Here is a 56,130-nt window from a genome sequence, read left to right on the forward strand (position 1 = left end):
GAAAAGGGCAAAACACTGGCATTGCTCGGCCCTTCGGGCTGCGGCAAAACCACGCTTCTGCGGCTGGTTGCCGGCCTGCTTGCGCCGAGCAGGGGTTCTGTTTCGATCGCCGGCACTGTCGTTGCCGATGGTGCGACCGGTGCCTTCGTTCCACCGGAGCGGCGCGGCCTCGGCATGGTCTTCCAGGACTATGCGCTCTGGCCGCATCTCACGGTCGGCGGCAACGTCTCCTTTCCGCTTGAAATGCGCGGTGTCGGCAGGGCCGAGCGCCAGACCCGGACGACACGCGCGCTCGAGCGCGTCGGCCTTGCGGCCTATGCCGACCGGCGGCCGAGCGATCTCTCGGGTGGCCAGCAGCAGCGCGTCGCAATTGCGCGCGCCATCGTCGCCGAGCCGCAGCTCATCCTTTTCGACGAGCCACTTTCCAATCTTGATCGCGAGTTGCGCGAAAACATGGTGGGTGAGCTCGCCGAACTCATTTCAACGCTCGGCCTGACGGCAATTTATGTGACGCATGACCATAGCGAGGCGCTGACGCTTGCCGACGAGGTCGCGGTCATGCGGTCCGGTCTGATCGAGCAGCTTGCCTCGCCCGACGACCTGATCGAGCGGCCTGCGACACCAGGGGTCGCCGACTTCCTGCGGCTTGGCTGCCTTGCCGATATCGAGCGGCGCGGGTCACTCTGGCATTTCAAGGGCAGCGACATTGTGCTCACCGAAGCCGAACGTATTGCCGGCGACAGCGCCCGCGTGCTGATCCCGGTCGCTTCCATCTCGGTCGGCGACGCCACTGCCGATCGGCTTACAGCGACTGTGCTGCGCTCGCAGTTCCGCGGCGACGGGCATCTGGCGAGCGTTTCGCTCGCCGGCCTGCCGGGCCTGGAATTGCAGGTTTTGAGCCGCGCCAAGCCTCGTGCGGGCGAGACGGTCGGCCTTGCGATCGACACCGCACAGATCCGTTGGTTTCAGCAGAAAATACCCCAATCCATAGAGGAGAAATTGGAACATGTTTAAGTCATTAAAGAGCATCACTTTTGGCTTTGTCGCCGCTGCGCTGATGGCTGGCGTCGCCCATGCCGAAGTTACCGTTTACACCGCTGGCCCGCAGAGCCTGATCGACAAGTTGTCGGCCGGCTTTACCAAGCAGACCGGTGTCAAGGTCAATGTTTTCCAGGCAACGACTGGCAAGGTCATGGCCCGTATCGAAGCCGAAGCCGCTAATCCCGTCGTCGACGTCGTTATCTCGGCTTCCTGGGATACGGCCAACGACTTTGCCAAGCGTGGCTGGCTCGTTAACTATTCGAGCCCGAATGCAGCCAAGGTTCCGGACTTCCTGAAGTCCGAAGGCGCCGTTGCACAGGGCATCTCGGCCCTCGGCATCGTCTGGAACACCAAGAGCGGAACGCCGAAGCCGGCCGAATGGGCTGACCTGACGAAGCCGGAATACAAGGACCTCGTCAACATTCCGGATCCGGCCCAGTCCGGCTCCTCCTTCGAACTGACCGCTGCTCTGTCCGGCCAGGACGACTGGAAGCTCTTCAAGGGTCTGCAGGCTAATGGCGCGGTCATCGCCGGTGCCAATGCCGACGCCCTGAACCCGGTTCTGCAGGGTGCAAAGGCCGTCGTCTTCGGCGCTGTCGACTATATCGCCCTCGCTGCCCAGAAGAAGGGCGAGAGCATCGAAGTCGTGTTCCCGAAGTCCGGTACGGTCATCGCGCCGCGTCCGGCCATGATCATGAAGGCGTCCAAGAACCAGGACGACGCCAAGAAGTTCATCGATTACATGCTCTCAGACGAAGGTCAGGCGCTGGTTGCCGGTGAAATGCTGATGCCGTCGCGCACCGACGTTGCCGCCAGCCGTCCGCTGATCAGCGACCTGACGCTCCTGAAGTACGACACGGCTGCCGTCTACGGCAAGCGCAAGGAAACGCTGAAGACTTTCGCCGATCTCTACGGCGCCAAGTAAGGTCCAGATTGATGAGAGGAAACGGCATCGGCGGTACGGCTCCGGCCGCCTGGCTGGCAACGGCCGGTCTTGTTATCGTCGTTGCCGTTCCCTTCATTGCGGTGGTGTTGCAAGGCATCTTTCCCGAACTCGGACAGGGCTCGTTTGCGAGCCCTTTCTCCTCGCTTTATGCGACGCTTGCAGACAGCTCGCTCATCCGCATGGGTGGCAATACCGTCCTGCTCGGTGCTTGCGTGGTGGTTGCTTCGGCGCTCGTCGCTGTGCCGCTCGGCGTTTTCCGTGCCCTCTACAGAGTTCCCTTTGCGCCCCTCTGGGACGTGCTTTTGCTCGTGCCCTTCATGATCCCGCCCTATATCGCCACGCTCGGCTGGATCATGACACTGCAGCCGCGCGGTTATCTGCAGCAGCTCGCCGGCTTCAATCTGGCGCCCTTCCTGTTTTCGATTTTCGGCATGACGCTGGTCATGGCCTTCAACACCTTCCCGGTTGTCTATTTCGCCGTGTCGCGCACGGTCGAAGCCGTCGGCGCGCGTTATGCCGATGTCGGCCGCGTCTTCGGCGCCTCGCCGGCGCGCGCCTTCTGGCGGATCACGTTGCCGCTCTCGGCCCCCGGCCTGACGGCGAGCCTGATGCTGGTCTTTGCTGCAGCGATCGAGGAATATGGCACGCCGGCGGCACTCGGCCGCCGCGCCGGTTTTCAGGTGCTGGTGACCGGCATCGATCTGCGCGTCACCGACTGGCCGATCGATCTGCCGGGTGCGGCGATCCTGTCGCTGCTGCTTGTCGCCATGTCGCTCGTCACCTTCCTGCTGCAGCGCTGGATTCTGGCGCGCCGCTCCTACCAGACGGTCGGCGGCAAACCGACCGCAAAGGACAAGCGGCCGCTCGGCGCGCTGAAGGTGCCTGTCATGATCGCCTTTACCGTCGTCGCTTTCCTGGCAACCGGCGTGCCGTTGCTCGCGATCCTTGCGACCGCGCTGGCTCGCACGATCTCCGGCGGTCTTGCCCTCGACAATGTCAGCCTCGACAATTTCATGGCGGTCTTTTCCAACAGCGCCGGCGCCGTGACGGCGCTGATCAACAGTTTCTCACTCGGCATCGGCACGGCGCTGATCACCGGCCTGATTGGCGTGACGGCCGCCTATACTGTCGTGAAGACCAAGATTTCCGGCCGCATGGCGATTGACGTGATGACCATCCTGCCGAATGCGCTGCCGGGCATCGTGGTTGCCGTTGGCCTCATCCTTGCCTGGAACATGCCGGGCCTTCCGTTCACCCCGTACAACACCGGTCTCATCCTGCTGCTTGCCTATTGCTGCATTCTGTTGCCGCAGCCGGTACGCTACACAACCGCTGCCTTCCAACAGATCGGCGACAATCTCGAAGCGGCGGCTCGCGTGTGTGGTGCCAGCGGGGTTACGGCCTTCCGGCGCATCCTGCTGCCGCTCGTCTTCCCGAGCCTTGCCTCTTCGATGCTGCTTGTCTTCGCGCTCGCCTCGCGTGAACTCGTTGCTTCTGTCGTGGTCGCACCGGTCGGCATGCAGACGATCGCGACCTTCATCTGGCGTCAGTTCGAACAGGGCTCGATCGGCCTCGGCATGGCCATGGCCTTCATCGCCATCTGCATCACGACGTTGCTGCCAGTGATCCTGATGGGGCTGATGCGGCGCGGCAATATGGTTGCGGATTGAGGCGCACTCCAAATTAGGCAGGTTCTTGTTTCTTGCCGAGATTGTTGAGATAACTCCGTTAGGCAGTCTTTTGGGGTGAACATGGCTCCAGTCACAGGGATTTTCATCGGCCTTGCGGTCGTTGTCTTCCTCATCATTTCCGCTGGTGCCGTATTCCTGTCCTGGAACCCTCTCAGGTGGGTGCACCTTCGTTTCTCAGGGCGTTCAGCTCATGGTCAAGCCGAAGGCGGTTTTGAAGCGAGTTTTGACGGCGGCGATGGCGGTGGTGACGGCGGAGGCGATTAACCTCAAAGTGACGCTGTGATCCCACCGTCGACCATCATCATGTGACCGTTGACGAAGGACGATGCGTCGGATGCCAGGAAGACGGCGGCACCCACCAGTTCTTTGACATCCCCCCAGCGGCCGGCCGGCGTACGGGCTTCAAGCCATGCGGAAAATTTCGGATCATCGACAAGCGCCTGGTTGAGCGGCGTCTTGAAATAACCGGGCGCGATGGCATTGACCTGCAAACCGTGTTTTGCCCAGTCAGTCGCCATGCCACGGGTAAGATTGCGCACGGCGCCCTTGGTCGCCGTATAGGGCGCGATATTTGGGCGGGCGAGTTCGGCCTGTACCGAGGCGATGTTGATGATCTTGCCGCGGCCGCGACCAATCATTGCTCGTGCGACGGGCTGGCTGACATAAAAGATACTGGAAACGTTGGTGCGGAAAAGCTCGTCCCACTTTTCGACAGGGAAGTCCTCCAGTGGCGTGCGAAACTGCATGCCGGCATTGTTGACGAGGATATCGATCGGGCCGATTTCCGCTTCGATATAGTCGATCGCCGAACGGCAGGCCTCGGCGTCGGTGACGTCAAAGGCCGCACTGACGGCATGGCCCTTATTTTCACGGATCGCCTTGGCGGCGGCCTCCGCTTTCTGGGCATTGCGGCCGTTGATGATGACGGAAGCCCCGTGTTCTGCAAGGCCAAGCGCTAGAGCGTGGCCGATGCCTTGGCTCGAGCCTGTCACGAGAGCACGGCGGCCGGAAAGATCGAAGAGCGGAAAGGTCAAGGGATCACTCCTGAAATCAATACCCCTGCATAGCCGGTTTTACCGCTGCTGCGCAAAGGTGATCAGTCTGTCCCCAGACGTTTGATATTGCCTGTCAGTTCCTTTGCCAACCGCAATGAAGCGGCGGTCGCCATGACCATCTGCGGCAGCACCAGCCATTCGAGCGTCCAGGCGGCCCCAGATCGCTCCTGTTCATGGATGAGCGACTGGTGGATGGCCGAAAGCTGTGTGGCATTGAAACGGGCAAGCGCCACCAGTGTTTCGGCAGCGATCGGGTTCTGTTTGTGGGCCATCGCCGATGATGTGCCGCCGCCCCCCAGCTCGATCTCGCCTCCCGCTTCGGCGAGCAGCGCGACGTCCTGTCCAAATTTGCCGAGGCTGCCCGAGATCAACGAATAGAGATTGGCGAGATCGGCAATACGTGTGCGCCGGCTCTGCCATTGCAGCTCGTCTGTCAGCCCCAGTTCCTGCGCCAGCGAGGTGCGCACAGCGGATGCCTCGGCCCCGAGTTTTTCGAGCGTGCCGGCAGCGCCGCCGAATTGGAGGGCGAAGGTCTGCTCCGTCAGCCGGTCGCGGTAGGCCTCCAGCGGCGCGCGCCAGGCGGCGATACGATCGGCAGCGGCTATGGGGATCGCCGCCTGCATGCGGGTGTGGCCCATCAGGCGATTGCCTGCGAACTGCCGCTCAAGGGCGGTCAGTCCGGTGATGATGTCATGCAGACGCCCGCCGAAAAGGAAGGTCACTGACTTCAGCCGCAGCATGAGGCTGGTGTCGATGACATCCTGGCTGGTTGCGCCGAAATGCAGGTGTTTTGCCGCCTCTTCGCCGATGGCCTGCCGAAGCTGTCGGACGAGATCGGGAATGACGACGCCGTCCCTTGCGGTCGCTGCCTTCAGGCTGTCCATATCAGGCGCAAAACCTGCACAGGTCTCGCCGATCTTCCGTGCCGCTTCCGCTGGAATGAGGCCATGGCTTGCCTCGGCCTGGGCGAGTGCTGCCTCAAAGGAAAGCATCGCCCGAATATCGGCTTCGGCTGAGAAGTAAGCGGTAACTTCAGTGTCGCCGAGCAAGCCGGAGAGGAAGGGATGGTCGAAGGGGGATGTTGTCATCTGGCATCTCGTTTCATGGCAATCCCCGTCCACACGTCGGCACCGTTCTTAACCAAGGATAGGGCGGAGCGACATCGACGCTACTTGCTCGGCGGATTGCGGGCAAGCCGTCTCTAAATATGGCTCAGATATCCAGGAATACCGTTTCCTTCGGCCCCTGCAGGTAAATATCGAAGCTCAGCTTCGCCCCGTCACGGGTGGCGATCAGCGTTGCCACACGTTCGCGATGCTCGATGCGCGACAGAATCGGATCCGCCGCATTGGCCTCCTGCTCTTCCGGGAAATACAGGCGCGTGTGCAGGCCGATGTTGATGCCGCGGGCGACGATCCAGAAGGTGATGTGCGGGGCCATCTTGCGGCCGTCCTTGAAGGGAACCTTGCCGGGCTTGATGGTCTCGAAGGAGTAGACGCCGTCTTCGGCGCGGGTAGGGCAGCGGCCCCAGCCGGTGAAGTTCGGATCGGCTGTGCCGCGCATTTCCGAGGGGCTGTTGTAGAGGCCGGCGCTATCGGCCTGCCAGATCTCGATGACGGCATCGCGCACCAGTGCGCCGGCGCCGTCGAAGATGCGGCCGCTGACGGTGATGCGCTCGCCGAGCGTCTTGTCATTGACCATCTGCGTGCCGAGATCGCTGTCATAGACGCCCGTAATGTCGCAGAAATTCGGCGTCAGGCCGATATGCACATAGGGGCCGGCGGTCTGGGATGGGGTTTCCTTGAGATAGCCGAGTTCCTGCATGTCAGTTCCCCTCCGGCTTGTTTTCAAACATGGTCGAGCGGCGGCCGCGCAGCACGATATCGAATTTGTAGGCGCGGCTGTCCATCGGGATCGTGTTACCCCAGTCGAGCGGCGCAATAAGCTGCTCGATCGCCGCCTTGTCCGGGATCGAGCCGACGATCGGACATTTCCAGATCATCGGGTCGCCTTCGAAATACATCTGGGTGATCAGGCGCTGCGAGAAGCCGTGGCCGAAGATCGAGAAGTGGATATGGGCCGGGCGCCAGTCGTTGACGCCGTTTGGCCAGGGATAGGCGCCGGGACGCACAGTACGGAAGAAATAGCGGCCCTCCTCATCCGTCACGAACCGACCGCAGCCGCCGAAATTCGGATCGATTGCGGCGAGATAGGTTTCCTTCTTGTGGCGGTAGCGTCCCCCGGCATTTGCCTGCCAGAATTCCACGAGAACGCCGGACTGCGGCCGGCCGCGCTCGTCGAGGACGCGGCCGTGTACGATGATGCGCTCGCCGATGGCGCTTTCGCCAGGACGCGCGAAATTATGGATCAGGTCGTTGTCCAATTCGCCGATCATCGACGGACCGAAGACCGGGCCGGTGATTTCCGAGATCGTTCCGTCGAGTGACAGCAGTGCGCGCTGTGGCGAACGCAGAACGGACGTCTTGTAGCCCGGTGTGTAGGCAGGCGAATGCCAGGCACGGTCGCGGGCGAAGAAGGCCCCTGTCTCTGGCTTGCGGTTCGGTAAATCGGACATTGTCTCCCCCTCAGGCCGCCTTGCCGGCGTCCATCTGCTCGAAAACCTGCTTTGCGATCTTGATCGCGTGATTGGCCGCCGGCACGCCGGCATAGATTGCCACATGCAGCAGCGCCTCGCGAATATCCTCCCGGGAGGCGCCGGTATTGGTCGTGGCGCGCACATGCATCGCCACCTCGTCGTCCTGGCCGAGGGCGGCGAGCAGGGCGATTGTGATCATCGAGCGCTCGCGTTTCGTCAGCGCCGGTCGCGACCAGACATGACCCCAGGCGGCCTCGGTGATCAGTTCCTGGAACGGCCTGTCGAATTCGGTCGAGGCGGCCTGCGCGCGGTCGACATGGGCATCGCCGAGAACGGCACGGCGGGTCGCCATGCCTTGGTGATAACGTTCGGACGCGGTATCGCTCATGGGCTCTTTTCTCCAATCGATGAGAGGAAGGCACGGATAATCGCGGTCAGCGCTTCCGGCTGCTCGACGGGCGGAATATGGGCGCAATCCTTGATCACTTCATAGCGCGCGCCCGGGATCAGCTTTGCCGTCGATAAGACCAGATCCGGCGGCGTCGAGCCGTCCTGATCGCCGACGACGCAGATGGTCGGCACCTTGATCTTGCCCGCAGCCTCGGTGAAATCCGCGTCGCGGATCGCGCCACAAGTGGCGGCATAACCTTCCACCGGCTGGCGGATCAGCATGTTGCAATAGCCGGCATAGGCGATGTTTTCCGGCCGGCGGAAGGCTGGGGTAAACCAGCGCTCCATCACCATGTCGACGATGCTCGCGATGCCGTTCGTTTCGACGGCGGCAATGCGGTTGTTCCAGCTCTCTGCCGTGCCGATCTTGTGTGCAGTGTCACAGAGGATGAGCGCCTTCACCAGATCCGGGCGGTGCTGATAGAGCGACTGGGCGATCAGGCCGCCGACCGAGAGACCGCAGATGATTGCATCCTTGACCGACAGCAGGTCGAGCAGCCCGGCAAGATCGGTCGCATGATCCTCGATGGCGTAGGGCAACTGGCCGATATCGGACAGGCCGTGCCCACGCATGTCATAGAGGATGATGGCAAAGTCGCCGGCAAGACGCACGATCACATCGCGCCAGATGCGGAAGTCCGTTCCGAGCGAATTGGCAAAGACGATAACCGGCCGGTCGATGGGGCCGCTAATAAGCTGGTAGTGGATCGTCACGTCGTTGATACTGGCAAACTGCACTTTAAATCTCCTCCACTCCCAATTTGATGAGTTGATCCGTTAAGTAAAATGATAGTTGTCGGCTTTTCGATAACTCATGGGTTATGAAAGCAATGATCGATAGCCGCATCAAGTTTCGCCATCTGCAGACTTTTGTCGAGGTGGCGCGGCAGAAAAGCGTGATCAAGGCGGCCGAACTCCTGCATGTCAGCCAGCCGGCCGTGACGAAGACAATCCGTGAGCTGGAACAGGCACTCGGTGTCGGCGTCTTCGAGCGCGATGGGCGCGGCATCCGGATCACGCGTTATGGCGAGGTCTTCCTGCGCCATGCGGGGGCTGCACTGACGGCATTGCGGCAGGGCGTTGATTCCGTCTCGCAGGAGCAGTTTGGTGAGGCACCGCCTGTCCGCATCGGCGCGCTGCCCACGGTTTCGACGCGTATCATGCCGCGGGCGATAGATCTGTTTCTTAAGGAAAACACCTGGAGTCGGGTAAAGATCATCACCGGCGACAACGCTGTACTCCTCGAGCAGCTTCGCATCGGCGATCTCGATCTCGTCGTCGGGCGTCTGGCGGGAGCAGAACGGATGACGGGTTTTTCCTTCGAGCACCTTTATTCCGAGCAGGTGGTCTTTGCCGTGCGCGCCGGCCATCCGCTGCTGGGCGCCGGCAAATCGCTCTTTCCCGAGTTCGGCCGCTATACGCTGCTGATGCCGACCCGCGGGTCGATCATCCGTCCGGTGGTGGAAAATTTCCTGATTGCCAATGGCGTCGCCAGCCTGCCGAGCCAGATCGAGACTGTTTCGGACGCCTTCGGCCGCGCTTTCGTGCGTGACAGCGACGCAATCTGGATCATTTCCAATGGCGTGGTCGCGCGGGATATCGCCGACGGTGTGCTTGCCGCCCTGCCGATCGATACCAGCGAGACGAAGGGACCGGTCGGACTGACAGTGCGCACCGACTCCATTCCCTCGCTGCCGCTGTCGATCCTCATGCAGACGATCCGTGAGGCGGCATTGGAAATTTCCGGCCAGCCTGCGTCTGAGCACTAACCTTCAAGACATCAGCCGCATTTGCCCGTAGATTTGTCGCCCCAAGCATTTAAGAGGCGGCAATCATGAAAACAGGCTTCATCGGTCTCGGTGTGATGGGCATGCCGATGGCGCTCAATCTCCTAAGCGCAGGCACGGATCTCATTGTCTGGAACCGTTCGCCGGAGAGCGCGGAGACGCTGCGAGCCGCCGGCGCTGAGGTGGCCGCCGGCATTGACGAGCTCTTCCGCAAGTCCCAAGTCGTGATCCTGATGCTTGCGACGGACGCGGTAATCGATGCGGTTCTCGAGCGTGACACGCCGGCCTTTGCAGAACGGGTTGTCGGGCATGTCGTCATCCACATGGGAACGACGACGCCGGCCTATTCGAAAGCGCTTGAAGCCGATATCCGTGCCGTCGGCGGTCGCTATGTCGAGGCGCCCGTTTCGGGTTCACGCCGGCCGGCGGAGGAGGGCCAGCTTGTGGCGATGCTTGCGGGAGACGCGGATGTCGTAAAAGAGGTCCGTCCGCTGCTGACGCCCATGTGCCGGGAGGCGGTCGTCTGCGGCGCAGTGCCAAATGCGTTGTTGATGAAGCTTGCCGTCAATATCTTCCTGATCACCTCGGTGACGGGGCTTGCCGAGGCCGCCCATTTTGCCGATCGGCAAGGGCTCGATATGGGTCTTTTCAAGACTGTGGTCGATGCCGGCCAGATGGCGAGCGGCATATCGCGGATCAAGAGCGCCAAGCTGGTGGAACGGGATTTCTCCGTGCAGGCGGCGATCTCAGACGTGTTGAAGAACAACGAGCTGGTGGCGGAAGCGGCGCGGCAGGCGGGAATCGCCTCGCCGCTGCTCGATGCCTGCCATGCGCTCTATGCGGAGACTGAAAATCTGGGCTTCGGGCGGGAGGATATGGCAGCCGTCATTCGCGCCTTTGAAGCGCGGACCGAGGCAATCAGCCTTCCTTTCGGGGACTGACGCTATACCGGTCTGGCATTTGGCGTCATGCTGACGCAATCTTGCCTGTGCAGAGAGCGGTTTTGAAGTTGGACGGTCGAATGCGCGTCTTGCTGGCGGAAGATGAACCGGAAATGGCCGCCGTACTAGTGACGGCGCTCCGCAACAACAATATCATCACGGACCACGTTTCAACCATCGAGGCGGCCGAAGAGGCCGTGCGACTGAACAGCTATGATGCCCTGCTGCTTGATCGCAGCCTGCCTGATGGCGACGGGCTGGAACTGATCGCCGACGCGCGCCGTATCCAGCCGGCTGTCCCGGTGATCATGTTGACGGCGCGCGGCGATCTGAAAGACCGGATCAAGGGGCTCGATTTCGGCGCCGACGACTATCTCGCCAAACCCTTCGCCGTCGAGGAGTTGATGGCGCGATTGAGAGCGATCCTGCGCCGTCCGGGCAATATCGAGATCGAGAGCCTGTGCCTCGGAAGGCTGTATTTCGACCTGCGCAACCGTGAGGCTCGTGTCGGCGACGTGGCGCTTGAACTGCCGCGCCGCGAATTGCTTGTGCTGGAAGCGCTGATGCGCCGGGCCGGCCGCACGGTGGAGCGCTCCAGTCTCGAAGAAGCGGTCTACGGCATGGATGACGAGATCCAATCCAACGCGCTCGATGCGCATGTCTCGCGCGTGCGCCGCAAGCTCGATGCGGCGTGCGCCGGGGTCGAAATCCATACGATCCGCGGCGTCGGCTACCTGATCCGGCAGGCCCGACCATGAAGAAGATGAAGTTCTACTCGCTGAAATGGCGGCTGATCCGCCGGCTGGTGGCGCTGCAGGCCGCGACCCTGGTGCTGATCGCAATCGCCTTTGCCTTCGTCTTCTGGATCTCCGGCATGAGCGGAATATTCGCTCCCGACGAGCATGCAATCGACGCTGCGACGGGGTCGATTGTTTGGGACCCTGACGGTTCGATGCGCATTACCAATACCAAGGATCTGGATTACCAGCGTGAGAAGGCGACCGATTTCTGGTTTCTGGTGCGCGACGAGCAGGGTCACGTGCTGACCGACGGCAATGTGCCGGCGCAATATCTCACCATCGCCGCTTCAGGCACCGACATCGCTGAGGCGCGCTTCAATGGGGATGAGGACAACCCTGCGACGATTGCCGCGCGCCTGCAGAAGGTCAAGAGCGATCACGGCGACCTGCTCGTCATCGTTGGCCGGCAGGGCAGCCTTCCGGCCGGCAAGCTGCTCGTCGTCTTCGTGGCGATTGCTTCCGGCGTCGTGTTGCCGGTTATCCTGCTGACCGGTCTGATCACGTTGGCGGTCACGCCTTTCGTGGCGCGCGGCATCCACCGCGGATTGAACGAAGTGGCGCAGGCAGCCCAGGGTATTGACGGCACCACCCGCGGCTATCGCCTGCCGCTGGAAAACGTGCCCGAGGAGGTGGCGCCGCTGGTGATCGCCATGAACGAGACGCTGCAGCGCCTCGACGACGATCATAACAAGCAGCGGCGCTTCATGCTGGCCGCGGCTCATGAGCTGCGCACGCCAATCGCTATTCTGCAGAACCGGCTGGAGACCATGCCGCCGACGGAAGCGACCAACCGGCTGCTGGAAGATGTGGCCCGTCTTTCGACGTTGGCCCAGCAGCTGCTCGACCTGCAGCGACTCAATCAGGAGCCCGTGCCGGATTGCTCCATCGACCTTGCGACCATCGCGCGGCGTCAGGCCGCCGAGCTTGCGCCGCTGATCATCGCCGCCGGCTATCAGGCGAATTTCGAACTGCGCTCGATGCCGGAACGCATTCTCGGCGACGAGATCGCGCTGGAACGGGCAATTGCCAATCTAGTGCAGAACGCCATTCAGCACGGCGGCAGGAGCGGCACGATCACCATAGCCGTAGAGCACCCCGCGCAGATTTCCGTTAGCGATGAAGGCCCTGGTATCGCGCCAGAGGACCGGGAGCGGATCTTCGAGCCCTTTCAGCGTGCGAACGGTCGCAGCCAGGGCATCGGGCTCGGCCTCCATCTCGTGCGCGAGATCGTCAAACTGCACCACGGAAGCGTGTGGGTCTCGGATGCAGAGGGCGGTGGGGCGAGCTTCAATATGAACTTCGAGCCGACGGCCCAGACTGCATGAATCTTTTCGATGGTGCGGGTGCACGTCATGCTCGCATCATTTGAAAGGGGAATACCGGAATCGGATGATCGATGCTGGAGACCCACATGCAACAGCCGCCGCTGGCCGCCTTCTTTAGTGCCCTTCTCGCCGAGCCCAGGAAAATCGGCGCGATCGTGCCCTCGGGAGGGCGGCTTGCGCGGTTGATCACCAGCGAGATCGGGCCTTCGGCCGGCAAAGTGCTGGAGCTCGGCCCCGGCACAGGGGTTTTCACCGCGGCGCTTCTCAAACGTGGCCTGCCGGCGCGAGACCTCACACTGGTGGAGCTTGAAACCCGCTTCATCGCCCCGCTGCGGCAGCGTTTTCCTGACGTAGTTATTCTCCAGCGCGATGCGCGCGAGCTCGCGGCCTGCAGGGCAGAACTTGGACTGCAGGCGGCAATCGTCAGCGGACTGCCCTTTCGCAATATGCCAAGGGAGATCATCCGGGCCATTGTCGGCGGCAGCTTCAGCCTGCTGGAACGTGGCGGCGCCTTCTACCAGTTCACCTACGGCCATGCCTGCTCGGTACCGTTGGACGTGCTCGATGAGTTCGGGCTGCAGGCGGAGAGGCTCGGCCGGGTGCGCCTGAATATCCCGCCCGCCAGCGTCTTTCGCATTGCAAACCGGCCGGAGTGACGGGTGTGGCTTTGCCTGACTTCGTGACCTTTATCCTTGCGACAGGCCTCTGTGGTGTGATGATTGTCGCGATGCTGAAAAAAACTTGTGCAGGTTGCCCCATCCGTCGGCATTGACCTGTTTTTTGGGCTGACTGCAGGCTCGGAATCGGCTGCGTCGTCTGGAACGGCGCGCTGATTTTAGCCGGCTGGATGGTTCGGCATTTCTAAAACGTGTCGCGATCCTTCAGATTGCTTGCCACGCTTTCAGCCCTTGTTGACGCATGTCGTTATCGCAAACCGCGTACACTTGTGCGACATGCGTTAGCGCAGCACGGTGCGCAGCGTGGCCTGGGTTTCCTTCAGCAGCGGCAGGTAGCGCGTGACCATCTCGACCGCCGGCACATGGGGTGCCGGCGCGCCGATATTGATGGCGGCGACCGTCTGGCCACGGTCATTCTCGACCGGCACGGCGATCGAACAGAGGCCGAGTTCAAGCTCTTGATCGACGAGGGCATAGCCCTGTGCGCGAACCTTCCGGAACTCGGCCATCAATTCCTCGAGGTCGGTCTTCGTATTCGGCGTATTCGCCTTCAGCTGGCTTCTGGAAAGAACAGCCCGGGCCTCGGCCTCCGGCAAAATGGCGAGCAGCACACGACCCATCGAGGCGCAATAGGCGGGAAGCCGGCTTCCGGGCGTCAGGTTGATCGACATGACGCGGCGCTGTGAGGCGCGGGCGATATAGACGATCTCGGTACCATCGAGCACCGACGCCGACGCGCTCTGGCCGGCCTTCTCGGAGAGGGCATCGAGATGCGGCTGGATGAGCACCGGCAGCGGTGTCGCCTCCAGATAGGCGTGGCCGAGCCGCAGGATCTTTGGTGTCAGCGTGAAGAATTTGCCGTCATAATCGGCGTAACCGAGCTCGGCGAGTGTGAGCAGCGAGCGGCGCACCGTGGCGCGGTCGAGGCCGGTGAGTTTCGCGGCATCGGTGATGGATAGCCGACGATGCATTTCGCCGAAGGCTTCGATCACCTTGAGGCCACGGGCGAAGCCGCTGACAAAATCACTTTCCCGCATCGGTTGTCTGGTTTTCTCGTGTTGGCTCGGAAGTTGGGATTACCGGATCCTTGGTCGTACCGATGACCGTGTGAGGTTTCGGTCGCTAACCGTTGCAGGCGGCGATTGGTCAGCGCGCGGGAAGCCATTTCTTCTCGATCCGGCAGGCGACCGTATATGCGGGGTCGAAGACGTTGCCTATGTCGTACCGGATCACCTGGCCGAGGAGATGGCTGGCCGCCACCGTCGTCAGGCCATAGTCTATGACAAGCAGGTTCAACATTTCGGTCGTCGCGTGCTGCAGAGCCTGATCGAGCGGCCTTGCATTGCCGATGGTGATGACGTCATCAACAGTTTCGGCCCTCGGCCAGGATATCGGCCTTCCCTTTTCAACCGTCAGCCGGACAGTGACTTCGAACGTCGTCTCTACACCAGTGCCGACGATTTCGCCGTCACCCTGGACCGCATGGCAGTCGCCAAGAAAGAACAATGCACCGGGCGCGAAGACGGGGAACCAGATCGTCGCGCCGGGACCGAGCACGCGGTAATCCATATTTCCGCCATACGCACCGCTCGTGGCCGTTGAGATCGCCTGGCCAAGGCTCGGCGCTACGCCGAAACATCCGATCATCGGCGACAATGGCAGAACCAGATTTTCGATGCCGGCAACCGGCTCCTTCAATTTCACAGTCATCGCTTGCCGGTCGATATCCCACAGCGTCTTTTCAGATCTTGGAAGGTCGCGAACGGCCTCGGGATCAATGACATTTGCCGCCAACACGCTGCGCGTGAACCCAGTGTCCCTTGTGGGTTTCATGTCCAGAATTTCGACCTTGAGGGCATCTCCGGATTCGGCACCCTCGACGAAGACTGGCCCGTTCATGGGATTTGGGCCGCTTGCCTGCCGGACGTCGTTCTCGTCGTAGCCCCATGCGTCAAGTGTGCGGGTTACGATTGTGTCGCCGCTCGCGACCGTCAAAGCCGGAGGCATGGTTCCAATAACGTTGTAAAAGGCAGTTGCGACGAAAGGGTGGGTCGTCATTCTGGGTGTTCCGCTCGGGTTGGAAATGGGCGTGCAGGGTGACGTGCTGGTTCGACGAACTTACGCATCTGTCGGGCGACCGTCGACGTGAAATATTCAGGCTTCCATAGGTGTGTGGTGAAATATGGTACCGCGACCCCAAGATGTGGGCCAGCAGGAGATTCTTAATTCTTTCGTTGCAGGCCATCGTGAGGCTGACGATCTGATGAGGAGTGCGTGAATTGAATTCTATGCCCGGCCCGCCGCGCAGTTCGTTCCAACGGGCGGTTTATATTTGCCTTGGTCTCTTGATGGTCGGTCTTGGAATTATCGGTGCCATCCTTCCGCTCATGCCGACGACGATCTTCCTGATCTTGGCTGCGTGGTTTTTCAGCCGGTCATCCCCACGCCTGGAGGCCTATCTGATGCGCAGTCGATTTGGCGGCTCGCTACGCGACTGGCGTGAAAACGGGGCGATTTCCCGGAAATCCAAGATTTTAGCCTTGACGGGGATGTTGGCCGGATACGCGATATTCTTCGTTACTTCGAAGCCATCTGTTCCCCTCGCGATCATCGTCGGTGCATTGATCCTGGCTTGCGCTGCCTACGTCGCTTCGCGGCCTGGTTCCGCCAGGCGCAGCGCGCCGGATGAAAGCGGCGGCTGATCTATGTTTGCGACAAGAGGCACTTTACAACGAACGTAAACTCAAATTATACGGCCCGCTCGCTATTGCTCCCACACCCCAACATTCCCACCCGAGCGCCATGCCAAAAACTCATAAGCACAAGTTCCTGCGGGAACAATATCGACGCATGCTTGCGTCCGACCACCACATTGATCCACGCTGGCGTGACAGTTTCGACGCGTTCCTGACGGATATTGATCATCTGGCGCCGAATACCGGAAGCCGCCGAATTATTGGCCGCAGGAACACCAAGCTCGGTTTCGTACCCGGAAATGTCGAGTGGCATTGGGAAAGCACAACACTGCCGGTATCGCGGGAAAACAGGGGACGCTAAGCCCGACAGCGTGACACGGCTGAAAGCAATCCCGCCAAGTCGAGCCTCCCGGTAGCGTGGCCGTGTCTACCACCTTTTTGAGCTTTTCTCTTCTGCCAGTCTTGTCTCGACCTGTCTTGTCAACAACCTGACGTCATTGAGAACCGGCTTGCTGGACTGCCAGCGGATGACTGCCGACCCACGAGACGCACTGCCTTCTGCGGGAGCCCAATAGCGCGCAGCACATTCGCTCGCAAATTTCATTTGTGCGTTATGTGAACAAATATCATATAACGCACAAAATTCTTGCCGTAACGAGTACTCTCGCTCTATCCCTGTGGTCAGGGAGGCACGAGGAGGCCTCATCCGGCAAGGAGAGATCCCGCATGGACAAGACAATGGGGAGCGCGGCCGACGCCGTCTCCGAAATAGGCGATGGTGCCATCGTCATGATCGGTGGTTTCGGCGGCTCGGGTGCGCCGATTGAGCTCATTCACGCCTTGATCGACAAAGGGGCGAAGAACCTCACGGTGATAAACAACAATGCCGGCAATGGCCGTATCGGCATTGCCGCGATGATCGATGCCGGCATGGTCAGGAAGATGGTCTGCTCCTTCCCGCGCTCATCCGATCCGCGTGCCTTCACCGATAGATATCTGGCCGGTCAGATCGAGTTGGAGCTTGTTCCGCAGGGCACGCTTGCCGAGCGCATTCGCGCCGGCGGTGCCGGGATTCCGGCCTTCTACACGCCGACGGGTTACGGAACCGAGCTGGCCGACGGCAAGGTGATCGCGGAATTCGATGGCCGCCATTATGTGCAGGAACGCTGGCTGAAGGCCGATTTTGCGATCGTCAAGGCACATGTCGGCGATACCTACGGCAATCTCACCTACAACAAGGCGGGACGCAATTTTAACCCGCTGATGTGCATGGCGGCGGCCAAGACGATCGCCCAGGTCTCGACCATCGTGTCGGCCGGCGACATCAATCCCGAGCACGTCGTCACACCCGGCATCTTCGTCGACCGCGTCGTCGAAATCGCCGATCCGCAACAGGAAGAAGAGCTCATTCGAGCCGGGGTGGCCTACGCATGACCGTCGACACCAGAGAAGATATCAAGCTATCCAACGCCCAGATCGCCTGGCGTGCCGCCCAGGACATTGCCGATGGTGCCTATGTGAACCTCGGTATCGGCTTTCCGGAAATGGTCGCCCGCTATCAGCCGCCGGGTCGACAAGCGATCTTCCATACGGAAAACGGCATTCTCAATTTCGGCGAGGCGCCGCAAGCTGGCGAGGAGGACTGGGATCTCATCAATGCCGGCAAGAAGGCGGTAACGCTGAAGCCGGGTGCGGCCTTTTTCCACCATGCCGACAGCTTTGCGATGGTTCGCGGCGGCCATCTCGATGTCGCGATCCTTGGCGCGTATCAGGTCGCTCAGAACGGCGATCTCGCCAACTGGCGCGTCGGCGCCAAGGGCGTGCCGGCCGTCGGCGGCGCCATGGATCTGGTTCATGGCGCCAGGCAGGTCTGCGTCATCACAGAACATGTCACCAAGAACGGCGAGCCGAAGCTGGTCGACAAATGCACGTTTCCGCTGACGGGGGTGGCTTGCATTACCCGTATCTATACGAGCCATGCCGTCATCGACATCAAGGACAGGCGTTTTTTGTTGCGGGAGAAGCTGCACGCCATGTCGGTAGAGGAGCTGCAGGCCATGACGGGCGCCCCGCTCCATATTGAGGGGCCGGTTGCCGACCTCGTCGTTCCAGAACTTTGAGGACAAGTCTATGACCGAAGCCTTCATCTGCGACTATATCCGTACGCCGATCGGCCGTTATGGCGGCTCACTTTCCTCCGTGCGTGCCGATGATCTCGGCGCCATTCCGCTGAAGGCGCTGATGGCGAAGAACGCCTCTGTTGACTGGGAGGCGGTCGACGACGTGATTTTCGGCTGCGCCAACCAGGCGGGCGAGGATAACCGCAACGTCGCGCGAATGTCGCTGCTTCTCGCCGGTCTGCCGGTTTCGGTGCCGGGCACGACGATCAACCGGCTCTGCGGCTCGGGCATGGATGCCGTCATCACCGCAGCGCGTGCCATTCGATCAGGAGAAGCCGAACTGATGATCGCCGGCGGTGTTGAAAGCATGTCGCGTGCGCCCTTCGTGATGCCGAAGGCCGAGACCGCTTTTTCGCGCGCTGCCGAAATCCACGACACGACGATCGGCTGGCGTTTCGTCAATCCCCTTATGAAGAAGCAATACGGCGTCGATTCCATGCCGGAGACGGGCGAAAACGTCGCCGAAGATTACAAGGTCAGCCGCGTAGACCAGGATGCCTTCGCTGTCCGCTCGCAGGCGAAGGCTGCTGCCTCCCAGGCAAGCGGCCGGCTGGCCAAGGAAATCACCTCGGTGACCATCCCGCAGCGCAAGGGCGATCCCATCACCGTCGAGAAGGACGAGCATCCGCGCGCAACCAGCATGGAAGCACTCGCAAAATTGCCGACGCCCTTCCGTCAGGGCGGCACGGTGACGGCCGGCAATGCTTCGGGCGTCAATGATGGGGCGGCCGCCCTTATCATCGCCTCGGAAGCTGCGGCGAAGAAATACGGGCTGACGCCGATCGCCCGCGTTCTCGGAGGTGCGGCTGGGGCTGTTCCGCCTCGTGTCATGGGCATCGGCCCGGTACCGGCTTCGCGAAAGCTGATGGTGCGGCTCGGCCTGAAGCAGGACCAGTTCGACGTTATCGAACTCAACGAGGCCTTTGCCAGCCAGGGTCTGGCGGTGCTGCGAGAACTCGGCATTGCCGATGACGATCCGCGAGTAAACCGCAATGGCGGGGCGATCGCGCTCGGTCATCCGCTCGGCATGTCAGGCGCCCGTATCACCGGTACTGCAGCCCTCGAACTTGGCGAAACCGGCGGCCGCTATTCGCTGTCGACCATGTGCATCGGCGTCGGTCAGGGCATCGCCGTGGCGCTCGAAAGGGTCTGAGAGCCGTTTATTCGGGAATTGATTGCATCATGATTTCGCTGCGCACGACCGGCGCCTCGGCGCCGAAATAGGTCTTGCGCAGCTTGGGGTCAGCGTGCGGTCGACGGGAAGTCGAAAAGCGGAATCGTCGCGCCTGAGCGCGATTCCGTAGGGCACGCGGATGGAGAGGCGACTGCCGAGTGCCAGCACCGAAGGATGAGTTGCTCCGTCGGCAAGGTCGATGAGAAGGGATCGGTCGGCAAGGCCGAAAGTTTGGCCCGTCGGTCATTTGTCAACGGCGGCGCCGGCGCCGGAGGCATGGCATCTCGCTCTTTCGTGCATTGCCCTTCGCCAATCTCCCCTGCTAAGACTGGCACATATCGTTTTATCACCTATGTCTTTGGTTTTTCGGGAGGCTATCGTCGCCATGGCAGATCTTGCTCAATTGCTTGCATCCATCAAAATTCCTGACCTCGCCGGCAAGGCCGTGCTGATAACAGGCGCTTCCACGGGCATCGGCGCGGCCGTTGCGCGCGCCTTTGCCGCGCAGGGCGTCAAGGTCGGTATTCATTACAATTCAAGCCGCGAACCAGCCGAAAAGCTTGCCGATGAGATCAAGGCAGCGGGCGGCGCAGTGCATCTGGTGCATGGCGACGTGTCGCGGGAGGGCGAAACGGAGCGTGTCGTCGAAGAGACGGCCAAGACCTTCGGCCATCTTGACGGTCTCATCAACAATGCCGGCGGCATGCTCGGCCGCAAGCCGACCTCAGAATATACCGACGAGCATTATGAGAAGGTCATGAATCTCAATGCCCGCTCGGTTCTGGCTGCAACGCGCGCCGCCCATCCCTGGCTGAAGAAGCAGGGTGGCTTCATCATCAACACGACCTCGATTGCTGCCCGCAATGGCGGCGGCAACGGCGCGATCCTCTATGCGGCCTCCAAAGGCTTTGTCTCGACGATCACCCGCGGCCACGCCAAGGAATTCGTTGCCGACAGGATCCGCGTCAATGCGGTCGCACCCGGCGTCATCGCAACGCCTTTCCACGAGCGTTACACGAATGACGAACAGATGGAGATGCAGCGCAAGTCGATCCCGATGGGCTTCGTCGGTACATCGGAAGATTGCGTCGGCGCCTATCTCTTCCTCGCCTCGCCGACGTTTTCAGGCTATGTGACGGGCCAGATCCTCGAGGTTAATGGCGGCCAGCTGATGCCCTGATTGGGGCTGGAAAGATCGCAATTTACGGAACTTTCGCACCGCAATGACGTTTCCCGCTTGGCCATTTAACAAACGGGGGCGTCATGAGCTTTTCCTTTTCCGAACTCGACTTCCTGAAACCGGAACTGGGGGCGGAATATATCGGTTCAGGCACGCATTTCGCGGTTTTCTCCGCACATGCAGAACAGGTGGAGCTCTGCCTCTTCTCTCCCGACGGCAAGAAGGAGATTGCCCGGCTGCCGCTGCCGAAGCGCGAGGGTGATATCTGGTCGGGCTATATTGCCGGCGTCGGTCCAGGCACCGTCTACGGCTACCGCGCGCACGGTCCCTACGATCCGAAGAACGGCCATCGGTTCAATGCCAACAAGCTGCTGCTCGATCCCTATGCCAAGCAGGTGCTCGGCGATCTCAAATGGGATGATGCGCTCTATGGTTATACGATCGGAAAGGACGATCTTTCCTTCGATGAGCGCGACAGCGCGCCTTACATGGTCAAGGGTATCGTTCAGGATCCGGATTTCGATTGGGCTGGTGAAGAAGCAATACGGCGGCCATGGCCGGAGACGGTGATTTATGAGGCGCATGTCCGCGGACTGACGATGCTGCATCCGAAAGTGCCGGACAGGCTGCGTGGCACCTTTCTCGGCATGTGCAGCGATCCGATCATCGATCATCTCGTAAAGCTCGGCATATCGGCGATCGAGCTGCTGCCGATCCAGTTCTTCCCCAACGACCGCTATCTCGAAGAGAAGAAGTTGACGAATTACTGGGGCTACCAGACACTCGGTTTCTTTGCGCCGAAGGCACGCTATCTCTCGGGCGACAAGATCACCGAGATCAAGACCATGGTGAAGAAGTTCCATGCCGCCGGCATCGAAGTCATCATGGACGTCGTCTACAACCACACGGCCGAGGGCAGCGAGAAAGGACCAACCCTTTCCTTCCGCGGGCTCGACAATGCGAGCTACTACACCCTTTCGCCTGATGATCCGCGCCACACCTTCGATACGACCGGGACCGGCAATACGCTGAACGTTGCCAATCCCATGGTCATGCGCATGGTGCTGGACAGCCTGCGCTACTGGGTTAGCGCCATGCATATTGACGGCTTCCGCTTCGATCTCGCCAGCACGCTCGGCCGCGAGGATCTGGAGTTCGACCGGCAGGGATTGTTCTTCGGCGCGATCCGTCAGGACCCGATCCTTGCCGGCGTCAAGCTGATCGCCGAGCCTTGGGACGTCGGCGACGGCGGCTATCAGGTCGGCGGCTTCCCGCATCCCTTCCGCGAATGGAATGATAAGTTCCGTGACGACGTGCGCCGCTTCTGGAAAGGCGATGGCGGCATGGTATCGGAGATCTCGCAACGTATCACCGGCTCGGCGGTTCAGTTCAACCATTCGGATCGCGGCGCGACTTCATCGATCAACCTGCTGTCGGCCCATGACGGCTTCACGCTGGCCGACACGGTTTCCTTCGACGACAAGCACAACGAGGCGAATGGCGAGGATAACAGGGACGGTCATTCGGACAATCATTCCGATAATATGGGTGCCGAAGGCACGACCGATAACGAGGACATCAACAGGCTTCGCGCGCGCCGTCGTCGCAACATGATGGCGACGCTGATGCTCTCCCAGGGCGTCCCGATGATCCTCGCCGGCGACGAGATCGGCAACAGCCAGGGCGGCAACAACAACGCCTATTGCCAGGACAATGAGATCGGCTGGACGAAGTGGGATGGCCTCGATGATCCGTTCCTCGATTTTTGTCGCAACGCGGTTGCCTTCCGCAAGGCGCATCCCGTGCTGAGGCAGGAGCGTTTTCTGACGGGTGACAGTACCGAGGACGGACGCATCGAAATCGCCTGGTACAAACCGGATGGCAACTTCATGGATGACGGCGCTTGGAATGACAACGGGCTTCAGGTGCTCGGCGTCTATCTTTCTAAGAGTGCGCATTCCCCCGAGACGGAAGAGATGGATGATCTCTATCTGGTCTTCAACGCCGGCGGCGATTGCGAGGTGTATTTGCCCGAGGTCAATGGCCTGAAGCAATGGGCTCGCGTGCTCGATACCGGGGCGGAGGACGACGGTTTCAAGCTTCATGAGCAGGAGAGCCCCGTGATGGTTTATGCCCAAAGCATCGCAGTCTTTGCGCCGAAGGGGCAGACCAAACCGCCAAAGGATGCAAGCAAGGCTGAGCGCCGCAGGTGGTTCCATTTTGGTCGGCGGAGCAAGTGACGGATCAGTAGCAAGAATGAATGCCGACGTCATCACCGAACTTGGCCTGGTTTATGTCAGCGATACCGAACCCGGTATCCGCAGACGACGAAAGGGAAAGGGCTTCAGCTATACGTTGCCGGACGGGAAAACACTGGCCGATGAGATCCAGCGGGCGCGCATCCGTGCGCTCGGCTTGCCGCCCGCCTATGACAATGTGTGGATCTGCATTGACGAGAACGGGCATTTACAGGCGACCGGCTTCGATGTCCGTGGCCGCAAACAATACCGTTATCACAAGGACTGGCAATCCTTCCGCAGCACCGGAAAATTCCATCAACTCATCGAATTCGGCAATGCGCTGCCAAAGATCCGGCGAACGGTGCTGCGCCATCTCGATACCGGTGCAGAGGACGTCAACGGCGTGCTTGCGGCGCTGACGATATTGCTCGACGAAGCGCATCTGCGTGTCGGCAACCAGGCCTATGTGAAGGAGAACGACACCTATGGTGCAACGACCCTGCTGAAACGTCATCTGAAGATGGTCGATGGGCGTATCGAGCTGAAATTCCGCGCCAAGGGTGGCAAACGGGTCCAGCGCAGTCTCAAACATCCGCGCCTGCAGAAGATTTTGGAAGAGATCGCCGATCTGCCGGGCAGGCAGCTTTTCGTCTGGAAGGATGAGACCGGGGCGCTAAGGCCGATCGATTCCGGCCGGTTGAATGCCTATCTCGCTGAGATCTCGGGCATTGCCATTTCCGCCAAGACGTTCCGTACGTGGGCAGGTTCGCTTGCTGCTTTCGGCGCAGCGCGTAGCGCCGTGTCAGAAGGACGGCGGCCGACCGTCAAGGAGATGTCGGAGGCTGCCGCCGACGCCCTGCACAATACGCCGGCGATCTCGCGCTCCAGCTACATCCACCCGGCAATCATTGCGCTTTCGGCCAAGGATGAGACGCTGGAGGAGGGCGGCAGCGAGCCCCTGCGTGGGCTTCGGGCGGATGAGAACCGCATGCTGGATTTCCTGACGCGTCGCAGCATTCCCGAGTGAATAAAAAGAACCCGCAGCGGAGCTGCGGGTTACGCATTCAACAGGAGAGTATGGGGCACGTTCTCGTGGCGGCCTTCCTCGACCTTTTCGACATTTCAAATTCTGGATCGAACGCAAAACCGATGGCAATGCCAATCGTTCCCGAAAAATTGAAAAGCAATCCCTGATCAGGAAGCATCCATGTCGAGTTCCGGATAGTGGCGGAAAATGCCTTCCGTGCTGAAAGGCAAGCGGCGGTCGGATTTCAGATAGCGGGCGATGTTGGGGCGATGCTCGACGCTGTCATGGAGGGCGGCAAGCAGCGGATATTTGCTGCGGTAGCTGCTCATCGCCTTTGGAAACGCATAAACCAGGCCTTCGACGATCTGGAAGAGCGACAGGTCCACATACGTCAGTGCATCGCCGGCTACATGTTTGGCGCTATACGGATTCTGCTGCAGCACGCGTTCGAAATAGCTGAGGAATTTCGGGATGCGCTCCTTGGTGAAATCGGCCGAGCGGGCCTTCGCTTCCTCCTTTTGGTCTTCATAATAGAGCGAGGTGGCGATCGGGTGATGCGTGTCATGCACCTCGGCTACAAAATCGGTGATCGTCAACTGCAACCCGTTCACCACATAGCGCAGCCCTTCGTCATCCGGTGCCAGTCCGAGTTTGGGGCCGAGGTAGAGAAGAATGTTGGCGACATGCGGAATGATGAGGTCGCCCTCCTTGAGGAAGGGTGGGGCGAAGGGAATATGCGCCTCGCTTTTGCTCTCCATGATGGTCAACATCGCGCCGGTGCCACGCCCGGGGCCGGACTGGCGGGTCATGTCGATATAGTCGGCACCCGCTTCCTCGAACGCCAGCCGCACAAATTCTCCACGGCCCTGGATGCCGTCCCAATAATAAAGCTCGTAAGTCATTTGCCCTCGTAGTGTCTTTAACGCCTTGGTTGACAGCCGAAATCCTTGCGAAGTTCGTCCTTCGCCTTTTCAAGTGTGCCCTTCTGCTTCTTCGTCAATTGGTCGCCAGCGCGGTTGATGTAGAAATTCAGCATCGGCATCGCCGACCGGAAGGGCTCGATTTGCGCCGGTCGCTGTTTTCGGCCGAGTGTTTCAGGCAATCGGCGACCTTTTCGGATCGTCGGAAGTGAACGCGCCTTCCTTAAAGTCCATGGCGTCATTGTTTTCGGTGACACGCTGTGACTATTTTTTCTTGCTTTTCGCCATCGTGCGTTTCCTTCGCAGCGACATGCGGCGCGAGTCTGCCCGCTACCTGGCTGATCGTGCCGTCAGTGATGGGCGTGGTGCTCGTTGCGCTTGCGAGTGGCGGCTGCCTTCTTGGCGGAAGCGGAACGCTCTTCTTTCGAGCGGGATGCGGAGGCGTGGCCGCCGATCTGTCCGCCTTTTTCGGAGGATTCGTTCGTATCCTTCTTGCCGCGCCCAGAGCCTGATTTATTGCCGCCGCCGCTTTCCTTGTTGACGGTTGCCCATGCGCGGCGTTCGGCCTCCCCTTGGGATACACCGCGGTCCTCATAGCCTTCCTCGATATGCTCGGCCTTTCTCTTCTGCTTGTCGGTATAAGCGGATTTGTCACCTTTCGGCATGGCTGCCTCCTTTGGTTCGAAAGAGGCTCAACCGCCGGCCATGTAAAAAGTTCCGGGCCTTCCCCGCCGCCACCAGTTCGGCAAATTTCCGGAACTCGAAGACCCGAGGCAGTCAGGGGCTCTATGCTATGGGGCGCTGGCTGGCAGCGGTCTTCACTGCGCGGTCGAGTGCTGCAGTGGTAAACGGCTTTGGCAGCAGCACAGAACCGGAAAAACGGTTCGCATCCGGCAGATTGCTGTTGCCGGTCGCAAAGACCAGGCCGACCGAAGGGAAGGCTTCGCGCGCCAGCGCTGCTAAGGCCGGGCCGGAAATGCCCGGCAGGCCGACATCGGCAACGACGATATCTATATCCGTGCTGTGCAGGAGTTCGATGCCCTGTTCGCCGCTGTCGGCTTCGATCACGTCATAGCCGAGGTCCCGCAGGATTTCGGCTGTATCCATGCGGATGAAGGCATCATCCTCGACCAACAGAAGTTTCAGCTTGGCCTGGACGATGTCGCGCGGCTGCGCGCTGTCTGGCAGCGGCACCGGGTTGCTCTGGCGGCGTTGTGGCTGATTGACGAGGACGTGGCGGACTTTTCGCGCCAAGGCCTCGCGTGTATAGGGCTTGGAGAGGAGCTCCAGGCCGGGATCCAGCCGGCCGCCATGGACGATCGAGTTTTCGGTATAGCCTGACGTATAAAGCACGGCGACGTTGGGCAGCCGCTCGCGGGCCATGCGCGCGAGTTCAGGGCTCTTCAGCGGACCAGGCATGACGACGTCGGTAAAAAGCAGGTCGATATGCGCGCCGCTCTCGATCACGGTCAACGCGCTCTGCGCATCCTTGGCCTTCAGGACGTAATAGCCGAGATCGGTCAGCATCTCGACGACGGTTGTACGCACACCTTCATCATCCTCGGCGACCAGAATAGTCTCGGTGCCGCCGGTTGCGGGAACATTGTCGCCAGTGGCTATCCGGTCCTCGCTCTGGAAGGAGCGGGGAAGATAAAGCTTCACCGTCGTGCCTTCTCCGATCTCGCTGTAGATCTTCACATGGCCGCCGGACTGCTTGACGAAACCGTAGACCATGGAAAGGCCGAGACCGGTACCCTTACCCTCCGGTTTGGTGGAGAAGAACGGTTCGAAAGCCTGCTCGATGATCTCCGGTGGCATGCCTGAGCCGGTGTCGGTGACGGCGAGCACCACATATTGGCCGGCTGCGACCTCCGGATGAGTGCGGCTATAGGAATCGTCGAGAAAGGCATTGCCCACTTCGATCGTCAGTTTGCCGGCGCCATCCATTGCATCACGTGAGTTGATCGCAAGGTTCAGCAGTGCGTTCTCAATTTGGATCGGATCGGCAAAACTGTTCCAGAGGCCGCCGGAGACCATGGTCTCCACTTCGATTTCCTCACCCAGCGCGCGGCGCAGCATGTCATCCATGACAGAGACGAGGCGGCCGATATTGATCACCTTCGGCTCCAGGGGCTGGCGGCGGCCGAAGGCGAGAAGCTGGCTGGCGAGCCGCGATCCGCGCTCGACGGCGGATAGCGCGTTGGCAATGCGCTCCTTGGCTCGGCCGTTATTCGTCACATCCTTGCCGAGAAGCTGGAGATTGCCTGAAATGACCTGCAGCAGATTGTTGAAATCGTGGGCTACGCCGCCGGTGAGCTTGCCGATCGATTCCATCTTCTGCGCCTGCTGCAGGGCTGCTTCCGCCTGCTGGCGTTCGAGGATTTCGGCGGCGACGCGAACCTCAAGCGTTTCGTTCAGCTTACGGAGTTGGTCCTCGGCACCGCGGCGCTGGGCGATTTCGACCTCTGCAGCGCGGATGAGCCTGGCGTTGTCGATTGCGACGGCAGACTGGCCCGCCAGGCTGACGAGGCTTGCCTCTGCCGCATCCGAAAAGCGGGCGGGCTGGCTGTGACCGAAGAACAGTCCACCAATGACGCTGCCGTCGCGCGACTTGACCGGAACGGCGAGATAGCTGCGCACAGGAAGGTGGCCGCTCGGCATGCCGGAATGCGGCGCATTCTGCCCGTAGCGCGGATCAAGCAGGATATCGTCGGAGCGTACGACGCCCTCGCCGTTGAAAGTCGGCGCAAAGACCTTGGTGTTGCGCGGCATCGGAAACCTGTCGAAATGTTTCCGTTCAACACCAGACAGCGCGTAAAGCATGTAACTGCCGCCTTCACCATCATCGACATTGTAGAAGAACGCGCCGAATTCGGCGTCCGTCAACGTCACGCCGGCATCGACGGCGATCTGTGTCAGGCGATCGACGTTAAGCTCGGCCGTGATTGCCGCACCGGCGCGATTGACAACAGCGAGTGTGGTGGATTTTTTTCGCGCCTCATCCAGCGCGATGCGCTCGCGGCGTTTGCCAAGCACCTGGTCCGTCACTTCCATTGTCGCGCAGAGAATGCCGGCGACCTTGCCGTCGTCGTCCCGTAGCGGCGTATAGGAAAAGGTGAACCACGTGTCCTCCGTCTGGCCTTCGCGCCTCATGGGAACGAGAAGTTCCTTGTAGAGCTGCGACCGTCCATCGAGCGTTGCCTGCACGATCGGCTCGAATTGCGGCCAGATATCCGACCAGACCTTGTGGAAGGGTTTTCCGAGGGATGCAGGATGCCGTTCGGGGAAGATCGCGACATAGGCGTCGTTGTAAATAAAGGCGAGTTCCGAACCCCAGGCGACGAATTTCGGCTGGCGTGAATTGACCACCATTTCCGCGATGTGCTTGAGGGAACTTGGCCATGCCTCGACCGGCCCGATGCCGGCTGCGTCTATGTTTCCCCGGCGCAGCAGATTGCCGATTTCGCTATCGCCTTCTGGCCAGCGGCCCCCAACCCGTGCCATCAAAAATCGCTTTCATTCATTGCTGCGGCATAGTCCGCACCGGGCTTGCCGGTCCATGTCGACAAAATAGAGGCGTGGGACATAAGGGAAAGGCCGAGCTACAAATATCGTTAACCGGGCAAAGCTCCGATTCCTTCAGCCAAGGCGTTTATATTTCCTGCTTCGGGTCCAGTTTCTGCGAGGCGGCAAAAGCGCGACTTAACACGAAAGATCGAAACTGGATTGGTTTGCGCGGATCACGGAAAAATATGCCGACTATATTATCGACAAAAAGGATCAGGCCGAGCGCGAAGCCGACGTAGAGCAGGGCGGCGATGAAAAGAAGCGACATCTCCATCCCCTACACCCGCGCTTGAAAACCACCGGCGCAGGCCACGCGGACCGGTATGATAGCAGCAAAACAGCTGTTCATGGCGACGTCCTCCGTTTGCCTGTTGCCAGAAACAAACGGAAGAGGTTCCTGTTCCCCGTTTCGAGGGGTGGACGCAGCTTTTTTACAAAGCTGTCCAGACGGACGTTTCATTCGGCTTGTGGTCACCCCCGCACAGAAGCTGGCGCTTCATGAACTTCTTAGCGTGAAACCAATTCAAACTTATGACAAAACGGGCCAAAGGGCGCTATTCAGAGCGCCCTCTTTCACTGCAATTGTATTTGCTGTCAGGAAGCCGATTTGCGTAGGGCTGTCCGCTTCGGGGCGGGTTTGACGATGCCGTCGGTCTTTGTGTTTGCTGCCGCCTGTTTGGCATGTTTCTTGGCTTCGCCGCCATTCGTGACCTCAGTTGCCGGTGCCGCCGTCTTGGCTGCGGCCGCACGCTTCGCCCTAGGTTTCACTTCCTTGCCGTTTGGAGATTTTGAAGCCCCCTTGAGTGCGTCATGCTCGGCCCTTGCTTGTTCCCAATGGACGGAATCCCTTCCCATCGGGTGCCCCTCTTCTTCCCAGAGGGCATATGCACGTTTCTTTATCCACTCGTCCCGAGTTTCTGCCATCGCTGATCTCCAGTCACAACATGCCGTCGTTCGAACGCGATACCTTTGAAAAAGGTTCCAGACTATGGGGCCGGTTTCAAGTGGATTTGCCAAGTCTGTCGGAAATATTTTTGCGTTGCAATCTTTATAGGCAACAACTCGTTCTAGTTGCCTTGATATTGGACAGCGTGGCGCAACTCCTCGATAAAATTCGCACGCTGGAGCGCGAAATCCTCTTCCTTGCGAATCCGCAGGAGGAAGGAAGGGCGGATGGTCACGAGAACCGGCGGACGGTTCTCCGGCGTGAGGATGGGACCGCGTGAGGCTATCAGTTTCACCTTTGAGCCAAGGAGAGAATAAAGTGCGGTCGCACCGAGCGCGACGAGGAGACTCGGCTGCGCGAGGTTGATTTCAGCCCCGAGCCACCAGGAGCAGCGCTGGATCTCCCCCGTGTTGGGCTTCGAATGCAAGCGGCGCTTGCCGCGAGTCTCGAACTTGAAGTGCTTGACCGCAATGGTGAAGTAGCATCGCGAGCGCTCGAGCCCAGCCTCCTCGAGACAGATGTCGAGCAGGCGTCCGGCCGGGCCGACAAAGGGTGGCCTGCAATATCCTCCTTGTCGCCGGGCTGTTCGCCGACAAGCATGATATCGGCCTTTTGCGATCCTTCACCGAAGACGAGCTGGGTTGCGTTCTTGTAGAGGTCGCAGCGCGTGCAGGCTTCCGCCTGACGTTCGAGCGGATCGAGGTTGGCGGCGTCGGCGCTTTCAAGCGTGAAGGCAGGACCGAATTTCGGTGCGACGTTCATGACGGCGATCCCTTGGCTTTTCACCTTCAACCGATCGCGCTCCGGATTGGTCCTGTCTGTTCGGAACAACGCGCAGCCTCAGGAATTTGATGCTGATGGAAATCAGACGGGGTGAGGGATGAACCAGATTTCACAGACTGGCAGGATCACGGCGCGCTGGGGCGCAAAGCTCATTGAGGGCAACGGCGCGCGTTTTTGCCTTTGGGCGCCAGGCGCGGACGCGCTATCGCTGCGGCATCGCGGTCGAGATATCTCGATGGAGCATATTGGCGACGGTTGGTTCGAGGTAATTGTGGTGGAGGCATCTGCCGACGACGAGTACATGTTCGTTCTTCCGGACGGAAGGGCTGTGCCGGACCCGGCGTCGCGAAGGCAGGCAGGGGATGTGCATGGCCCATCATTGATCGTCGATCCCCGCTATCAATGGCAGAATTCTGGCTGGCGCGGCCGCCCCTGGGAAGAGGCGATCATCAGCGAAATCCATATCGGTACCTTTACGCCCGAGGGTACGTTCCGTGCTGCGGCGGAGAAGCTCACGCATCTCGCGGAAACCGGCATCACGGCTGTCGAAGTGATGCCGGTTGCGCAATTTGCCGGCAATCGCGGCTGGGGTTACGACGGTGTGCTACAATATGCGCCGCATTGCGCTTATGGCACGCCGGCCGATTTCAAGGCCTTCATCGATACGGCGCATGGCCTTGGCATCATGGTGCTGCTCGATGTCGTCTACAATCATTTCGGACCCGAGGGCAATTATCTCCCCAGCTATGCGCCGGGCTTCTTCCGCGAAGACCGGGAAACGCCCTGGGGGGCGGCAATCGATTTCGGGCGAAATCCGGTACGGCACTTTTTCATCGAGAATGCGATCTACTGGATCGACGAGTTCCGGCTGGACGGGCTCAGGCTCGATGCCGTGGAGCAAATCCACGACACGTCCGAAAAGCATGTGCTGTCGGCTATGGCCGACGAAGTGAAAGCCGCCTTCGCCGACAGGCAGGTCCATCTCGTCGTCGAAGACCAGCGCAATCTCGTGGAGTTGCTGGACCGTGACGAGAGCGGCGCTCCCAAAGCCTACGAGGCCGAATGGAACGATGATTTTCATCATGTCGCGCACATCATCGCGACCGGTGAAACGATCGGCCACTACAAGCCTTTCGCCGATCAGCTCTGGCATAAGCTCCGCATCGCGCTTCAGCACGGCTTTATCTATCCTGATCGAACCGATCCGCCGGAACTGCCCGTCGGGGAGCGTCGCTACCTGCCGCCGACCGCCTTTGTCGATTTCCTGCAGAACCACGACCAGATCGGCAACCGCGCTTTCGGCGAGCGGCTGGTAAGCCTTTCCGATCCCGATATGCTGGATGCGTTGACAGCGATACTCCTGCTCTCACCGCACATTCCCTTTCTCTTCATGGGGGAGGAATATAGGGAGAGGCAGCCCTTCTATTTCTTCACCGATTACACGGGCGAGCTCGCCAAAATAGTCCGCGAGGGTCGTATGGCGGAAGCCGAGGGTTTTGGCGGATTGAAGGCCGAAAGGTCCCTGGCCGATCTGCCCGATCCAAATGCCTTTTCGACCTTCGAGAATTCGAAACTTGACTGGCAATTGCGCGAGAGCGAAGAGGGCCGGAAAAACCTGGCATTCGTCTCGGAGCTCCTGGCGCTGCGGAAAACCTATATCGTGCCGCTGCTGTGGCAGAGCTGGGCCATCGGCAGTGACGTGCTTGAAGCGCCGGAAGGGGCGGTCGCCGTGTCGTGGAAGTTCGCCAATCTGACGCTGGCTCTGCGCGCCAATTTATCGGGGCAGGCCCTTATCTTGCCGTCGGTCGCCGGGACGGTGATCTATGAGCGCTACGGCAAGACAGGAAAGCCTGCCGAGGATGGCGCGCTGCCCCCACATTCCGTCGTCTTTGCCGTCGATGTTGAGCCGGCGAATTAAACAACTGAAAATTTCGCGTTGAGAGCGGGCCGCGGACTGATTGAACGCAGACGCTTCGCGGTTATATCTTGTGGCGATGTTTCAATTGTTGTCGACCTACTGGCCGCATATCCTCTTCGTCATCTCGATTGCCATGGGGGCAGCGGCGGCGATCCATGCTGCTATGACCAAGGAAGAGGTCCGGGCGGCGATCGGGTGGGTGGGCGTCATCATCCTCTCGCCGATCATCGGCGCCCTGCTTTACATGATTGCCGGCATCAACCGCATCCGCCGCAAGTCGCTGAGCCTTCGCCGCGACGCATTGCTGCCTGCCGCCGATCTGGACGAGCTCGAAAAATTCGACGCGGAGACCGATGCCGTCATCAGCCAGTTCGGCCGCCGCTTTGCAGCCCTGCAGACACTTGGTGATCGCGTCACCCGTTATCCGCTGACGACCGGCAACACCATCGACATGCTGGAAAACGGCGACGAAGCCTATGCGGCGATGAAGACGGCGATCGAAACCGCCGAACGCAGCATCCTGCTCGAAACCTATATCTTCGACCGCGACCGGATCGGGCTTCGCATCGCCGATGCGCTGATTGCAGCCGTCCGGCGCGGCGTGGAGGTGCGCGTGTTGATCGATGCGGTCGGTGCGCGCTATTCGGTACCGAGTATTCTCGGCCGTCTGCAGGAGGGCGGGGTGACGGTCGATGTCTTCAACGGCAACGTCATCATGGGTCTCAGGCTGCCCTACGCGAACCTGCGCACCCACCGCAAGATCCTGATCGCGGATGGAAAGATCGCGCTGACGGGCGGCATGAATATCCGTGAAGGCTTCAGCGAGGAAGCGGTCGGGGGGAGCTTTGCCCATGACACGCATTTCAGTGTCAGCGGCCCGGCAGTTGCCGATCTCTTCGATTTGGCCGCCGAGGATTGGCGTTTCACCACAGGCGAAGTCCTGAACGGCGAGGCCTGGCGCATCGACCGGCCGGAGCGCAAGCGCGGCGATCCGGTCTTCATGCGCATCGTCGCTTCCGGGCCGGACCGGAGCGTTGAGACGAACCACAAAATGCTGATGGGCGCTTTTTCCGTTGCGCGCCAGTCCATCCGGATCATGTCGCCTTACTTTCTGCCGGATCGGGAGCTGATCAGTGCACTAACGACAGCGGCCCGTCGCGGCGTGGAGGTAGATATCGTCGTGCCTGCCGCCAACAACCTCGTCCTGGTCGACCGGGCGATGACCGCGCAGTTTGACCAGATCGTCAAGAACTACTGCCGCATCTGGCGTTCGACCGGCAGCTTCAGCCATTCCAAGCTGCTCTCGATCGATGGAACCTGGGCCTATGTCGGCTCCTCCAATCTCGATCCGCGCTCGCTCCGGCTGAATTTCGAGATCGATCTCGAAGTGCTGAATGCCGGTTTTGCTGCCGAAATCGATGAGCGCATCGACGATGCCATAAAGTCTGCCACACCGGTTACACTCGAGGGGCTGTGGTCGCGACCCTTCCTGGTGAGGCTGCTCGAAAAGGTGCTGTGGCTGGGTTCGCCATATCTTTGATCGAGTTTTCGTGATTGCGGCATGGCAAGTTTTGCTGCGTTGCCTATAATCCTGAAAAAGAGCTTTCCGAGCAATGGAGCCGGCGTTCCTTCCGATGCAAGCCAAGAAGAAAGACAGTCTCCCCGCCAGTATCATGGCCTCTATCAAGAACAGGAAGAAGCGCGTTGAGACCTGGCGTGCGGGGCCGAAACCGCGCAATGACGGCACTCTGATCGCTTCCTACAATGTCCATAAATGCGTCGGCACCGACCGACGCTTCGATCCCGAACGCACGAGCCGTGTCATCCATGAGATCGATGCCGACGTCATCGCGCTGCAGGAGGCCGATACGCGTTTCGGCGAGCGTACGGGCATTCTCGATCTCGCCCGCCTGGAACGCGAAACCGGGCTCGTTCCGGTTCCGATCTCAGGGGCGGTGAAAGCGCATGGCTGGCACGGCAATGTGGTGCTCGTCCGCAAGGGCCTGGTCCATGATGTTCATCAGGTGAAGCTGCCGGGGCTGGAGCCGCGCGGCGCGCTGGTTGCCGAAATCGAGCTCGAAGCCGGCGGGAAGCTACGCATCATCGCTGCCCATTTCGGCCTGCTGCGTCACTCGCGGGCGCAACAGGCAAAGATGCTGGTCGATCTCATCAGCGACCGGCATGAAATGCCGACCATCCTGCTTGGCGATCTCAACGAATGGCGGCTCGGCGACCGCTCGTCCCTCAATAGTTTCCAGACGGCTTTTGGTCCGTTGCCTCCTGCCGTTCCGAGTTTTCCTGCCGGCCTGCCCGTCCTGGCGCTCGACCGCATCATCGCCAACCGGGAAGGCATCATCTCCGTGGTAGAGGTGCATGACACCCCGCTCGCCCGCATGGCGTCCGACCACCTGCCGATCAAGGCGGTGGTCGATCTGCAGCAGGAAGTAGCAAGCGCCTAAAGCCGTTGGGCTCTCAGGCCTGGACAGGAGCAGGAAGAAGCTTGCCTTTCACCAGCAGCCAGAGCGTCCCGACTGCAATGATCGCAAGCGCGATATTGACGAGCACGAAGATAACGGGCGCAAGCTCGCTGATCGCGCCGGTGTCGCCGCGCGCCGTCATGCGCAGCACTGCTGTCGAAAGCGCGGTGAGGCCGAAGGTGAAGGCCCAATAGGAGCCGGCGAAGGGTTGCTGCATGATCCAGGGCAACTGGCGGCCGATGATCAGGACCTGCAGGATGGCGTAACCGAACATGGCGTGCACGAGCATATCGGGCGCGCCGGTCGTCACACTCAGATAGGCGACGCTCCCGACGGCGGGCGGAGCGAGCTGGATGCCGAGGGTCGGCCGCAGTGGTGCTGCCAGCTCCGGCGCCATCAGCAGCCGGTGCAACAATACAGACTCGATTGCCAGCCAGGAAAAGAAACCGGCGCCGAAGGCGAGCTGGCCCCAGTCGGCATAACCAAGCGTGCCGGCCGCGATGGCAGTGACGAAAGAACCTGCAACAGTCGGCAGATAAAGAACCGGGGTGTTGGTGACCGGATCACGCCCACCACGCCAGAGCAGCCCGGTTCGCCAGAGCAGGAAAAACAGGGTGATGGCGAACCCCGCCAGAGACAGAACTTCAGTTGCGATGCGCGAATAAGGAAGAATAGCAAGTCCCGCCAGCATGGTCGCGACGCCGATCAGACCGACGAAACAGCACTGTATGGGATGTTCAAGTTCCGCCGTCACCTCCTTCGGCGCGACAAACCATTTCGCGGCGTAGAGGACGATGAGGACGAGCCAGATGGCAAAGCCAAGAAGGCTGATGGCTTCGCCCACGCTGGCCGGAACCGGCCAGATGGCAGCGGCGGCGCGCCAGCTGTTGCCGAGCCCGACAACGCCAAGAACAATGCCGAAAAATGCAGCGGGTATGCGGGGGAGCGACATGTTCGTTTCTCCGGATTGGTCCGGCAGGGTCATTTGCCCTGCCGGTGCGGCAAGCGGTTCACTTTGGACGTTTACTTTGCAATGGCGTCGGCAGCGTCCATCACGCGGGCCGAATAGACAAGAGCGGCACCAGCATTAACGGAGATCGCGACACCGAGAGCCTCAGCAATTTCCTCTTTGGTGGCGCCGACCTTCTGGGCTTCGGTCGTATGTACGGCAATACAGCCATCGCAACGGACGGTTACGGCCACGGCAAGGGCGATCAGCTCGCGCTGCTTGGCGTCTATATGGTTGGTCTTCTGTCCTGCGGTCGAAAGGGTTTGATAGCCTTTGATTGTCTCTGGCACAATCTTGGCGATTTCGCCGATCCGGCCCAGGAGTTCGCCGCGATATTCCTTCCAATCCAACATGAAAATCACTCCTTCTCATATCAGCGACGGCGTGATTGCCTCGGCTGTTGGGAGTGACTATGACCGTTAAAGGTGATAGTTTGAATGCTCAAAAAAGTCATTTTCTAGCGCGATCGTCTCATGGATGTTTTAAGCCGCCTTATCGAACTCGCCCGCCTGCAGCCGACGCTCGACATTCGCTGCCGGCTGCAGGGCGCGTTTCATATCGACCACGAATCCGTTGCAGCAGGTACGCTACCGTTTCATCTGATCCTCGGCGGCGATTGCCTCATTCGCCTCGGCTCCGGTCGTGAAGTCACCTTGCGCTCTGGCGATTTCCTGCTGTTGCCGCGCGGGGATGCGCATGCGATCGTTGGCTTGCGGCCAGGCGGCGAAGCACGGCCCCTGCGCATCGCCGTGGGTGGCATGCTGCCTTTGCGCGAAAACGGCGAAGGCGAGGCCGATGTCGACCTGCTCTGTGGTCATTTCGATTGCGCACCGGGATCTGCTGCCTTGCTGCTCGATAGCCTGCCTGACGTCTTTCACGTATCGCTCACCGAGGAGTCGGAGGAGCTGCTGAAGACGTTGGTCGCCATGCTCTATAGGGAGACCGCTGAAGAGAGGCCGGGAGCATTGGCGATCATCACCGCGACCTGTCTCTCGCTTTTCATCATGGCAGTGAGGGCCGGCAAGGTCTCGCCCGTCGCGTCCACGGGGCTGCTGCAATTGCTCGGGGATGCCAGGCTCGGCAAATCCGTCGTGGCAATGATGTCCTCGCCGGCCTTTGGCTGGACGATCGACGATCTTGCCCGTCATTCGGCCATGTCGCGGGCTACCTATGCCCGGCAATTTCGCGAGCGCGCGGGAATGACGGTCGGCGCGTTCCTGACCGATATCAGGATGATGCTGGCGAGTGACCAGCTGCTCAGGACGCGCCGGACCGTTGCAGATATCGCTGCAGAGGTCGGTTATGAATCCGAAGCCGCCTTCGGCAAGGCTTTCAAGGCAAGACGCGGCATAACGCCGGCGCGCTTCCGCTCTGCTGAAAAGGCGAGACAGAATGGGCGGGGGTGATGTGCGGGGAGGCTAAGCACCTTGCCGCTCGACTTCCGTCAGCACGGATATGAAGGCGCGCAAGCTTTGCGGCACGTGCCTGTGACCGGGATAATAGAGGCAGAGTCCGGGGATCGACGGGCACCAGTCGTCAAGAACAGAGATAACCTCGCTGCTGGCAAGATAGGGCCGCGCGACCCTTTCCGGCACATAGGCGATGCCGAGCCCTTTGACCGCCGCTTCCGCCATCAGTTCTACATGATCGAGCGTCAGGGCGCCCGATACTTCGATAGTCACTTCCTGGCCATGTTTCTCAAACTCCCAGCGGTAGAGTTTGCCGCTCGGCATACGCAGGCGGATGCAGCGGTGGCGCTTGAGGTCTTCAGGCGTCTTCGGTCGCTTGTGATCTTTCAAGTAAGCTGGTGAGGCAACCGCGAGGAAACGTGCTTCGCCGCCGAATTCGACCGCTATCATATCAAGCGGCACGGATTCCCGAAGGCGGATGCCGGCATCGAAGCCTTCGCCGACGATATCGACCAGCCGGTTTTCGGTGACGATATCGAGCGATATCTCCGGATAGCGTTCGAGGAAGAGAGGAATGGCGCCATTCAACAGCACGCGGGCGGCAATTTCGCTGGCGTTGATGCGCAGCGTACCGCTCGGCTGACCTCCGAATTCGCCGACGGCATCCAGCGCCAGATCGAGATCGCGCAAGACCGGTTTCAGCCTGTCGAGAAGCATTTTGCCGGCTTCGGTGGCCGCGACGCTGCGCGTCGTGCGATGCAGCAGGCGCACGCCCATGCGTGCCTCCATGTTGCGCATCATATGGCTGAGCGTCGACGGTGAGAGGCCGAGTTCGCCGGCCGCCTTGCGGAAGCTGCGATGGGTGACGATTGCCGAGAAGGCATTGAGGTCATCAAGTGTCGGCCGATAACTCATGGGTATTTTTCAACAGCTCATACGGATTTGAACGGATTATCACATCAATAATCGTCTCTATCTTCGTTTTCATCAAGCCGCGATCCAGCGGCATCAGAAAGGTGGAGACGATGACAAAGACATGGTTCATCACAGGCACATCCTCCGGTTTCGGCCGGATCATGACTGAGAAACTGCTGGCGCGCGGCGATCGCGTCGCCGCAACCTTGCGCAAGCGCGAAGCCCTGGCTGACCTTGAAGCGCAGTATGGCGAACGGCTCTGGGTCGCGACCCTCGACGTCACCGATGACCGGGCCGTTCATGCAGTCGTCGACGCCGCCTTCGAGCAGATGGGACGCATCGATGTCGTTGTCAGCAATGCCGGTTATGGCCTGTTCGGCGCCTCAGAAGAGGTGAGTGATGCACAGATTCGCCATCAGATCGATACCAACCTGATCGGCTCCATCCAGGTGATCCGGGCCGCGTTGCCGCATCTGCGTCGGCAGGGCGGCGGCCGCATCCTGCAGGTTGCCTCGGAAGGCGGGCAGATCGCCTATCCGAATTTCAGCCTCTATCACGCCACCAAATGGGGGATCGAAGGCTTCATCGAGGCCGTGGCGCAAGAGGTCGCCCCCTTCGGCATCGACATCACCATTGCCGAGCCTGGGCCTGCGGGCACGGATTTCGGCGCTGGCCTCGTCAGGCCGCCACAGATGGATGTTTATGACGATACACCGGCCGGTCAGGTGCGCCGCGCGATTGCCGATGGTTCGTTCAAGATCCTGGGCGATCCTGTGAAAATGACCGACGCGATGATCGCGGCGGCCGGAAAGCAACCGGCGCCAAAGCGGATCGCGCTCGGCAGCACGACCTATCAGTCGATCCGCAAGGGGCTGACCGAGCGGCTTGCCGAGTTGGACGCGCAGAAGGATATCACGCTGTCGACCGATATCGACGCCTGAGCCGCCGTCAACGATCGATGGTGGACATGATCGTATCGTTGTAGCGTTTGCCTGCGACCTTGCCGGGGGCAAGCGCTTCATCGAGCGCCTTCATCTGTTCGGCGTTGAGCGCGATGTCGGCGGCGGCGATATTGTCTTCCAGATAGGTGCGGCGCTTGGTGCCCGGGATCGGCGCGAAATCGCTGCCCTTGTGCAGGATCCAGGCGAGCGCCACCTGACCGGGTTTGACGCCGAGCGAGGATGCGACCGCGCGCACGGCATCTGCCGCGCGGACATTGGCGTCGTAGTTCTCGCCCTGATAGCGCGGATCGCCGCGACGGAAATCGCCTTCCGGATAGTCTTCGGCGCGCTTCACCTCGCCGGTCAGGAAGCCGCGGCCGAGCGGGCTGAAGGGAACGAGGCCGATGCCGAACTCCTTCAAAGCCGGGATGACGTCGGCTTCCAGATTGCGCTCCCACAGCGAATATTCGCTCTGCACGGCCGACACTGGAAAGACGGCGTGGGCGCGGCGGATATTAGCGACACCGGCTTCGGAGAGGCCGAAGTAGCGAACCTTGCCTTCCTCGACAAGCTTAGCGACCGTGCCGGCGACATCTTCCATCGGAACAGCCGGATCGACGCGGTGCTGGTAGATGAGGTCGATGTGGTCGGTGGCGAGGCGCCTGAGCGAACCTTCGACGGCGCCCCGAATGGTTTCCGGCCGGCTGTCACGCTCGGTGCCAACCTGCTTGCCGTCTTCCAGGCGGAAGCCGAATTTTGTGGCCAGCGTCACCTCGTTACGACGGCTCTTGAGAGCTCGACCGAGCAGTTCCTCATTCTTGTAGGGGCCGTAAACCTCGGCTGTATCGAGGAAAGTGCAGCCGAGTTCGATGGCGCGGTGAAGGGTTGCGATGGATTCCGTCTCATCGGCCGGCCCGTAGGACTGGCTCATGCCCATGCATCCGAGGCCGATGGCCGATACTTCAAGTCCCTGGCTGCCGAGTTTGCGCTTCTGCATCGCGATGCTCCTGCTTCTAAAGTAAGGAGAGGTCTATATAGACCCCGGCGCAGGATTATGAATGCGCGAAAATCCCGATAAGCTGCGTGAGCGTTCAGTAGTCCCCGTGCCGCCGGTTATCTTTGTCGTCCGATGTGAAGGTGACGAGGCGAATGGCATCCATCAGGATGGAGACGATCTGCTTCCACATAGCTTCTCTCCTTTCTCTGTTGTTCTCCTCCCCTTGCGCCCGGTCTTCAAACGAGCTTATCGTTGACTTCGGATGACTTGAGGTTATGGGATGAAGCGTGGTCGGCTGCCGCTGACGGCATTGCGAAGCTTCGAGGTCGCGGGACGGCTCGAGAGCTTCACGCTTGCGGCCGAGGAACTGTTCATCTCGCAGGCCGCCGTCAGCCGACAGATCCGCGAGCTGGAACAGGTATTGGGTGAGCCGCTGTTCGAGCGGCGCCATCGAAGTGTCATCCTAACTGGAAGCGGCCGGAAGCTGCTTGCCGTGCTCACCCCTTCCTTAGACAGGATCGACCAGTGCCTGGAGGATATCCGTGGAGCTTCAGTGTCTGCGGATCTGAAAGTCAGCGTCGAACCCTCCTTTGCCGCTTGCTGGCTCGTGCCTCGGCTGCCGGAATTTCGCAAACTCCATCCTGACGTCGAGATATCGCTCGATGCCGATCCGCGGACGATCGAATTCCGTACCGGCCAGGCGCAGATTGCGATCAGGCACAGCGCCACCGTCACCGCATGGCCGCGGACAGAAAGCCGGCACCTGATCGATGTCCGCATGGTGCCGGTGATCGCCTCCGATCTTCTGGAGCGTGGCCCACCGATCTCCTCTCCGCATGACATTTTTACTTACGGGCTTTTGCATGAGGAAACCCGCGACGCCTGGAGCCGGTGGTTCGAGGCGGCCGGCATCGCCATGCCCGAGACAGCGACGGGGCCAGTCTATGCCGATGACGGGCTCGTTCTGCAGGCGGCCCTGCGCGGCCAGGGCGTTGCACTCCTGGACGAAGCCTTTGCAGAGGAGGAAATCCGGGCCGGCCGCTTGCGTCAGCTCTTCGACCTCACTGTTCCGAATGGCGCCTATTGGCTGGTTGCCCGCAGCTTCGACCGTCTTGCGCCCGCAGCTGCGGATTTTGCGCGCTGGGTGACCGAGAGCTTTCACAAGCACTGACCTCTACCCGCCTGTCGCCATCCGCTTCTTGGCCGCCTCGCGGACAAGCTTCCATCGGGTAAGCTCAAGCGCGGCGTCTGCCAATGCGCGATGCGCCGGGACTGCCGTTTTGCTTTCCTCGACGATGCCGTCGATGAGCTTTGATAGCTCTGTCTCCGTGATGGTCGCTCCCGTTAATTCACGCGCCGCGGCCGTAAAGGCGTCACGTGACTTGCCGAGCCGGAGGGCATGCCGAGGAAAGCCGGCGGCGCGCAGGAGAACGCTCAGCCATTTTCCATCCCACGAAGGGGCACTGGCATAGAGATCATGCCCGGTCAAAACCTCGACCATTTCACTGGCGACCTGCTCCACCGGCTCGCCTTCCGATGCAAGCAACTGCCGCGAAATCCCATGGATTGCTTCTGCATCGGCTGCCCAGTCGTCCCAGTCGGCGGCGGGCCGGATCAGCGCCGAGCGGGAGCGACCGTCTTCGAACACCCAGGCAATTTCGATCGGAACGCTTTTCTTGCTGAGGGACGAGGCCTCGAAATCCAGGAAGACGATCAATGTAGTGCGACAGGCGGGCGCTGTCCTCCAGCGAAAGTTTTGTCCCGATCGACCGTGCTCACTGCCCCGACACCTATTCAAGCGTCAGGACCGGGTCGAGCGAACAGGACGCAGCCTACAGCTGCCTGCGCTTATTTGTCGAGCCGCATGCCGTCGGCGTTGAAGACGTGCAGATGGGCGGGATCGCAGGTGAAGGCGAGCTGGCTACCGGTCTGGATGTCACCAGATCCCCTGTATTCGACGGTTAGCGGCTGACCATCTCCAAGCTGACAATAGAGGAATTGCGTGCCGCCGAGATATTCGTCGAAATCAACCCTGGCCAGCAATACGTCATCCTGTGGTCCCGCAACGATGCCCAGATGTTCAGGCCGCGCCCCGAGAGTGATCTTCTGGCCTGCCGTCAGGGCGTCGCCGCCGATCGGCGCCCGGATCCGATTGCCGGCCACCATGATGCTGCCGTCGCCTGGCCAGCTTGCCTCGAGTAGGTTCATGCGCGGCGAACCGATGAAGCCTGCGACGAAGACATTGTTCGGCCGTTCGTAGATCTCGCGTGGTGTTCCCGACTGTTCGATATGGCCATCGCGCAGTACGACGATCTTGTCGGCGAGCGTCATGGCCTCGGTCTGGTCGTGTGTGACATAGATCATCGTATTGCCGAGCTCGCGATGGAGCCTAGCGATTTCAATGCGCATCGAGACGCGGAGTTCCGCGTCGAGGTTCGACAGCGGCTCATCGAAAAGGAAGACTTCCGGCTTGCGCACGATCGCGCGGCCGATCGCCACGCGCTGCCGCTGGCCGCCGGAGAGCTGCCCTGGCCGGCGGTCGAGCAAGTGGTCGATCTTCAGGATCGCCGAGGCCGCCTTGACGCGGGTCTCGATTTCCGAGACCTGCGTTCGCGCCATCTTCAGGCCGAAGGCGAGATTGTCGCGCACGCTCATATGCGGATAGAGCGCGTAGGACTGGAAGACCATGGCGATGCCGCGATCGGAAGGATCGAGATCAGTGACATTGCGTCCCTTGATCTCGATCTCGCCATCCGTCACGTCCTCCAGTCCGGCAATCATGCGCAGAAGCGTCGATTTCCCGCATCCCGAAGGGCCGACGAACACGACGAAGGACCCTTCTGCAATGGTCAGGTCGATGCCATGGATGACTTCCAGATTGCCGAAACTCTTGCGAATTTCGGTCAGTACGACGCCCGTATCCGCCATATTATTCACCGCGCGCCTCGGCCGCTCTGACCCAGACGAGCATTTCGCCCGGTTCGCGATTATCCCAGAAAGGATAGGGCACGAAACGTGCGCTCGACTGTTTTGCCGCCGGCGGAGAGGTGCGGTAGAGCGCAGAACCCCAGTCGGCCGCATCACGGCTGACGGGAAGTTCGAGGGCCACGGCGCCGCGTAGGCCCGATATCTCGGAGGTCTTGGCCTGCGAGATATCGGCGGAGAGCGAGATGCCGTTCAGTCCGGCGCCGTTGTCGGTTTCCTCGACGCAATAGACCATCGGACCGCGCATCAGCGCCGTTCGGCCGGCATCCTGGCGCACCAGCGGATTGGCAAAGAGTTTGCGGGCCGTCAACGGTATGGAGAGATCGACCTTATCGCCGCTCTTCCAGTCGCGTTCGATACGCGCGTAACCATCCGTCAGCACGGATGCCAGATCGAGCTTTTCGCCATTGACAGAAAGCGTCGCACCGTCAGCCCATTCCGGGATCCGCAACGACAGCGCGAAGTGAGCGCGGCGATCCAGCGTCAGGTCGAATTGGATCGCGCCATCCCAAGGGTAACGCGTCTGCTGTGAAAGCTCGACCTTGGCGCCGGCGAGATCGAAGCGCGCCTTGCTCTCCCCATAGAGGTGGACGGCAATCTCATCCTCGGCGATCGCATACATATAGGAGCCGACGGAGGCCAGCAGGCGTGCGATGTTCGGCGGGCAGCAGGGGCAATGGTGCCAGATCCAGCGGTGATGCTTGCCGGCGCTTTCCAAGGGATTCTCATAGAAGAACCGCGTACCGTCGAGCGAAAGGCCCGCCATGGCGCCATTATAGAGCGCCTGCTCCATGATATCGGCATAGCGGCGGTTCGGACCGCGACCGAGCATGCGGTTTGCCCAAAAGACGAGGCCGACCGAGGCGCAGGTTTCTGCATAGGCGCTCTCGTTCGGCAGGTCGTAATAGTCGGTGAAACCTTCGTTGGCAGCCGCTGGGCCGATACCGCCGGTGACGTACATCTGCTTGGTTGTCAGGTCGTCCCAGAGGGTTTCGAGCGCTGCCGTCAGCGTGTCGTCATTATATTCGGTCGCGATATCGGCCATGCCGGCGTAGAGGTACATGGCGCGCACGGCATGGCCGACAACCTTTTTCTGCTCGCGCACCGGCACATGCGCCTGGCCATATTCATAGGTCTTCTGGTGGAAGTCTGCGGCGCTGCGCCCGTCGCGGGCCGCTTCTTCGGTGAAGAAGTGTGGTTCGGTGCCGCGCTCATCGATGAAAAACTTCGAGAGGTCGAGATATTTCTTCTCGCCCGTCACGCGTGCCAGCTTGACCAGCGCCAGTTCGACCTCCTCGTGGCCACAATAGCCGGGCATCTGGCCGGGGCCGTGGCCGAAGACGTTGATGAGGTAATCGGCGTAGCGGCACATAATGTCGAGCAGCTTCTTCTTGCCGGTCGCCTGATAGTAAGCGACGGCGCCTTCGATTAGGTGTCCGGCGCAATAGAGCTCGTGGTGGTCGCGCAGGTTCGTCCAGCGGCGGCCGGGCTGCACGCGCTGGAACCAAGCGTTCAGATAGCCATCCTTGTCCTGCAGCTTCTCATACATGTCGATGATCTCATCGACACGGGCCTCGAGCTTCGCATTGGGCCGGCGGTAGAGCGAATAGGCCACGGTCTCGATCGACTTGCCGAGATCGCTGTCCCAGAACATCTGCGTCGTGCCGCCCCAGGGGCCGATCGGAATGACGACGCCCGGGCTTGGCTGGTTCACGTCGATGGCCTGCAGCATGCCGGCTTCGACGCAGCGGTCGAGTAGCGTTTCGGCGGTAGAATCGCAGATCGCATCCTGGCGATCGCCGAACAGGCCATGCAGCTCGACGCTCGGCACGGGCAGGGGACGGAACTGGCGGTCTCTCTTCAGCTTGTTCATGGTTTCATCCATTTCGTTGAAAGGTCATCATTTCACTGCGCCGGCCATCAGCCCGCGCATGTAGTAGCGTTGCAGGAGCAGGAAGACGATCAGGCAGGGGATCGTCATGACGACGACACCGGCCTGAACCGCGCCCCAGTTGATGGCGCCGAGGCGTCCGGCGCGCACCGCCGTCATGAGGACGGGCAGCGTGTATTTCTCGTTGCTGGAGAGCAGCACGAGGGCGGCCAGGAATTCGTTCCAGGCATTCAGGAAGGCGAAGATTGCGACCGTCGCAATACCTGGCAGAACCAGGGGCAGAAGCACACGGACAAGCAGCCTCATGTCACGCGCGCCGTCGATGCGCGCCGCCTCCTCGATCTCCTTCGGCACGGCGTCGAAAGCGTTGCGCATCATGAAGACGGAGAACGGAAGTTGCAGCGTCACATAGACCAGCGTCAGCCCCAGCAGCGAGTTGTTGAGGCCAAGCTTCGCAAGAATGATGAAGAGCGGCGTCAGGATCGACTGGAACGGGATCATCAGCGTCGCAATGATCAAGACGAACAGCGCATTCTTCAGCGGGAAGCGGTAGCGCGAGAAGCCATAGCCAGCAAGCAGGCTGACCGCTACCGTCAGCAGTACCGTTGCCAGCGATACGAAGAGCGAGTTGATCATGTGCCGCCAGATTCCGGCGCCGAATGTATCGAGCAGCGCATAGGCATCGAAGCTGACCCCAGTCGTTGGCCATGGCGGCAACGGCGGCAGGCTCGATTCCGTACCGTGCCGGAAGGAGGCAAAGAGCGTGATGATGAAAGGCGCCAGGAAGAAGATCGAAATGGCGATACCGGCCACATGGTAGGCCGATTGCGACCTGAAGCGCTTGTGGGCGCGGCGTTGTCTCGAAGAGCCCATCAACGTTCCTCCCCGACACGCAGCAGCCAGAGCTGGACGACGGAGATCGCAACGAGGATCGCCAGAAGCACGATCGAAAGGGCGGATCCGTAGCCCAGATTGAAGGACACGAAGGACTGGTTGAAGATGTAGTAGACGACCGAGATCATCTTGTTCTGCGGCCCGCCTGACGTCATGATGTAGAACTGGTCGAAGGCGAGGATCGAGCCGGTGACCGAGACGATCAGCGCCAGCGCAATCGTCTTTCGCATCAGCGGAAGGGTCAGATGCCGGAAGCGCTGCCAGCGACCGGCGCCGTCGATACGGGCCGCCTCCGTCAGTTCGGACGGAATGGCCTGCAGGCCGGTCAGCAGGATGATCATCGTAAAGCCCGCAATTTTCCAGACGACCATGACGATGATGGTTGCGAAGGCGGTGTCGAAGCTTGCCATGATATTGGGGCTTCGCTCGACAAGGCCAAGTGCGCGAAGGGCCGGGCCGAAGAAGCCGCTATCGACATTGGCAAGCCAGACCCAGAGCAGCGAAGCAGTCGCGAGGCCGACCACCACAGGCAGGAAGATAATTGTCCGGTAGGTGCTGACGAAGCGACGCTCCTTCTCGACGAAGATCGCCAGCGGGAAGGCCACCGCAAAGATCGCGATGGTAACGATCACTGTGTAGTAGGCGGTGAAATTCAGGGCCGCCATGAAGCGGCTGTCGTTCCACATGCGGATATAATTGGCAAAGCCGATCCAGCGGGAGGCGCCCATCAGTGGCCAGTTATGCAGGCTCATCCATCCCGTGAAGAGAACAGGCATGACGAAGAAGACGATGACAAGCGCCATGGCTGGCGCGATATAAAGAAAGCCGCGCCATTGCGACCTCCGCCGTTTTCGGACAGCGCGCGTGCGCTGCGGACCGGAACCGGTCATCGAAACCTCCGCATCTTACGAATGATCAGTCTGTAGATCGGCCGGGGAACTGCCACCGTCCCCCGGCCCACGGCCGGGAGAGTTATTGGCCGCTGTCGATGATGGACTGCATCTCGGACTGAGCGTTCGAGAAGGCGCCATCGACGTCGTCACCGAAGATTGCGGCGTTGGTGAAAGTCGCCCAGGGCCCATTGGCGCTATTGATCAGATCGTTGAACTGCAGCGTGTAGGGTGTCTTGGCAACGGAGATCGCCTTCAGGCCCACCTGCATGCGGGGATCGAGCCCGGCAAGAACCTGATCGGCAATGTCTCCACGCGTCGGCAGGCTGCCGTATTTTGCCATGACCTTTTGGCCGTCCATCGAATAGATATATTCGAGGAATTCCTTGACCGCGTCGATCTTCTTCGTGCCCTTGGTGATGACGAAATTATCGCCGCCGGCAAAAGACGAAGTCTTGCCGTCGACGCTGGGGATCAACGTTACACCGAAGTTGATATCAGGGTACTGGGTGACCAGGGTACCGATTGCAAAGGCGCCGAGGCTCTGCTGACCGATCTTGCCATTTGTGAAGCTTAGGAAGCTCGTGCCGTTGTCGCTCGCAGCGCCTGCAGGAACGAGATCCTTTTTCACCATGTCGCGGTAGAAATCGACGGCCTTGCGCATCTGCGGCGTATCGAGTGTCGCGGTCTTGCCATCCTCCGAGAGGATATCGGCACCAGCGCCCCAGACGAGCGGGGTGAAGGTGAAGATCATGCAGCCGCCGCAGCCGCCGCCCGAGAAGTAGAAGCCATAGGTATCGTCGCCGAGCTTGCGGATTTTTTCGGCATTCGCCTCGATTTCCTCCCAGGTCGCCGGAGCCTTTTCAGGATCGAGGCCGGCTTTCTTGTAGAGGTCCTTGTTCCAGGCGAAGACAGAGGTTTCGACTGACAGCGGCAAGCCGTAGATCTTGTCCTGATAAGTGCCGAGTTTGACATGCGACGGTGACAGCGAATTGAAATAGGGCAGGCCCTTGGCCCAGTCGGTCAGGTCCTCGAGCTGACCTGCGGCAGCGAATGCCGGGGTATAGATGAGGTCCATCGACAGGGCATCGGGCGCCTGGCCGCCGGCGATTGCGGTTGCGTATTTCTGCACCAGTTCGCCGAAGGGCACCTCGGTCGTGACCACCTGGTTTTCGTGGCTTGAATTATAAGCCTCGACAACCTTGTTGAAGGCATCTCCGATGCCCGTGCGAACCCACATTTCGATCTTTTCGGCAGCTGATGCTGTCGATACCAGGCAGAGTGTGGCAATACTGGTTGCCACCAATAGACGCTTCATCATGACTCTCCTCCCAAGTTGGCGCGTCTCCTTCGCGCCGTTGCTATATTCCGAGGGTGTCGCCCCCGCATGATTGCCGCACGACGAGACGGCATGGCAATTTCCTGATGCCGGGCTCCACCGAGCGTCCCTCAGCAAGCGCCAGAACCGTCAATCCGGCCTGCCGCCCCAGTTCCTTCAGTTCCATATCCACCGTCGTCAACGGCGGCCGGGTCTGGGCGGCGACAATCTCCCAATTGTCGAATCCCACCACCGAAACGTCCTGCGGCACCCTGATGCCGCGTTCGCGCAGTGCATCGATGATACCGCGCGCAATCTGGTCGTTGCCGCAGAAGATGCCGTCGGGCTTTTCGCCGCTGCCGCTCCATAATCTCGCAACGGCTTCGTGGCCCCAGTTTTCCGACCAGACCCCGAACAGGACTGGCCGCTCTTCTCCTGCAACCTTGCGATAGGCATCGGCGCGCTCGCGCACCGAGAAGAAATTCTCCGGTCCGGTGACATGCACGATCCGTTTGCGCCCGAGCTTTGCCAGCCATTCGATGGCAAGCCGGGCGCCCTGCGCATCATCGGAGCGGAACGTCACGCTTCCCGGCGCTCCCTCCGTAAAGGCGTAAACGACAGGCACGTTCAAATTCGACAGGTCGAGCGGCAACCGTCTGTCCAGACGCTTTCCGGTTGCGATGATGCCGTCGACCTGTTTGTCGAGCATCGCCTCTACGTGAATCTGCGCAAGGGTCGGATCCTCCTCGATCGCGCACAGAAAGACCGAAACGCCGTGATCGACGAGAGCATCCGATATGCCCGCCATGACCGGCAGCGTGAAACGGCCATAAGTATCGTTGGTGAGAAGCCCGATCGTGAAACTGCGCTTGCTGAGCAGGCCTCTTGCCAGGGCGTTCGGCCTGTACCCGATCTCCGCCGCGATGCGCTTGACCCGCTCGCGCGTTTCCAATCCCATCCTGCCCGTGTCGTTTAATGCCTTCGATGCGGTCGAGATGCTGATTCCGGCAGCAGCCGCGACATCGTGAATTGTGATCCGGTCTCTTTTTCCCGTCGTGTCCAGTCGCTCCTCCATCGAACTTGCGATGAGAAAACCTTTTCTCATGGAAATTGTCAAGTGAGAAAAGGTTTTCTCAACTACCGCTGATCGAGCCGCGACTGACGAGGAGGGGTAGGATCGGCTTCAATGATGAGCCGGCTTCTGATCGGAGCTAAGCCCTGCAAGGCTTGTCAGTGTGCGCGCTCAACCACTTACAGATATCCGACGTGGTCGCCGAACGGAACGTCGTCATCAAGGTTGCCGGTGCCGATGCGCTCGCTCTCGCCGGACAGGCGTTCTTCGCCCGGATCTGTGGCCTCCGCACGGGGATGCGTGGAATGATGGTCGAGATGCCGCTCCGCTGCCGGATCATCATCACCATCGATGCGATCTTCTTCGCCATCAGCGGTATGGTGATCGTCTTTTTTCCCACTGCCGGCGGTGATCTTTGCCTGTCGCTCGGCGACCCAGGCATTGTCAGGTTCGGAGCCGATCGAGGTACTATGGTTCACATGTGTCGCCGAGGAAGCTACGGTGGGCGAGGTGGGTGCAATCTTTTCGACCATTGAAACTCCCTGATTTATGACCCTGCCGGCAGGCCCCGGCTATGATTTGCGTCGACCAAGCGGGTGTGCATGGGGATCAATGCCGATCTGGTCGCGGCCTCTCATTTTGGCCGCATAAAGCGCCAAATCGGCCCTTCGATAGATGTCATTGGCATAGTCTCCGTTCATGACACAGGAAATGCCTGCGGAAAAACTGTAGCGGAAGCTGAGTTGGTCGGCCAGCGGGTGCGACTGTCTGACGGCGACCAGCATGCGATTGACGATCTCAGCCGCTTCCTCGGGAACCGTGTTCGGAAGGACAAGAACGAATTCTTCGCCGCCGACGCGGCCAAGAATATCGGTCTTGCGCACCATTTTCTGCAGGGTGGCCGCGAAATCCTTCAGAACGGCATCGCCCGCGGTATGGCCGAAACGGTCATTGATATATTTGAAATTGTCGATGTCGAGGACGGCAAGGCAACCGACCTTCTCCTGCTGGTCGCCATAGTGGCGCACCAACTCCTCAAGCTTTGCCATTACGAAGCGTCTGCTCGGAATGCCCGTCAGATCGTCGGTCTGGGATGCCTTGATCGCGCTGTCGCGGTCTTGCCGCAGCGTCCTCTGATCGGAGCGGATCGATGTCACGTCGCTTGCGACGCAGAACATCCAGCCATTGGCCCGCATGGTTTCGGTCATCCACAGCCATCGGCCGTCGTGAAGATCGGTTTCGAAGGCGCGAAAGCCGGTTTTCCCTCGGCGAGCCAGCGTCGACAGCAGCCAGCCCTCGAAATCGGCTGTGGCAACGACCGTTCCGTGGCGGGCGTGAAAGTTGCGCCGCATCAGCTCGGACCAGAGCGGTTGTTCGTTGTCTGCGACGAGCCAGGCATCGCGAAACGCGCGATTGGCAAAACGCAACCGGTCATCGTGATCGTAGACCGCAATCATGACGCCCGCAGCTTCCATCAGCTGCGCCATTTGCAACATTGCTTCCGTGTCAACCAAGGTCATCATGCCCTCAGAATAGATCATTATCGGCTTGAACTATCTGCCCGACGTGAAGAAACGGTTAGCTGGCCTGCATGTGCACAGATGGTTCTATTGCCTCATCGCTGCCTGCATCGCGATCCCGGTTCATAATGGGTCAGACATTCTTCCTATAAGTGGAATAATAACTTCCACATTCCGCCAATTAACGGATTTCGGTGAATGGCTATTGTTGGCGCCAACCCAGCAAGGGTTGTTGGCGAATTTGTCAAAACGGAGAACTGAGATGAACAGACTGATCCTTTCCCTGATGCTGGCAACCGCTAGCTTCGCTCCCTTTTCTGAAGCCGTAGCCGCTCCTGCCAAGCAGGTTGCGATCACCCAACAGGTGCCGGTGACCGTTCACTATCGTTCGGCCAAGATCGATGGCGTCAACATGTTCTATCGTGAAGCCGGTCCGGCCGATGGTCCTGTCGTCCTGCTCCTGCACGGCTTCCCGACATCCTCGCATATGTTCCGCAACCTCATCCCACTGCTGGCCGACCGCTATCACGTCATCGCACCCGACTATCCGGGGTTCGGCGAGAGCGATGCGCCCGATCATACCAAGTTCGCCTACACCTTCGGCCACTATGCGGACATGGTCGATACGCTCATGACTGAGCTCGGTGCCAAGAAGTACGCCATGTATGTCATGGATTACGGTGCGCCCGTCGGTTACCGTCTGGCTCTCAAGCATCCGGAACGGGTGAGTGGGCTGATCGTCCAGAACGGCAACGCCTACGAAGAAGGCCTGCGCGAGTTCTGGGATCCTATCAAGGCTTACTGGGCTGACGACTCCACGGAAAAGCGCGAGGCGCTCTCCAACCTCGTGGTTCTTGAGACGACCAAGTTCCAGTACATGGACGGCGTCAAGGACCTCACCCGCATCAGCCCCGACAATTGGGTTCACGATCAGGCGCTGCTCGACCGGCCGGGCAACAAGGATATCCAGCTGGATCTCTTCCATGACTATGGCACGAATGTTCCGCTCTACCCGCAGTTCCAGGCCTTCTTCCGCGATCGCAAGCCGCCGACGCTGATCGTCTGGGGCAAGAACGACAAGATCTTCCCCGAGGAAGGTGCGCATCCTTACCTGCGTGATCTGCCGGACGCCGAAATGCACATCCTCGATACCGGCCATTTTGCCCTTGAAGACAAGCTGGATGAGATGGCGCCGCTCATTCACGATTTCCTCGACCGCAAGGTCGCAAAATAATCATCGACTTTCACAAAGGCCCGGGCATTCAGCGATGAATGCGCGGGCCTTTTTCTGTTTACTGGGCGGGACTGCCTGCGGCCGCTAGTTGAAGTGCCTGTTGGCCCGCAGCTTTCCAACCGCGAAGTCGATGAAGCTTCGCACTTTTGCCGGGGCATAGCGGCCCTCTGGATGCACGACATGGATCGGCAGGGCCTCTTCCTCATAATCAGACAATATCGTGCGCAATTCACCGGCCTCAAGCTGCGGCGCAATCTGGTAGGACAGAACACGTGTCAGGCCCCAGCCGCAAGCTGCCGCCGCGATGGCGGCCTCGTTGGTGCTGCAGAAGAGACGGGGATTGACGTGGATGGTAGACTTCTTTTGCACCCCGAAACGCCATTCTAGCGACGTCCACGCGCTGGTCGACGCTATGATGCGGTGGCTCGACAGATCGCCGGGGGTCATCGGGACGCCGTGCTTTTCAAAATAGAAGGGCGATCCGCAGATGACGCGTCTGACCTGACCGACGCGCGTTGCGGTGAGGCCAGAGTCGGGCAGATGGCCGATGCGGATCGCAACATCAATGCCTTCGTCGACCATGCTGACGACCCGGTCGACGAACAGGCCGCGACCGATAACATCGGGGTAGAGATCCAGATATTCGGTCATCAGCGGCAGGACGAACATTGTTCCGAACATTGCAGAAGTCGTGACGGTAAGCGTGCCTGTCGGCTTGCCGTAGGCGCCCGCAGCGGCCGCCTCCACCTCGGTGAGATCAGCGAGAAGCCTCTGGCAGTCCGAAAAATACCGGGCACCAGCTTCCGTCAGTTTGACGGATCGGGTCGTGCGCGTCAGAAGGCGCGTCCCGATGATGTCTTCGAGGGCGGAAACTATACGCGTGACGGCAGGAGGGCTCATGTGGAGCTGCCGTCCTGCATCCGCGAAGCTCTCAGCCTCCGCGACCTTCACGAAGACCCTCATTGCCTGCCATCGATCCATGCGATCCACATTGCCGTGAAAACCTGAGTCCTGGCCAGAGCTTTAAACGCTTTTCTTCCAACCGCAATCTACCGAACCCATAGCTTCAAGCGGCTGAACGGCAATCCTTTTATCTGGCGAGCGACAGTTCCAGTTTCTCGATGAAGGCGGGCAGCTCCGAAGCGATCTCCGGAACACCGAACGCAATGAGTTGTCTTTTTGCAACCGCGCTTGCCTCACCGTCTCCCGCGTGGACCGCGAGTGCGAATTTCACGGCGATATCGACAAGCAGGTCGAAACTGCCTCCGCGTTTTGCAGCGTCGATCTCCGATCCGCTCAACGCCAGATGCTTCGCCTCGATCTCCAGGGATCGGAGAGCGTGGAAATCATCTTTGGCATTAGCGATGGCCAGTTCGATTTGTATGCGCATGATCGGGGTGATGAGATCTTTGCTCACGTCATTCTCCATAGGCTGCAAATAGCCGTCGTCTCTTCGGTCGCCGTTTCGAGCCTGTCGGCAAAGATGTCGGGTGATGCCTTGGCGGGTGGAGCGATTGGAGGCCTCTGGCCGTTCGCAGACGGGATATCCTCGCTGGATCAGTACACCCGCCCGCCCTGGGTATGAACTGACGTTCTGCTGAAGACTATCTTCCGCGTGGCGAAACAATCGGAAGAAACGACCCCGCGAGGCCTCTTTGCAAAGCGGACCCACACCAAAAGAACAGTTCCTGACACAAGGAGGCTCTGCTAACCGTCGTAAAACGCCGACAGAGTGCTATAAGCCGAAACAACCGACTTCCGCTTCGAGGAACGCCATGCCCCAGCCCGTCCTGTTTTCGCCCTTCACCGTGCGCAATCTTGCGCTCGCCAACCGCGTCGTGATCGCGCCCATGTGCCAGTATTCGGCTGTGGATGGCTGCATGACGGACTGGCATCTGATTCATCTTGGACAGTTGGCGCTCTCGGGTGCGGCGCTTCTGACGATCGAGGCAACGGCCGTCGTTCCCGAGGGACGCATCACCTTTGCCGATGTCGGCCTTTATGATGACGCCTCTGAAGCCGCGATGGCCCGCACGCTCGAAAGCATCAGAAAATGGTCGGATATGCCGATCGCCGTGCAATTGGCGCATGCCGGCCGCAAGGCCTCAACCGAGGTTCCCTGGAGAGGCGGCGGTCAGTTTCCGCCGACCGATCCGAACGGATGGCAGACCGAAGCGCCTTCCGCTGTCGCCTTCAACCCGAACTACGTGCCGCCGACCGCACTCGACCGCGATGGCATGAAACGTGTCCGCGATGCCTTTGCCGCTGCCGCGCGAAGGGCGGCAAGGATCGGCATTGATGCCGTTCAGATCCACGGCGCGCATGGCTATCTGCTGCACCAGTTCCTGTCGCCCTTGTCGAACCAGCGAACCGATGAATATGGCGGCTCTCTGGAAAACCGCGCCCGGTTTCCGCTGGAAGTTCTCGATGCGGTGCGGGATGCCTTTCCCTCCGATAGGCCGGTGACGATGCGCGTTTCCGCCGCCGACTGGGTCGAAGGCGGTCTGGAGATTTCCGAGAGCGTCGAATTTGCCAGGATGCTCGAAGCAAGAGGCTGCGATGCCATCCACGTATCGAGCGGCGGTCTGCATCCCTCTCAGGCGATCCCGATCAGCCCGAGCTACCAGGTACCGCTCGCAAGGGCAATCAAAGGCGCCGTCAAAATGCCGGTCATAGCCGTCGGCCTGATCACCGAGCCGACGCAGGCCGAAGCAATCGTTGCGACCGGTGATGCGGACCTTATCGCGCTCGCTCGCGCCATCCTCTACGACCCGCGCTGGCCGTGGCACGCCGCCGCCGAACTCGGCGGGCAGGTCAAGGCGGCCAATCAATATCTGCGTTGCCAGCCGACGCAGTTCAAAACCCTGTTTGCGAAGTAACGCCTGGGTTTGATAGCCGCGAGAAAAGGTGCCAGCTGCGTTCGTTCCGCAAGCTTCTGTCTGACACGCTCATGATGATGTACTCTCCCAGCCACTTTAAATGAGCAGGGAGGGGCTCATGACCGTTGCGGGCACTGTGGTTGTCGGCGGAGGTCCAGCCGGTCTTGCCTGCGCAGCAGCGCTCAGGGCAAATGGCCGCTCATCCACGGTCCTCGAACGCGCTGATAATCTGGCCTCCTCCTGGAGGCGGCATTACGAGCGATTGCATCTGCATACCACCAAGGCTCATTCAGCACTCCCCGGGGCACCGATGCCGCGGAATTTTCCGAGATACCCATCCCGGCTGCAGGTGATCGACTATCTCGAAGTCTATGCGCGCGCCAACAATATAAGAATACAATTTGGTAAATCCGTCATCCGTATCAGCCGGAGCCGGGACTGGATCGTCGAGACGAATGATGGAGACGCCATCGAGGCTGAAACCGTTGTGATCGCGACGGGCCTCTCCAACGTTCCCATCAGGCCGGTCTGGAAAGGCCAGGAGAGCTTCAAGGGAAAGCTCCTGCATTCCTACGAGTTCAGCAACGCGGGAGCACTGAGTGCAAACCGGGTGCTCGTTGTGGGTTTTGGCAATTCGGCCGGCGAAATCGCGCTTGAATGCGTCGAGGCAGGTCTTGAGGTCTGCATGTCGGTACGCGGGCCAGTGAATATCGTCCCGCTGGAAATGCTCGGAGTGCCGACCGCAACAATCGCCATTGCGCAACGGCACTTTCCATATAGCCTCGTCGATGCCGTGAACGCGCCGCTTCTGCACTTGCGCTATCGAGATATGGAAAGATTGGGGCTGCAAAAATCCGCAAATGGTCCCCTGACCAACATCGTCGAGAAAAACCGCACACCACTGATCGATATCGGAACCATGGCCCAGATCAGGGCCGGGGCGATCAGGATATATCCCCGCATCGATTGGTCGAATGTTAGGCAGGTACATTTCGCCGATGGCCGATCGGCGGATTTCGATACAATCATTTTGGCGACGGGCTTCCGGCCATCGCTGGAAACACTATTGCCTGATTTTGCCGAGAGATTTCAGGGCGCAGACAGGCCGAAAAGAGGAGACCTGCAGCCTGGGAATGACGGCCTTTATTTCTGCGGATTCAATACGACTTCCACAGGCCTTCTCCGTCAAATCGGCATCGAGGCCATCAGCATTGCCCGATCGATAGCAGAACGCTGACAAGAGAGCTTGTTGTCCGCAATGGAAACGCATGGTCGCTGATAGAAACGCGACGCAGCGAGGTTGTCGTTGGTCGTCATGACCCAAAGCGAAGAAATACCCTGGCTGCGCAACAGATCGGCCAGGGCTTCGATCAACAAAGTTCCCGGGGTGCACGAGCCATCATGCCCCGGATAGCAAGGGCCAGGTTATTTGACGATCGGCTCGCTCAGCGATCAAGGCGGGCCATTGCAAGCAGATCCCGGATAAGTCCGCCAGGGCCATTCTGATCTGTCGGATCCAAGCCCAGCTTCGTCAGCCAGCACCACATGCTCATCCGATGGAAAAGGCTGTAAAGCCACAGCGCCCGCTCGAAATCCGGGTGACCGACCGGGCCGTAGCCTTCGAGGATCGGCCGATAACTGCGCGGATCTTCATGCGCAGAACAGAAGAGGGCCTTAGCAAGGTCGAAGAGTTTGTCTGCTGCCCGTGCGTTTCCGAAATCGATGAGGCCGCTGAGCTGAAGCCTGCTCGCGTCGTCGC

Annotated in this window: 53 protein-coding genes and 3 pseudogenes (2 of these 56 only partly in view); 24 read left to right on the forward strand and 32 right to left on the reverse strand. The window is 60.3% G+C overall.

Annotation, left to right across the window (positions count from 1 at the left end; all coding sequences use genetic code 11):
• The 3 genes in view from AC1DUP_RS13905 to AC1DUP_RS13915 are tightly spaced (at most 11 nt apart) and all read left to right on the forward strand, a layout consistent with a single transcriptional unit that may run on beyond the window.
• A protein-coding gene (locus tag AC1DUP_RS13905) for an ABC transporter ATP-binding protein (protein WP_113508194.1) crosses the window boundary here: on the forward strand, positions 1-1,014 show its 3' portion. Its footprint begins 102 nt before the window's first position; only the last 1,014 of its 1,116 coding nucleotides appear in the window; its start codon lies beyond the left edge, outside the window; its stop codon occupies positions 1,012-1,014.
• Positions 1,007-1,966, forward strand: coding sequence for an ABC transporter substrate-binding protein (locus AC1DUP_RS13910; protein WP_477832922.1), 960 nt, complete (start codon positions 1,007-1,009; stop codon positions 1,964-1,966). Before AC1DUP_RS13905 ends, AC1DUP_RS13910 begins: the two co-directional genes overlap by 8 nt.
• 11 nt (positions 1,967-1,977) lie before the next feature.
• On the forward strand, positions 1,978-3,657 hold the full coding sequence (locus tag AC1DUP_RS13915; protein WP_113508196.1) for an ABC transporter permease: 1,680 nt from the start codon (positions 1,978-1,980) through the stop codon (positions 3,655-3,657).
• A gap of 287 nt (positions 3,658-3,944) precedes the next feature.
• Here AC1DUP_RS13915 and AC1DUP_RS13920 read toward each other — a convergent pair whose 3' ends face one another.
• The 6 genes from AC1DUP_RS13920 to pcaD all read right to left on the reverse strand — a co-directional run bounded on the left by AC1DUP_RS13920 (position 3,945) and on the right by pcaD (position 8,517).
• Positions 3,945-4,712: an SDR family oxidoreductase gene (locus AC1DUP_RS13920; protein WP_113296859.1), complete on the reverse strand. Its 768-nt coding sequence runs from the start codon at positions 4,710-4,712 to the stop codon at positions 3,945-3,947.
• 62 nt (positions 4,713-4,774) lie between these two features.
• A complete protein-coding gene (locus AC1DUP_RS13925) occupies positions 4,775-5,821 on the reverse strand; it encodes a 3-carboxy-cis,cis-muconate cycloisomerase (RefSeq protein ID WP_113508198.1) in 1,047 nt (348 codons plus the stop codon).
• Between the two features lie 124 nt (positions 5,822-5,945).
• Positions 5,946-6,557 carry a protocatechuate 3,4-dioxygenase subunit alpha gene (gene pcaG, locus AC1DUP_RS13930; RefSeq protein ID WP_113296857.1) on the reverse strand — a complete coding sequence of 204 codons (612 nt, stop codon included), beginning with the start codon at positions 6,555-6,557 and terminating at the stop codon, positions 5,946-5,948.
• A 1-nt stretch (position 6,558) separates the two neighbouring features.
• Complete coding sequence (gene pcaH, locus AC1DUP_RS13935; RefSeq protein ID WP_477832923.1) at positions 6,559-7,308, reverse strand: protocatechuate 3,4-dioxygenase subunit beta; 750 nt, start codon at positions 7,306-7,308, stop codon at positions 6,559-6,561.
• A gap of 10 nt (positions 7,309-7,318) precedes the next feature.
• Positions 7,319-7,717, reverse strand: a complete 399-nt coding sequence (gene pcaC / locus AC1DUP_RS13940) for a 4-carboxymuconolactone decarboxylase (protein WP_113307926.1) — start codon at positions 7,715-7,717, stop codon at positions 7,319-7,321.
• Positions 7,714-8,517 (reverse strand): 3-oxoadipate enol-lactonase, encoded by an 804-nt coding sequence (gene pcaD, locus AC1DUP_RS13945; RefSeq protein WP_113307925.1) that lies wholly within the window; start codon positions 8,515-8,517, stop codon positions 7,714-7,716. Before pcaD ends, pcaC begins: the two co-directional genes overlap by 4 nt.
• Before the next feature lie 92 nt (positions 8,518-8,609).
• On the opposite strand from pcaD, the gene pcaQ reads away from it, so the two are divergent.
• The 5 genes from pcaQ to AC1DUP_RS13970 all read left to right on the forward strand — a co-directional run bounded on the left by pcaQ (position 8,610) and on the right by AC1DUP_RS13970 (position 13,288).
• Positions 8,610-9,548, forward strand: coding sequence for a pca operon transcription factor PcaQ (pcaQ, locus tag AC1DUP_RS13950; RefSeq protein ID WP_113307924.1), 939 nt, complete (start codon positions 8,610-8,612; stop codon positions 9,546-9,548).
• Between the two features lie 65 nt (positions 9,549-9,613).
• Positions 9,614-10,507 carry an NAD(P)-dependent oxidoreductase gene (locus AC1DUP_RS13955; protein ID WP_113508201.1) on the forward strand — a complete coding sequence of 298 codons (894 nt, stop codon included), beginning with the start codon at positions 9,614-9,616 and terminating at the stop codon, positions 10,505-10,507.
• Positions 10,508-10,587: 80 nt separating this feature from the next.
• A complete protein-coding gene (locus AC1DUP_RS13960; protein WP_113296851.1) occupies positions 10,588-11,265 on the forward strand; it encodes a response regulator transcription factor in 678 nt (225 codons plus the stop codon).
• Positions 11,262-12,632 carry a sensor histidine kinase gene (locus tag AC1DUP_RS13965; protein WP_113307921.1) on the forward strand — a complete coding sequence of 457 codons (1,371 nt, stop codon included), beginning with the start codon at positions 11,262-11,264 and terminating at the stop codon, positions 12,630-12,632. Before AC1DUP_RS13960 ends, AC1DUP_RS13965 begins: the two co-directional genes overlap by 4 nt.
• Positions 12,633-12,718: 86 nt before the next feature.
• Positions 12,719-13,288: a methyltransferase domain-containing protein gene (locus AC1DUP_RS13970; protein ID WP_113296963.1), complete on the forward strand. Its 570-nt coding sequence runs from the start codon at positions 12,719-12,721 to the stop codon at positions 13,286-13,288.
• A gap of 302 nt (positions 13,289-13,590) precedes the next feature.
• Here the strand turns inward: AC1DUP_RS13970 and AC1DUP_RS13975 are convergent, their stop codons facing one another.
• Both AC1DUP_RS13975 and AC1DUP_RS13980 read right to left on the reverse strand, forming a co-directional pair.
• On the reverse strand, positions 13,591-14,346 hold the full coding sequence (locus AC1DUP_RS13975) for an IclR family transcriptional regulator (protein WP_113296849.1): 756 nt from the start codon (positions 14,344-14,346) through the stop codon (positions 13,591-13,593).
• 109 nt (positions 14,347-14,455) lie between these two features.
• The gene (locus AC1DUP_RS13980; RefSeq protein ID WP_113296848.1) at positions 14,456-15,367 is read right to left on the reverse strand and encodes an acetamidase/formamidase family protein; all 912 of its coding nucleotides are present in this window, start codon (positions 15,365-15,367) and stop codon (positions 14,456-14,458) included.
• 230 nt (positions 15,368-15,597) lie between these two features.
• Here AC1DUP_RS13980 and AC1DUP_RS13985 point away from each other — a divergent pair, with 230 nt between their 5' ends.
• From AC1DUP_RS13985 to AC1DUP_RS14015, 7 genes are all read left to right on the forward strand, one after another.
• A complete protein-coding gene (locus AC1DUP_RS13985) occupies positions 15,598-16,011 on the forward strand; it encodes a YbaN family protein (protein ID WP_162748439.1) in 414 nt (137 codons plus the stop codon).
• 720 nt (positions 16,012-16,731) lie between these two features.
• Positions 16,732-17,439: a 3-oxoacid CoA-transferase subunit A gene (locus tag AC1DUP_RS13990; protein WP_113307917.1), complete on the forward strand. Its 708-nt coding sequence runs from the start codon at positions 16,732-16,734 to the stop codon at positions 17,437-17,439.
• Positions 17,436-18,125 carry a CoA transferase subunit B gene (locus tag AC1DUP_RS13995; RefSeq protein WP_113307916.1) on the forward strand — a complete coding sequence of 230 codons (690 nt, stop codon included), beginning with the start codon at positions 17,436-17,438 and terminating at the stop codon, positions 18,123-18,125. The genes AC1DUP_RS13990 and AC1DUP_RS13995 overlap by 4 nt, the downstream gene beginning before the upstream one ends.
• 10 nt (positions 18,126-18,135) lie before the next feature.
• Entirely contained in the window at positions 18,136-19,338 is a 1,203-nt protein-coding gene (gene pcaF, locus AC1DUP_RS14000) for a 3-oxoadipyl-CoA thiolase (protein ID WP_477832924.1), read from the forward strand.
• Between the two features lie 406 nt (positions 19,339-19,744).
• The gene (locus AC1DUP_RS14005; protein WP_113296842.1) at positions 19,745-20,539 is read left to right on the forward strand and encodes an SDR family oxidoreductase; all 795 of its coding nucleotides are present in this window, start codon (positions 19,745-19,747) and stop codon (positions 20,537-20,539) included.
• Between the two features lie 83 nt (positions 20,540-20,622).
• A complete protein-coding gene (gene glgX, locus AC1DUP_RS14010) occupies positions 20,623-22,779 on the forward strand; it encodes a glycogen debranching protein GlgX (protein WP_113307914.1) in 2,157 nt (718 codons plus the stop codon).
• Positions 22,780-22,795: 16 nt separating this feature from the next.
• Positions 22,796-23,806 (forward strand): DNA topoisomerase IB, encoded by a 1,011-nt coding sequence (locus AC1DUP_RS14015; RefSeq protein ID WP_113307913.1) that lies wholly within the window; start codon positions 22,796-22,798, stop codon positions 23,804-23,806.
• Between the two features lie 167 nt (positions 23,807-23,973).
• Here AC1DUP_RS14015 and AC1DUP_RS14020 read toward each other — a convergent pair whose 3' ends face one another.
• The 7 genes and pseudogenes from AC1DUP_RS14020 to AC1DUP_RS14050 all read right to left on the reverse strand — a co-directional run bounded on the left by AC1DUP_RS14020 (position 23,974) and on the right by AC1DUP_RS14050 (position 30,001).
• Positions 23,974-24,708 (reverse strand): glutathione S-transferase, encoded by a 735-nt coding sequence (locus AC1DUP_RS14020; protein ID WP_115036888.1) that lies wholly within the window; start codon positions 24,706-24,708, stop codon positions 23,974-23,976.
• 17 nt (positions 24,709-24,725) lie between these two features.
• Positions 24,726-24,960: pseudogene (locus tag AC1DUP_RS14025) on the reverse strand (DUF3175 domain-containing protein).
• Between the two features lie 116 nt (positions 24,961-25,076).
• Positions 25,077-25,391, reverse strand: a complete 315-nt coding sequence (locus AC1DUP_RS14030) for a plasmid stabilization protein (RefSeq protein WP_113307911.1) — start codon at positions 25,389-25,391, stop codon at positions 25,077-25,079.
• A 121-nt stretch (positions 25,392-25,512) separates the two neighbouring features.
• A complete protein-coding gene (locus AC1DUP_RS14035; RefSeq protein ID WP_477832925.1) occupies positions 25,513-28,230 on the reverse strand; it encodes a hybrid sensor histidine kinase/response regulator in 2,718 nt (905 codons plus the stop codon).
• Between the two features lie 148 nt (positions 28,231-28,378).
• Positions 28,379-28,561, reverse strand: a complete 183-nt coding sequence (locus AC1DUP_RS14040) for a hypothetical protein (protein WP_113296836.1) — start codon at positions 28,559-28,561, stop codon at positions 28,379-28,381.
• A 479-nt stretch (positions 28,562-29,040) separates the two neighbouring features.
• A pseudogene (locus AC1DUP_RS14045) lies at positions 29,041-29,217 on the reverse strand (DUF2934 domain-containing protein); the annotation flags it as partial.
• 143 nt (positions 29,218-29,360) lie between these two features.
• Positions 29,361-30,001, reverse strand: a pseudogene (locus tag AC1DUP_RS14050) (UdgX family uracil-DNA binding protein).
• 118 nt (positions 30,002-30,119) lie between these two features.
• Between AC1DUP_RS14050 and treZ the strand changes: the two are divergent.
• The 3 genes from treZ to AC1DUP_RS14065 all read left to right on the forward strand — a co-directional run bounded on the left by treZ (position 30,120) and on the right by AC1DUP_RS14065 (position 34,399).
• Positions 30,120-31,940: a malto-oligosyltrehalose trehalohydrolase gene (gene treZ, locus AC1DUP_RS14055; protein ID WP_477832926.1), complete on the forward strand. Its 1,821-nt coding sequence runs from the start codon at positions 30,120-30,122 to the stop codon at positions 31,938-31,940.
• Between the two features lie 76 nt (positions 31,941-32,016).
• A complete protein-coding gene (locus tag AC1DUP_RS14060; RefSeq protein ID WP_115036892.1) occupies positions 32,017-33,480 on the forward strand; it encodes a phospholipase D-like domain-containing protein in 1,464 nt (487 codons plus the stop codon).
• Positions 33,481-33,574: 94 nt separating this feature from the next.
• Positions 33,575-34,399, forward strand: coding sequence for an endonuclease/exonuclease/phosphatase family protein (locus tag AC1DUP_RS14065; protein ID WP_113296961.1), 825 nt, complete (start codon positions 33,575-33,577; stop codon positions 34,397-34,399).
• Positions 34,400-34,412: 13 nt separating this feature from the next.
• Here the strand turns inward: AC1DUP_RS14065 and tehA are convergent, their stop codons facing one another.
• Both tehA and AC1DUP_RS14075 read right to left on the reverse strand, forming a co-directional pair.
• Entirely contained in the window at positions 34,413-35,369 is a 957-nt protein-coding gene (tehA, locus tag AC1DUP_RS14070) for a dicarboxylate transporter/tellurite-resistance protein TehA (RefSeq protein WP_477832927.1), read from the reverse strand.
• 71 nt (positions 35,370-35,440) lie between these two features.
• Positions 35,441-35,779, reverse strand: a complete 339-nt coding sequence (locus AC1DUP_RS14075; protein WP_477832928.1) for a carboxymuconolactone decarboxylase family protein — start codon at positions 35,777-35,779, stop codon at positions 35,441-35,443.
• A 120-nt stretch (positions 35,780-35,899) separates the two neighbouring features.
• Here AC1DUP_RS14075 and AC1DUP_RS14080 point away from each other — a divergent pair, with 120 nt between their 5' ends.
• The gene (locus AC1DUP_RS14080; RefSeq protein ID WP_477832929.1) at positions 35,900-36,832 is read left to right on the forward strand and encodes an AraC family transcriptional regulator; all 933 of its coding nucleotides are present in this window, start codon (positions 35,900-35,902) and stop codon (positions 36,830-36,832) included.
• A gap of 12 nt (positions 36,833-36,844) precedes the next feature.
• Here the strand turns inward: AC1DUP_RS14080 and AC1DUP_RS14085 are convergent, their stop codons facing one another.
• A complete protein-coding gene (locus AC1DUP_RS14085) occupies positions 36,845-37,750 on the reverse strand; it encodes a LysR family transcriptional regulator (RefSeq protein WP_113307904.1) in 906 nt (301 codons plus the stop codon).
• Positions 37,751-37,860: 110 nt separating this feature from the next.
• Between AC1DUP_RS14085 and AC1DUP_RS14090 the strand changes: the two genes are divergently transcribed.
• On the forward strand, positions 37,861-38,691 hold the full coding sequence (locus tag AC1DUP_RS14090) for an SDR family oxidoreductase (protein WP_477832930.1): 831 nt from the start codon (positions 37,861-37,863) through the stop codon (positions 38,689-38,691).
• A 7-nt stretch (positions 38,692-38,698) separates the two neighbouring features.
• Here the strand turns inward: AC1DUP_RS14090 and AC1DUP_RS14095 are convergent, their stop codons facing one another.
• Positions 38,699-39,688: an aldo/keto reductase gene (locus tag AC1DUP_RS14095; protein WP_477832931.1), complete on the reverse strand. Its 990-nt coding sequence runs from the start codon at positions 39,686-39,688 to the stop codon at positions 38,699-38,701.
• Positions 39,689-39,968: 280 nt separating this feature from the next.
• Here AC1DUP_RS14095 and AC1DUP_RS14100 point away from each other — a divergent pair, with 280 nt between their 5' ends.
• Positions 39,969-40,859, forward strand: a complete 891-nt coding sequence (locus tag AC1DUP_RS14100; protein WP_477832932.1) for a LysR substrate-binding domain-containing protein — start codon at positions 39,969-39,971, stop codon at positions 40,857-40,859.
• Positions 40,860-40,862: 3 nt separating this feature from the next.
• Here the strand turns inward: AC1DUP_RS14100 and AC1DUP_RS14105 are convergent, their stop codons facing one another.
• From AC1DUP_RS14105 to AC1DUP_RS14145, 9 genes are all read right to left on the reverse strand, one after another.
• Positions 40,863-41,405: a 3'-5' exonuclease family protein gene (locus AC1DUP_RS14105; RefSeq protein ID WP_115036898.1), complete on the reverse strand. Its 543-nt coding sequence runs from the start codon at positions 41,403-41,405 to the stop codon at positions 40,863-40,865.
• Between the two features lie 131 nt (positions 41,406-41,536).
• Entirely contained in the window at positions 41,537-42,616 is a 1,080-nt protein-coding gene (locus tag AC1DUP_RS14110) for a sn-glycerol-3-phosphate ABC transporter ATP-binding protein UgpC (protein ID WP_115036899.1), read from the reverse strand.
• A gap of 1 nt (position 42,617) precedes the next feature.
• On the reverse strand, positions 42,618-44,546 hold the full coding sequence (locus tag AC1DUP_RS14115) for a glycoside hydrolase family 127 protein (RefSeq protein ID WP_477832933.1): 1,929 nt from the start codon (positions 44,544-44,546) through the stop codon (positions 42,618-42,620).
• A 27-nt stretch (positions 44,547-44,573) separates the two neighbouring features.
• A complete protein-coding gene (locus AC1DUP_RS14120) occupies positions 44,574-45,437 on the reverse strand; it encodes a carbohydrate ABC transporter permease (RefSeq protein ID WP_115036901.1) in 864 nt (287 codons plus the stop codon).
• A complete protein-coding gene (locus AC1DUP_RS14125; RefSeq protein WP_113296823.1) occupies positions 45,437-46,348 on the reverse strand; it encodes a carbohydrate ABC transporter permease in 912 nt (303 codons plus the stop codon). Before AC1DUP_RS14125 ends, AC1DUP_RS14120 begins: the two co-directional genes overlap by 1 nt.
• Before the next feature lie 82 nt (positions 46,349-46,430).
• Entirely contained in the window at positions 46,431-47,669 is a 1,239-nt protein-coding gene (locus AC1DUP_RS14130) for an ABC transporter substrate-binding protein (RefSeq protein ID WP_115036903.1), read from the reverse strand.
• 40 nt (positions 47,670-47,709) lie between these two features.
• On the reverse strand, positions 47,710-48,741 hold the full coding sequence (locus AC1DUP_RS14135; protein ID WP_113296958.1) for a LacI family DNA-binding transcriptional regulator: 1,032 nt from the start codon (positions 48,739-48,741) through the stop codon (positions 47,710-47,712).
• Positions 48,742-48,917: 176 nt separating this feature from the next.
• Positions 48,918-49,271 (reverse strand): hypothetical protein, encoded by a 354-nt coding sequence (locus AC1DUP_RS14140; protein ID WP_477832934.1) that lies wholly within the window; start codon positions 49,269-49,271, stop codon positions 48,918-48,920.
• Positions 49,272-49,310: 39 nt separating this feature from the next.
• Positions 49,311-50,258 carry a GGDEF domain-containing protein gene (locus AC1DUP_RS14145; RefSeq protein ID WP_477832935.1) on the reverse strand — a complete coding sequence of 316 codons (948 nt, stop codon included), beginning with the start codon at positions 50,256-50,258 and terminating at the stop codon, positions 49,311-49,313.
• 262 nt (positions 50,259-50,520) lie between these two features.
• Here AC1DUP_RS14145 and AC1DUP_RS14150 point away from each other — a divergent pair, with 262 nt between their 5' ends.
• A complete protein-coding gene (locus AC1DUP_RS14150; RefSeq protein WP_115036905.1) occupies positions 50,521-51,492 on the forward strand; it encodes an alpha/beta hydrolase in 972 nt (323 codons plus the stop codon).
• Positions 51,493-51,576: 84 nt separating this feature from the next.
• On the opposite strand, the gene AC1DUP_RS14155 is transcribed toward AC1DUP_RS14150, so the two are convergent.
• The gene (locus AC1DUP_RS14155) at positions 51,577-52,473 is read right to left on the reverse strand and encodes a LysR family transcriptional regulator (protein WP_477832936.1); all 897 of its coding nucleotides are present in this window, start codon (positions 52,471-52,473) and stop codon (positions 51,577-51,579) included.
• Positions 52,474-52,582: 109 nt separating this feature from the next.
• Positions 52,583-52,909 carry a hypothetical protein gene (locus AC1DUP_RS14160; protein WP_477832937.1) on the reverse strand — a complete coding sequence of 109 codons (327 nt, stop codon included), beginning with the start codon at positions 52,907-52,909 and terminating at the stop codon, positions 52,583-52,585.
• 358 nt (positions 52,910-53,267) lie between these two features.
• Between AC1DUP_RS14160 and AC1DUP_RS14165 the strand changes: the two genes are divergently transcribed.
• Positions 53,268-54,371, forward strand: a complete 1,104-nt coding sequence (locus AC1DUP_RS14165) for an NADH:flavin oxidoreductase/NADH oxidase (protein ID WP_113307894.1) — start codon at positions 53,268-53,270, stop codon at positions 54,369-54,371.
• Between the two features lie 118 nt (positions 54,372-54,489).
• Positions 54,490-55,608 (forward strand): flavin-containing monooxygenase, encoded by a 1,119-nt coding sequence (locus tag AC1DUP_RS14170; protein ID WP_477832938.1) that lies wholly within the window; start codon positions 54,490-54,492, stop codon positions 55,606-55,608.
• Here AC1DUP_RS14170 and AC1DUP_RS14175 read toward each other — a convergent pair.
• Both AC1DUP_RS14175 and AC1DUP_RS14180 read right to left on the reverse strand, forming a co-directional pair.
• Positions 55,557-55,748, reverse strand: coding sequence for a GNAT family protein (locus tag AC1DUP_RS14175; protein WP_115036912.1), 192 nt, complete (start codon positions 55,746-55,748; stop codon positions 55,557-55,559). The two genes, AC1DUP_RS14170 and AC1DUP_RS14175, sit on opposite strands and share 52 nt — an antisense overlap.
• A 68-nt stretch (positions 55,749-55,816) precedes the next feature.
• Positions 55,817-56,130 carry the 3' portion of a phosphotransferase family protein gene (locus tag AC1DUP_RS14180; RefSeq protein WP_477832939.1) on the reverse strand. The gene runs 658 nt beyond the window's last position, so only the last 314 of its 972 coding nucleotides appear in the window; its start codon lies beyond the right edge, outside the window; the stop codon is at positions 55,817-55,819.

It is taken from the genome of Rhizobium sp. 01L419 (genome assembly GCF_056400025.1).

Excerpts from the sequence above, each read along its gene's own strand:
- AC1DUP_RS13970 (WP_113296963.1), top strand. The coding sequence starts at position 12,719 with ATGCAACAGCCGCCGCTGGCCGCCTTCTTTAGTGCCCTTCTCGCCGAG.
- AC1DUP_RS14090 (WP_477832930.1), top strand. The coding sequence starts at position 37,861 with ATGACAAAGACATGGTTCATCACAGGCACATCCTCCGGTTTCGGCCGG.
- AC1DUP_RS13990 (WP_113307917.1), top strand. The coding sequence starts at position 16,732 with ATGGACAAGACAATGGGGAGCGCGGCCGACGCCGTCTCCGAAATAGGC.
- AC1DUP_RS14015 (WP_113307913.1), top strand. The coding sequence starts at position 22,796 with ATGAATGCCGACGTCATCACCGAACTTGGCCTGGTTTATGTCAGCGAT.
- pcaH (WP_477832923.1), bottom strand. The coding sequence starts at position 7,308 with ATGTCCGATTTACCGAACCGCAAGCCAGAGACAGGGGCCTTCTTCGCC.
- AC1DUP_RS14060 (WP_115036892.1), top strand. The coding sequence starts at position 32,017 with ATGTTTCAATTGTTGTCGACCTACTGGCCGCATATCCTCTTCGTCATC.
- AC1DUP_RS13975 (WP_113296849.1), bottom strand. The coding sequence starts at position 14,346 with ATGCGGGAAAGTGATTTTGTCAGCGGCTTCGCCCGTGGCCTCAAGGTG.
- tehA (WP_477832927.1), bottom strand. The coding sequence starts at position 35,369 with ATGTCGCTCCCCCGCATACCCGCTGCATTTTTCGGCATTGTTCTTGGC.
- AC1DUP_RS14040 (WP_113296836.1), bottom strand. The coding sequence starts at position 28,561 with ATGTCGCTTCTTTTCATCGCCGCCCTGCTCTACGTCGGCTTCGCGCTC.
- AC1DUP_RS14100 (WP_477832932.1), top strand. The coding sequence starts at position 39,969 with ATGAAGCGTGGTCGGCTGCCGCTGACGGCATTGCGAAGCTTCGAGGTC.
- AC1DUP_RS14110 (WP_115036899.1), bottom strand. The coding sequence starts at position 42,616 with ATGGCGGATACGGGCGTCGTACTGACCGAAATTCGCAAGAGTTTCGGC.
- AC1DUP_RS14120 (WP_115036901.1), bottom strand. The coding sequence starts at position 45,437 with ATGGGCTCTTCGAGACAACGCCGCGCCCACAAGCGCTTCAGGTCGCAA.
- AC1DUP_RS14170 (WP_477832938.1), top strand. The coding sequence starts at position 54,490 with ATGACCGTTGCGGGCACTGTGGTTGTCGGCGGAGGTCCAGCCGGTCTT.
- AC1DUP_RS14135 (WP_113296958.1), bottom strand. The coding sequence starts at position 48,741 with ATGGAGGAGCGACTGGACACGACGGGAAAAAGAGACCGGATCACAATT.
- AC1DUP_RS13960 (WP_113296851.1), top strand. The coding sequence starts at position 10,588 with ATGCGCGTCTTGCTGGCGGAAGATGAACCGGAAATGGCCGCCGTACTA.
- AC1DUP_RS13910 (WP_477832922.1), top strand. The coding sequence starts at position 1,007 with ATGTTTAAGTCATTAAAGAGCATCACTTTTGGCTTTGTCGCCGCTGCG.
- AC1DUP_RS14095 (WP_477832931.1), bottom strand. The coding sequence starts at position 39,688 with ATGCAGAAGCGCAAACTCGGCAGCCAGGGACTTGAAGTATCGGCCATC.
- AC1DUP_RS13995 (WP_113307916.1), top strand. The coding sequence starts at position 17,436 with ATGACCGTCGACACCAGAGAAGATATCAAGCTATCCAACGCCCAGATC.
- AC1DUP_RS14145 (WP_477832935.1), bottom strand. The coding sequence starts at position 50,258 with ATGACCTTGGTTGACACGGAAGCAATGTTGCAAATGGCGCAGCTGATG.
- pcaF (WP_477832924.1), top strand. The coding sequence starts at position 18,136 with ATGACCGAAGCCTTCATCTGCGACTATATCCGTACGCCGATCGGCCGT.
- pcaQ (WP_113307924.1), top strand. The coding sequence starts at position 8,610 with ATGATCGATAGCCGCATCAAGTTTCGCCATCTGCAGACTTTTGTCGAG.
- AC1DUP_RS14035 (WP_477832925.1), bottom strand. The coding sequence starts at position 28,230 with ATGGCACGGGTTGGGGGCCGCTGGCCAGAAGGCGATAGCGAAATCGGC.
- AC1DUP_RS14020 (WP_115036888.1), bottom strand. The coding sequence starts at position 24,708 with ATGACTTACGAGCTTTATTATTGGGACGGCATCCAGGGCCGTGGAGAA.
- AC1DUP_RS14075 (WP_477832928.1), bottom strand. The coding sequence starts at position 35,779 with ATGTTGGATTGGAAGGAATATCGCGGCGAACTCCTGGGCCGGATCGGC.
- AC1DUP_RS14125 (WP_113296823.1), bottom strand. The coding sequence starts at position 46,348 with ATGACCGGTTCCGGTCCGCAGCGCACGCGCGCTGTCCGAAAACGGCGG.
- AC1DUP_RS14165 (WP_113307894.1), top strand. The coding sequence starts at position 53,268 with ATGCCCCAGCCCGTCCTGTTTTCGCCCTTCACCGTGCGCAATCTTGCG.
- pcaG (WP_113296857.1), bottom strand. The coding sequence starts at position 6,557 with ATGCAGGAACTCGGCTATCTCAAGGAAACCCCATCCCAGACCGCCGGC.
- glgX (WP_113307914.1), top strand. The coding sequence starts at position 20,623 with ATGAGCTTTTCCTTTTCCGAACTCGACTTCCTGAAACCGGAACTGGGG.
- AC1DUP_RS14005 (WP_113296842.1), top strand. The coding sequence starts at position 19,745 with ATGGCAGATCTTGCTCAATTGCTTGCATCCATCAAAATTCCTGACCTC.
- pcaC (WP_113307926.1), bottom strand. The coding sequence starts at position 7,717 with ATGAGCGATACCGCGTCCGAACGTTATCACCAAGGCATGGCGACCCGC.
- AC1DUP_RS13965 (WP_113307921.1), top strand. The coding sequence starts at position 11,262 with ATGAAGAAGATGAAGTTCTACTCGCTGAAATGGCGGCTGATCCGCCGG.
- AC1DUP_RS13980 (WP_113296848.1), bottom strand. The coding sequence starts at position 15,367 with ATGACGACCCACCCTTTCGTCGCAACTGCCTTTTACAACGTTATTGGA.
- AC1DUP_RS13915 (WP_113508196.1), top strand. The coding sequence starts at position 1,978 with ATGAGAGGAAACGGCATCGGCGGTACGGCTCCGGCCGCCTGGCTGGCA.
- AC1DUP_RS14080 (WP_477832929.1), top strand. The coding sequence starts at position 35,900 with ATGGATGTTTTAAGCCGCCTTATCGAACTCGCCCGCCTGCAGCCGACG.
- AC1DUP_RS13925 (WP_113508198.1), bottom strand. The coding sequence starts at position 5,821 with ATGACAACATCCCCCTTCGACCATCCCTTCCTCTCCGGCTTGCTCGGC.
- AC1DUP_RS14115 (WP_477832933.1), bottom strand. The coding sequence starts at position 44,546 with ATGAACAAGCTGAAGAGAGACCGCCAGTTCCGTCCCCTGCCCGTGCCG.
- AC1DUP_RS14130 (WP_115036903.1), bottom strand. The coding sequence starts at position 47,669 with ATGATGAAGCGTCTATTGGTGGCAACCAGTATTGCCACACTCTGCCTG.
- treZ (WP_477832926.1), top strand. The coding sequence starts at position 30,120 with ATGAACCAGATTTCACAGACTGGCAGGATCACGGCGCGCTGGGGCGCA.
- AC1DUP_RS13985 (WP_162748439.1), top strand. The coding sequence starts at position 15,598 with ATGCCCGGCCCGCCGCGCAGTTCGTTCCAACGGGCGGTTTATATTTGC.
- AC1DUP_RS14150 (WP_115036905.1), top strand. The coding sequence starts at position 50,521 with ATGAACAGACTGATCCTTTCCCTGATGCTGGCAACCGCTAGCTTCGCT.
- AC1DUP_RS14140 (WP_477832934.1), bottom strand. The coding sequence starts at position 49,271 with ATGGTCGAAAAGATTGCACCCACCTCGCCCACCGTAGCTTCCTCGGCG.
- AC1DUP_RS14030 (WP_113307911.1), bottom strand. The coding sequence starts at position 25,391 with ATGCCGAAAGGTGACAAATCCGCTTATACCGACAAGCAGAAGAGAAAG.
- AC1DUP_RS13955 (WP_113508201.1), top strand. The coding sequence starts at position 9,614 with ATGAAAACAGGCTTCATCGGTCTCGGTGTGATGGGCATGCCGATGGCG.
- AC1DUP_RS14085 (WP_113307904.1), bottom strand. The coding sequence starts at position 37,750 with ATGAGTTATCGGCCGACACTTGATGACCTCAATGCCTTCTCGGCAATC.
- AC1DUP_RS14155 (WP_477832936.1), bottom strand. The coding sequence starts at position 52,473 with ATGGATCGATGGCAGGCAATGAGGGTCTTCGTGAAGGTCGCGGAGGCT.
- AC1DUP_RS14065 (WP_113296961.1), top strand. The coding sequence starts at position 33,575 with ATGCAAGCCAAGAAGAAAGACAGTCTCCCCGCCAGTATCATGGCCTCT.